Origin of the sequence: Ralstonia sp. AU12-08 (assembly GCF_000442475.1) — a bacterium.
Classification (GTDB): domain Bacteria; phylum Pseudomonadota; class Gammaproteobacteria; order Burkholderiales; family Burkholderiaceae; genus Ralstonia; species Ralstonia insidiosa.
Genome location: NZ_ASZV01000040.1, coordinates 1 through 57,671, shown reverse-complemented (window position 1 = coordinate 57,671; position 57,671 = coordinate 1). Strand labels below are relative to the sequence as shown.

Here is a 57,671-nt window from a genome sequence, read left to right as displayed (position 1 = left end):
CACGACATCATCACCCTCCCCGATTCGATGCGCGTGTTCGAGCGCGGCTGGCTATCCTCCAACAACATCCTCTTCTTCGATGACAAGGTTGGTGACGGCGAGCACGGCGGTTGCGCGCTGGTCGACTCCGGCTACCTCACGCACGCACCGCAAACGGTGGCGCTGGTGCAGCACGCGCTGCAAGGCAAGCCACTACGCCGTCTGCTGAACACGCACCTGCACTCCGACCACTGCGGCGGCAACGCGGCGCTGCAGGCGCTGTACAGCTGCCACACCCGCGTGCCCGCCGCGCAGGTCGACGATGTGCGCCGCTGGGACACCGACGCCCTCAGCTACGGCCCCACCGGCCAGGAATGCGCCCGCTTCACGCTGCCCGACAGCGATGCCGATGCGGGCCTGGCCGACGGCATGACCGTGCACCTGGGCGGCTTCGACTGGCAGGTCATCAGCGCGCCGGGGCATGATCCCAACGCCGTCATCCTCTACAGCCCGGAGTCGCGCGTGCTGCTTTCAGCCGATGCGCTGTGGGAGCGCGGTTTCGGCATCATCTTTCCCGAGCTGGAGGGCGAGAGCGGCTTTGCAGAACAGCAGGCCATTCTGGAGCGCATCGCGCAGCTCGATGTGCGCGTGGTGATTCCGGGACATGGCCGGCCGTTCACTGAAGTTGGCGCCGCCATCGACGCATCGCTTGGGCGGCTCGCGTATCTGCGTGCGGACCCAGAACGCAACGCTTTGCACGCCATTCGCGTGCTGGTGAAGTTCAAGCTGCTGGAGCAGCAAGCGCTCTCGCACGCAGCGTTGTTCGCGTGGTTTACGCAGACCACGCTGATGACACGCCTGCAGGCGCGCTTCTTTGCAAGCCAGTCGATGACGGACCTGCTGGATGCCGCCATCGGCGCGCTGGTCAAGGCGGGTGCCGCCACGGTCGAGCAAGGGCAAATCCGCAACCGCGATTGAGCTGCTGGTCGCTACAATGCAGCGAAGCCGTTTCTCTTCGCCAGGCATGTCGAAACCCGCAACACCCAACCCACCAGAATCCACCACGGAAGCCGATGCGCCGCGCCGCAAACGCGGCCGCCCCGCGCAGGATGCCAACGAAGGCCTGCGCCGCGCGCTGATCGAACAATCCGCCAGGCTGTTCCGCGAGAAGGGGTACGGCAACACCACGGTGCGCGACATTGCTGCCGCCACGGGCGTGCATGCCGGCAGCTGGTTCTACCACTTCAAGACCAAGCAGGACATCCTGCAGGCCGTTATTGAGCACGGCCTGACGGTGGCGCTGGCCGACATCGAAGCGATCGACATTGATGGCCTGCCCCCGCGCGAGGCGATGCGCCAACTGGTGCGCGCGCACCTCTACACGATCCTCGCGCCCAATCAGGATTTCATTCCGGTGATGTTGTACGAGTGGCGCTCACTCGATGCGCAGGCACAGGAACGCATCATCGCGCTCAAAGACCGCTACGAGGGCATCTGGAACCACGTCATCGACCGCCTGCGCGCGTCCGGCGACTGGGCACAACCAACGCCGGTGGACCGCCTGCTGATGTTCGGCGCGCTCAACTGGACGGCGCAGTGGTATCAGGCCGGTGCGGGTATCAGCATCGATGCACTGGCCGATCAGGCGGTGCTCTTCATCCTGCGCACGCCGCCTCAGTCGGCAGCTTAGTTTTCCTCAACGCGCGTCGCTCTCGAACAGCGTCTGGTTGGCGCTGCGCAGCACGTGCTTCTGGATCTTGCCGGTGGCCGTCATGGGCAGCTTGTCGACCACGCTGATGTGCTTGGGCACCTCGAAGCTGCCGAGATGTTCGCGGCAGTGTGCCTGCAACGCTGTCGCATCCGCCTGTGCATCCGGCTTGAGACAGACGAAGGCTGCCACCGCCTCCACCCAATGCGCATGCGGCAACCCGACCACTGCGGCATTCGCCACGGCCGGATGGCGCAGCAGCACCTCTTCCACCTTGAGCGACGGCACGTTCTCGCCGCCGGTCTTGATCATGTCCTTGATGCGGTCCTTGAACTGGAGCTGGCCGTCGGCGTCCCACATGCCCAGGTCGCCCGTGTGGTGCCAGCCGAAACGGCGCGCGTTGGCGGTGGCCTGCGGGTCTTTGTAGTAGCCGAGCATGACATTGGGGCCGCGATGCACGATCTCGCCCAACTGATTGGGGCCGAGCAGGTTACCCTGGTCGTCCATCACCGCTGCCTCGTTGACCATGCACGGCTGTCCCCAGTAGTTGCCGGTGCGCTGCAGTTGCTGGTCGGGTGCAAAGTACATCGTCATCGGGAAGATCTCCGTCTGCCCAGAGCCAAGCGCAAAGTTCGGACACACCTCGGCAATCAGCCGTTCGAGCAGCGGCTTGGCCATCGGCGCCATCGCATACAGACACAGGCGCAGACTGGACAGATCGCGCTGCGCGCGCAGCGGATGATGCAGCAGCGCGGCGTACATGAGCGGCAGGCCGAACAGTTGCGTGATGCGCTCATTGGCAATCACGTCAAGCAGCGCGGTCGGGTCGAAGCCGCGCTGGATGACGAGCGTGGCGCCCACCGTCATCGCCGAAGCAGCGGTCGAAAACTGGGCGCAGTGAAACATCGGCAGGATGCACGAGAACACGTCTTTCTCGTTCAGGTTCAGGCCCGCGATGTTGGACATCAGCGCCGCGTGCACGGAGCGGTGCGAATGCATCGCACCCTTGGGCCGGCCCGTGGTGCCGCTGGTGTACATGATGAGCGCGAGATCGCGGTCATCGATCACCACGGCGGGCAGCGTGTCGGCGTGGCCTTGCAGTGCTTGCCCCACGGATTGCGGGCCGCCGGCAACCGGTTCGCCAAAGCACTGATGCGCGGGTAGCCCGAGCGTGGCCAACGTTTCACGCAGTACCGGGTACAGCACTGCATCGATCACCACGTACCGCACTTCGGCATGCTCAAGGATGTAGCGCACATCGTCCGGCCCGAGCATCGCGTTGATGGGCACCCACACCAGCCCCGCCTTGAGGATGCCGTAGGCCGCGACCAGAAACTGCGCCGAGTTGCCGCACAGCATGGCTACCTTGTCCCCCGGCTTGAGGCCACTGGCCAGCAGGTGATGGGCGTAGCGGTTGCTGTCGGCATTGAGCTGGGCATGCGTCATGCGGCGCGGACCATCGACCAGCGCGACCTTCGCGCCGAACTTGCGTGCACTGCGATGCAACGTATCGCCCAGCGTCACCCGGTTCAGCAGGTTGGCTTCAAGCGTGGTGTCTGGCGTGGCTTCGGACATGGGACGTCTCCTGTGGACCGCATGAACTGCACGACGAAACGATGGAGGACAACAACGACGATGCAGCCCTCAGGCCGCGGCAATCTCCATCAGCAACCCACCCGGCGCCACCTGTGCACCGACCTGGGTGAACACGCCCTTCACTTCACCAGCGAGCGGCGCGGCAATGCTGTGCTCCATCTTCATCGCCTCGACCACGAGTAGTACCTGGCCTGCGGAGACGGCTTCGCCTTCGGTCACATGCACTGCCACCACACGGCCGTTCATCGGTGCGCTGATGCGGCCGCTGCCGGCTTGCGCACCGTTGCGTTCTGCCTTGGCGTAGGTGGTGTCGATGGCGGCGTGCTCGACGCCATTCATCACGAAATGGCACGTGGTTCCGGTGATGGCGTATTCGAGCGGGTACAGCCTGTCGCCCAGTGCCAGCGTGAGGCGGCCATCGGCTTCGGACAGGATTTCCGCTTGCGCGGTGCCGCCGTCCCAACTCACCTCCCAGCGTTGCGCAGCAAGCGTGCGCACACGCATCTCGATGGCCTCGCCGTCGAGCGTGAAGCGGCACAGCGTGGGATAGGTGCGGCTGCTGGCCCAGCCCTGCAGCTCGGTGGGATAGCGGCGCACGGCGTCCTTGCGCGAGTGCGTGAGCAGCACTGCACCGGCCTGGCAGACCGCTGCATCGGGTACGGCCGCCTGGCGCATCGCCGCCGGAAAATGCCGGTCGATGAACGCGGTGGAGACGTCGCCAGCAAGGAACGCCGGATGCGCCACGCACTGGCGCAGGAACGCACGATTGGTTGGCAGCCCCAGCAGCAAACAATCATCCAACGCGTGCGCCAACCGCCTGCACGCATCGGCGCGATCCGTGCCGTGCGCGACGATCTTGGCGAGCATCGAGTCGTAGTACGGCGAGACCACCAGCCCATCCACCAGCGCATGGTCCGTGCGCACCTCACGCGGCGCGCGCCAGCGGGCGACGGTGCCGCTTTGCGGCAGGAAATTCTGCTGCGGGTCTTCCGCACACAGTCGCACTTCGATGGCATGACCACCTTGCGCGCGACGCGCATCGATGGCGTCCTGCGACAGCGGCAGCGGCTCGCCCAACGCCACGCGCAACTGCCACTCGACCAGATCAACGCCGACCACCGCTTCCGTCACCGCGTGCTCGACCTGCAGGCGCGTGTTCATCTCCATGAAGTAGAACGCACCGTCCGAGGCGAGCAGGAATTCCAGCGTGCCAGCGCCCACATAGCCGATCGCACGCGCTGCAGCGACCGACACCGCGCCCATGCGTGCACGCAACTCCGGCGACACCGCAGGCGATGGCGATTCTTCAATCACCTTCTGATGCCGACGCTGCACAGAACAATCGCGCTCGCCCAGGTGAACGACGTTGCCGTGTGTGTCTGCAAACACCTGGATCTCGATATGACGCGGTTCGATGATGGCCTTTTCGAGAATCAACTCGCCGGAAGCGAACGCGTTCTCCGCTTCGGAACGTGCGGACTGCAACGCGGCAGCAAAGTCTTCTGCGCGATCCACGCGCCGCATGCCACGCCCGCCGCCGCCGGCTGCGGCCTTGATCATGACCGGGTAACCGATGCGTTCCGCTTCCTGCTGCATGCGGGCATCGGATTGGTCTTCGCCCTGGTAGCCGGGCACGCACGGCACACCGGCGGCCTCCATCAAGCGCTTGGCGCCGGCCTTGTTGCCCATCGCGAGGATGGCTTCCGCAGGCGGGCCGATGAAGACGAGGCCCGCTTCTGCACAGGCATTGGCAAAGGCATCGCTCTCGGCCAGGAAGCCATAGCCAGGATGCACAGCCTGCGCGCCGGACTTGCGCGCCGCCTCCAGGAACGCAGCGATGTTCAGGTACGACGCCTGCGGCTGCGATGCGCCAATCGGCAACGCAAGGTCTGCCGCGCGGCAATGCGGGGCATCGCGATCGACATCGGAATACACGGCAACGGTGCGCATGCCGAGACGCTGCGCGGTACGTAGGATGCGCAGCGCGATCTCGCCCCGGTTGGCGATCAGGACTGTGCGGAAAGCAGCGTGCGGCGTGCCCATCGCTCAGCCCTTCTTGCCCGGCAGCGTGTTCATGTATTTGCAGATGATGCCGAGCATCACCTCGTCCGCACCGCCGCCGATGGAACCCAGACGCCCATCGCGGTAGTAGCGCGAGACCGGGTTGTCCCACGTGAAGCCCATGCCGCCCCAGAACTGCAGGCAGGCGTCGGGCACGATGCGGGCCAAACGCCCGGCCTTGAGCTTGGCCATGGACGCCAGCTCCGTCACGTCCTGCCCGTTGATGTAGAGATCGCACGCGCGGTACGTGAGCGCGCGCAATGCTTCCACCTCCGTCTTTAGTTCGGCCAGCTTGAAGTGCACCCACTGGTTGTCGAGCAGGCTGGCTCCGAACAGCTTGCGCTCGCGGGCGTACTCGGCGGTGGACTCAATGCACATCGTCATCGTTGCCAGGCTGCTCGCCGCGGCCCACATGCGCTCTTCCTGGAACTGCAGCATCTGGTACGTGAAGCCCTTGCCCTCTTCACCGATGCGGTAGCGCTGCGGCACACGCACGTCGTCAAAGTAGATGAGGCCGGTGTCCGACGAGTTCATGCCGATCTTGCGGATCTTCTTGCCGACCGACACGCCCTTGGTGTTCATTGGCACGATGATGAGCGACTTGTTGCGGTGCGCCGGATCATCCGACGTATTGGCCAGCAGGCACATCCAGTCGGCCTGCAGGCTGTTGGTGATCCACATCTTGCTGCCGTTGATGATGTAGTCGTCGCCATCCTTGCGCGCGGTGGTCTTGATGCCCGCCACGTCGGAACCGGCGCTCGGCTCCGACACGCCCACGCATGCCACCGCATCGCCGCTGATCGCAGGCGCGAGAAACTGCGCACGCAGTTCATCGGAGCCGAAACGCGCGAGCGCGGGCGTTGCCATGTCTGTCTGCACGCCAATCGCCATCGGCACACCGCCGCAGTGGATGTGGCCGAGCGTTTCCGCCATCGCCATCGCATACGAATAGTCGAGGCCCAGGCCGCCGAACTCCGTCGGCTTGGCGATGCCGAGAAAACCCAGCTCGCCCATCTTCTTGAAGAGCGCCTTGGCGGGGAACATCTCGGCCGCCTCCCACTCATCCACGTACGGGTTGATGTCGCTGTCGATGAAGCGTTTGAGGTTGCGCTGCAGTTCCTGGTGTTCGTGGGTGAAGTGCATGGTGTCTCGCTCCGGTGGCCTTGGGCTGTTTGCGTTGTTCGTATGAGTTGGCGCTACGGTCGGGCAACGCCAAATTGGATGGGATGCAGCGTGCGCCTGCGCGCCTCGTCGCACACGGCCAGCACACAGGCCAGCACCCTGCGCGTGTCGCGCGGGTCAATCACGCCGTCGTCCAGCAGGCGGCCCGAGACCGTGAACGCGCCGGACTGCCGCTCGAAGGTGTCGATCACCTTGGCGCGCATCGCCTCGATGGCTTCGTGGTCGATGGTCTGCGTCTTGCGTTGCATGCTGGCGGCCATGACGGTGGCCATCGTTCCAGCGGCCTGCTCCGCGCCCATCACGGCGGTCTTGGCGTTGGGCCAGCTGAAGCAGAAATCCGGGAAGAAGCCGCGCCCCGACATGCCGTAGTTGCCCGCCCCGAACGACGCACCACAATGCACGGTGATGCGCGGCACGGTGGCGTTGGCCATGGCCTGGATCATCTTCGAGCCGTGCTTGATCATGCCCGCCTGCTCGGACTGCTTGCCAACGATGAAGCCCGTGGTGTTTTGCAGGTACAGCAGCGGGGTGTCCGACTGGCAGCACGCCTGAATGAAGTGGACAACCTTCGTGGCGCCCGCCGGGTCCAGCGGCCCATTGTTGGTGATGATGCCGACGTGCATGCCGCAGATGGCCGCGTGCCCGGTGATCGTGGCGGGGCCGTAGTCCGGCTTGAACTCCAGGAAATCCGAGCCATCCGCAATGCGCGCAATGACTTCGCGCATGTCGAGCGGCTTGCGGTGATCGGTGAGTGCAATGCCGAGCAACTCTTCCGCATCGAAACGCGGCGGTGCGTAGGGGCGATCCACTGCCGGCACGTCGCGGTTCCAATCCAGCGCAGCAACGAGTTCGCGTGCGATGCGCAGCGCATCGGCATCGTCTTCGGCCAAGTATTCGGCGAGGCCCGAGGTGGTGGCGTGCATCTCGGCGCCACCGAGTTCCTCTTCGGTAGCGATCTCGCCGGTGGCGGCTTTCAACAACGGCGGCCCCGCGAGGAACGCACGCGCACGGTCGCGCACCATCACCACGTAGTCCGACAAACCGGGCATGTACGCGCCACCCGCCGTGCTCGACCCGTGCACCACGCTGATCACCGGAATGCCCGCTGCTGACAGCCGTGCGAGCCAGTAGAACCCGCTGCCGCCGTGGATGAAGGTTTCCACGCGATAGGTCAGCAAGTTGGCACCCGCTGATTCGACCAGGTGGATGAACGGCAGCTTCTGCTCCAGCGCAATGGCCTGCGCGCGCTGGAACTTCTCGATACCCATCGGCTGCACGGCACCCGCGTCGATGCCCGCGTCGTCCACGATGATCATGGCGCGCACGCCGCTCACCCAACCAATCCCGGCGATGAAACCGCCGCCGGGAATCGAGCGTGCCGGGTCGGCGTGGTCGAGGCAGAAACCAGCCAATGTGGATAACTCAAGGAACGGCGCACCGGCATCGAGCAGGCGGCCGAGCCGATCGCGCGGCAGCAGTTGCCCGCGTTGCTCGAAGCGCGCACGTGACGCTTCGGACTTGTCGCGCGTGCGGTTCTCCAGCGTGCGGAGTTGATCGACCAACTCCGTGAGCGCGACGCGGTTTTGCTGATACGCCTCGCTCTGCGGGACGATGCGCGATTCAAGCACCGGCATGGCGGTCCTCCTCGCCTTGCAGCACCTTGGGCGTCACAGCCAGATGGAAGCCGTTGAAGGGCGCGGCACCATGGCGCGGTGCCGGCATGGGTGTACCGGGCCGCACGTTCGGCCGACCACCGTCCACGCGCAGCGTTGTGCCGGTAATGAACGCCGCCGCCTCCGACAGCAGATACACGATGGCCGACGACACTTCCGCCTCGGTGGCAAAACGCCCGGCCGGCACGGTGCGCGGCATGCTGCGGATGGTCTCGGCCATCCACGGTGGATACGCATCCATGCCCGACGACGCCACATAGCCCGGCGCCACCGCATTCACGCGCACGCCGTACTGCGCCCACTCGAACGCCGCCGTCTCCGTGAAGTTGATCATGCCGGCACGCGCCGCGCCCGAGTGCCCCATGTTCGGCATACCGCCCCACATGTCAGCGACGATGTTGACGATGGCGCCGCCGCGCTGCTGCATCGCCTGGTTCAGGCACTCGCGCGCCATCAGGAAGCCGCCGGTCAGGTTGGTCTGCACGACGGCCTCCCACCCTTTGACGGAGATGTCCTTGAGCGGCGACGGAAACTGCCCGCCCGCGTTGTTGACCAGCGCATCGATGCGGCCGTGCTCACCGAGGATCTGCGCGATCGTCGCCTGCACGGCAGCCTCGTCGCGGATATTGCAGACGTAGGCGTGCGCGGTGCCGCCGGCTTCGACGATCTCCGTGCGCACGGCGGCGAGCTTGTCCGCGCTGCGGCCCACCAGCGCCACTGCCGCGCCGAGCGATGCCAGTTCATGCGCGGTGCACCGACCGATGCCGCTGCCGCCGCCCGTCACGACGGCGACTTGCCCCAGGAATAGTCCCGGTCGAAAGACTGAGCGATACATGTGTGTCTCCTCAAACCCAACCAAGCTGGCGCGCGGCGAGATCGCTCAAGACCTCCTCCGCGCCGCCGCCGATCATGTAGACCTTCACTTCGCGATAGATCCGTTCTGACTTCGTGCCACGCATGAAGCCCATGCCGCCGAGCAGTTGCACCGCCGTGTCGGCGCAGAACTGCAGGCTCTGTGTGGCGAAGTTCTTGAGCATGCACAGTTGCGCAACCGGTGAGTCGCCCGCCTGCATGCGGCGCATCAGGTCTTCGAGCAGCGCACGCGTGGCTTCGATGCGTGTGGCCATCGCCACCAGCTTCTGCCGCGCCACCTGGTGTTGCACGAGGCGCTTGCCGAAGGTTTCGCGCTGGCTGGCCCACTCCACCGCTTCGTTCAGGCATGTACGCGCCAGCCCGTAGGCCTGCATCGCCAGCGCAAGGCGCTCATGGTTGAAGTTGCGCATCACCAGTTCGAAGCCGCGGTTTTCCGCGCCGAGCAGGTTGCCCACAGGCACACGGCAGTTGTCGAAATGCAGTTGCGCGGTATCGGAGCACCACCAGCCCATCTTCTTGAGCGGCGTGCGCGACAGGCCCGGCGCGTCGCCATCCACCAGCAGCAGGGAGATGCCACCTGCGCCCGCCCCGCCCGTGCGCACCGCCACGGTCAGGTAGTCCGCGCGCATGCCGGAGGTGATGAAGATCTTGCTACCGTTGACGATGTAGTGATCGCCATCACGCACCGCACGCGTGGTCAGGTTGGCAACATCCGACCCGCCCGACGGCTCGGTGATAGCCAGCGCACTGATCTTCTCGCCCGAGAGGATGTCGGGCAGCACGCGCGCTTTCAGCTCTGCAGAACCGCCCGCTACGATGGGCGGTGCGCCGATCGTGTGGCTGAACAGCGATGCGAGCAGACCGCCGCTGGCCGCACGCGTCAGTTCTTCAATCATCGCGAGTTCGAGGAACAGGTCGCCGGGTGTGCCGCCGTATTCCTCGGGAAAGCCGAGGCCGAGCAGACCAAGATCTGCTGCCTCGCGATACAACTCGCGCGGAAAGGTTTCCGCCTCCTCCCAGGCATCGATGTTCGGTAACACCGCCTTGTCGACAAAGCGGCGCACGGTCTCACGAAAGGTGTCGTGCTCGGCATTGAAGAGCACGGATGTCAGCAGACCTGTGTACATGGTCGCCCCGTCGGTTAAGGAAGATCGACCGGCACGCGCACCGGCATCGTCAGCAACACCTGCGCCATGCCCTTGCCCAGTGGGTCGTTACGCAGAGACGCCATGCCACCGCCGCCCAGTGCCTGCTCGCAGACGAAGTTGAGCGCGTGAATGCCGGGCAGGTCGTAGCGGGTCACGCGGCCACGCGCGACGTGTGCGAGATAGGCGGCGACGGCGTCTTCGGTCAACTGTGCGCGCAACAGCGGCAGGTCTTCCGGCCGGCGTGCGATGACGCCGATGTTGGAGGTGTCGCCCTTGTCACCGCTGCGGGCGTAGGCGAGTTCGATGAGCTGGACTTCGCGCGTCGGTCCGGTCGGCAGTGCGGCCGCCACAGTCGCGGCGGTTGTGGCTTCCAGCGGTGCACCGCCCGTCGGTACAGCCACATCGAAGCTCTCGCCGCCGAGCAATGTCACACGCGGCTGCACACGCGCCTTGTCGATCAGGAAAGCGTACTGCTTGATGGCGGGCACGACGCTCGGCCGCCCACCCGCACCCGTCGTACCGGGTGCCCAGGATGTGCCGGCCGGCGCGATCTCACGCGCAAACAGTTCCAGCGCTTGCTTGTTCGGGTGCGCAACGGCCAGCCACATCACCGATTCAAAGCGCGGCGCGCTCGGTTGATGCTGCCCGAACAGGTAGGCCGAGCCGAGCGTCTCGATATGCGTGGCGCTGTAGTCGGGCAGGCCGAGCTTGCGGAAGAGCCCGCGCGTGCGCTCCAGGATCGCCTCGGCCGTGCGGCGGGCCTTGCGGTCCGCATCGATGCCGACGATGGTGAGCTGGCCGGTGGCGCGATAGCCATCGGCGTAGGTGGCGCTTACCTTGTAGTCAGGTGTGGGGGCACGGCCGCGTGCGCCCTGCACTGCAACGCGATGCTCGCCAGCCTGCGTCATCGTCACCTGGGTGAAATCGCAGACGACATCGGGCAGCACATAGCGCGCGGGGTCGCCGATCTCGTACAGCAACTGCTCACCCACGGTGGGAGGGGTGACGAGGCCGCCCGTCCCTTCCGGCTTGGTGACGATGAAGCTGCCGTCAGCCCCGCACTCGACGATGGGGTAACCGCTGTGCGCCCAGTCGGGCACGGATTCCCAATCGGTATGCAGGCCACCGGCGCCTTGGCAGCCGCATTCGAGGATGTGTCCGGCGAGGCTGCCGGCGGCGAGGCGGTCGTAGTCATCCACGGCCCAGCCAAAGCTGTGCATCAACGCACCGAGCGTGACCGCGCTGTCGACACATCGGCCTGTGATGATCACCTGCGCGCCCGCATCGAGCGCCGCTTTGATCGGCAACGCACCCAGGTACGCATTGGCGCTCACTACCTTGTCGGGCAGCGGGCGGCCGCTTTGCAGCTCGCGCACGCCTTCGTCGCGCAGCGCGGGCAGCAACGGCATCACGTCATCGCCTTCCACCACGGCAATGCGCACGCTCACACCCAGTTCATCGGCCAACGCCTGCAGCGCCGCGGCGCAACCGCGCGGGTTCACACCACCCGCGTTGGCGATGATGCGGATGTTCTGCGCCAGCGCGTCCTTGAGCACCGCGCGCATCGCCACGCTGACGAAGTCGGTCGCATAACCCAGCTCCGCGTTCTTCATGCGCGCGCTGGCCAGCAGCGACATGGTCAGTTCGGCCAGGTAATCGAAGACGAGAAAGTCGATGCGGCCGGAGGCGACCAGCTGCATCGGCCCGGTCACGCTGTCGCCCCAAAAGCCGCTGGCGCCACCGATGGAAACCGTGTCTTTACGCATGTCAGCGGCCCGTCCAGTTGGGGGCGCGCTTCTCGCGAAAGGCGGCCTGACCTTCCTGCGCGTCCTCGGTCAAGGCAAACAGGCCAATCTGGCTTTCGGTAAAAGCCATCGCCTGCTCGAAGCTCAGGTGTTCGACCTGCTTGAGCGTGTACAACCCGCGCCGGATGGCCGACGGCGATTTATCGAGCAGCCGCGCGAGCAGCGCATCGACAGCGGCATCGAGCGCTTCGGGCTCGGCCACTTCGTTGATCAGGCCGGCGGCGAGGGCGCGGTCTGCGCTCATCGGCTCGCCGGTCAGACACAGCTCGTTGAGCAGACGACGCGGCAGCTGATGTTGCAACACGGCCAACACCTGCGCCGGGAACAGTCCGACCTTCACCTCAGGCAGCCCAAACATGGCGCTACGGCTGGCCACCGCCATGTCGCACATCGCCAGCAAACCCATGCCACCGGCCATGCATGCGCCATTCACCCGTGCGATGAGCGGCACGGTGCAGCGGCGCGCCTGCCGAAACAGATCCGCCAGGCCCTGGTGCGGCTGGGAATAGTCAAAGCGGAAAGATTGGCCGCTCTGCAGATCAGCCCCGGCACAGAAGGCCCGCGTGCCAGCGCCGGTCAGCACCACGGCACGCACAGCGGCGTTGCGGCTGGCATCGACCAGCGCTGCCGTCAGTGCTTCAAGCACCGCGCCGTTGATCGCGTTGCGGCGCTCTTCGCGCTGAATGGTCAACCACAGCGCCTGCCCGCGCTGTTCGATGAGGAGTTCGGGGTCCGTGCTCACGCGATGCTCACCTTGCAAGAGAGATTCGGTTGGACAGCCTGCCCGGCAATACTAAATCATCTGCTTGAATAAATGGAAGCCTTCGAACACAAAACATGCTGCGTTTTGCCGCACCTCGCAGCTCGCTGGGCATAACACATTGATTTATCGGAGATTTTCTTCAGCCGATAAGGAAATCGACAGATTCTGCGTTGACTCCCTCACATGCGAACGATAACAATTCTCATTTGCACCAAACATGTAACAAGATTTTTCAGGGGAGCGGGCACCAAGCCATGCAAGCAGCACAGACGGAACGCAAGCGCGCCGAACATTCGGTGGTGGGATACCTGACAGGGGCCATGAGCTTTGCCGTGGCGGCCACACCGGCCGTGGCGGAAACCAAGAAGGATTCGGTAACGGCCACCCTGCCGACCCACACGGTCACGGGCAGCAGTGGCTTCAAGACCGACGAAGCCTCGGGCGGCAAATTCACCGCGCCGCTGCTCGACACGCCCAAGTCCGTCACGGTGATCCCGGCCGAGGTGCTGCAGGACACCGGCTCCGTCACGCTTACCGAAGCGCTGCGCACGGTGCCGGGCATTGCGTTTGGCGCGGGCGAAGGCGGCAACCCGGTGGGCGACCGCCCGTTCATCCGCGGCTACGACGCACAGGCCAGCACGTTCCTCGACGGGCTGCGCGACATCGGTGCGCAATCGCGCGAGATGTTCAACGTGGAATCGGTGGAAGTCATCAAGGGGCCGTCGGGTGCGTATGAAGGGCGCGGCTCGGCCGGCGGGGCGATCAACATCGTCTCGAAGACGCCCAAGCTGGAGCACTTCACCGAGGGCACGATCTCCGTGGGCAATGCGGCGTACAAGCGCGCCACGGCCGACGGCAATTACCAGATCGGCGAACACGCGGCCTTCCGCCTGAACGCGATGTATCACGACGCCGGCACGCCGGGCCGCGATGTGACGAGCTTCAGCCGCTGGGGCATCGCGCCGTCCATCGCCTTCGGGCTGGGCACGCCCACGCGCGCCACGCTGTCGTACTACCACCTGCAATCGAACGACACGCCGGACACGGGCATCCCTTACAACAACGGCACGTTCAACCGCCGCACCGATGGCCGCCCGCAGTTGTTCGCGCCAGGCGACGGCTCGCCGGTGGATGTCGGCCGCAATACCTACTACGGCCTGGGCCGCGACTTCCGCCGTGATCGCGTCGACATGGGCACGCTTTCGCTGGAGCACGATGTGTCGAGCGCGCTGAAGCTGCGCAACACCACGCGCATCGCGCGCACCAGCCAGGACTACGTCTGGACGCAGCCCGACGACAGCCAGGGCAACATCTACTACGGCATGGTCTGGCGCCGCGCCAACACGCGCTACTCGGTGGCCAATACCGTCGCCAACCAGACGGAAGCGACCGGCAAGTTCGAGACCGGCGGCTTCAAGCACAGCTACGCAGCAGGCCTGGAGTTCTCGCGCGAGCACAGCAGCAACGACACCTACAACGTCCCCACCGGCAGCAACCGCTGCCCGAACGGGATCGGCGCGGCCGGCGGCTACAACTGCACGAGCCTGTTCAACCCGAACCCGAACGACCCATGGACGGGCAACATCACGCTGGCCAACAACCCGGCCGAGACCACGGTGCGCACACAATCGGCGTACGTGTTCGACACCATCGAGCTGTCGCCGCGCTGGCAGATCAACGGCGGCCTGCGCTATGACCGCTACTCGGCTTCGGCCAGCACATCGGCCAATGCGCAAGGCGTACGCTCCAGCTTCTCGCGGGACGACAACCTGCTGAACTACCAGCTCGGCCTGGTCTTCAAGCCCGCGCAGAACGGCAGCATCTACGTGGCGTATGGCACGTCGTCCACGCCGTCGGGCTCGGTGGCGGGTCAAGGCGCCGATGGCAGCGCACTCACGCCGGATCGCTCGGGCAATCGCGGCGACGTACTCGCCCCCGAGAAGAACCGCGCCTACGAACTCGGCACCAAGTGGAACGTGCTGGACAACAAGCTGGCGCTCACCGCTGCCATCTTCCGCATCGAAACCACTAACGCACGCATCGTGCTGCAGGACGGCACCGCCGCCATGGCCGGCAACAAGCGCGTGGACGGCTTCGAGCTGGGCTGGTCGGGCGCACTCACCAACAAGTGGCAAGTGTTTGGCGGCTACACGTACCTGAAGAGCGAGCTGCGCAACAACGGCGGTTCGGGCGCGGCCTTTGGCGCCACCAATGGCACCGAATTCCCCAACACGCCCAAGAGCAGCTTCAGCCTGTGGACCACCTACCAGCCGATGCCGAAGTTCACGCTGGGCGGCGGCGCGTACTACGTGTCGAAGGTCTGGGGAAGCGCCAACCCCGCCAACCCGAAGTGGGTGCCGGCCTACTGGCGCTTTGATGCAATGGCCTCGTACCGCATCGACAAGCACATGAACCTGCAGTTGAACGTGCAGAACCTGTTCGACAAGAAGTACTACAACCAGGCGTACGCATCGCACTACGCATCGCTCGCACCGGGGCGCGCTGCGATCCTGACGCTGGGCATCCGGTACTGATGGCGGCGCTTGCTGCAACCGCCGCAGCCGATGCTGCGGTGGTGGATGCCATTCACGCCGTGCTGACCGGCCCGGCCGATCGCGCGGCGGACTGGCTTGCCGGCGCCGCTCGTCGTGGCCATACGGAGGCACAGACCATCCTTGGTCAATGGCTGCTCGATGGCCACGGTGTCGAACGCAATCACACCGAAGCCCTCTTCTGGTTCAAGACCGCCGCGGTGTCCGGCCACGCCATGGCGGCCAACATGCTCGGCCGCTGCTACGAGCACGGCTGGGGTGCGCCTGCCTGCGACAAGACCGCAGCACACTGGTATGCCCGCGCGGCGGATGCCGGCCTCGACTGGGGCCAGTACAACTACGCCACCAGCCTGCAGCTCGGGCGCGGTGTGCCGCAGGATCGCGCGCAAGCCTTCGCTTTCTTCCAGGCAGCCGCTGCGCAAGGGCACGCCAAGTCGATCAATGTGGTCGGCGGTTTCTATGAAGACGGCTGGGAAGTCGAGGCCGACTTGGGGATGGCCCTGTACTGCTACCTGCGTGCGGCTGAGGGTGGCGACTTCCGTGGCCAGTTCAACGCGGCACGGCTCTTCGCACTCACTGACCGCGCCGACGAAGCCCTCACGTGGATGCGAGCCGTACCGCGCAGCGCGACGCCCGCCTTCCTCGCCAAGGCACATGACTTTCTTGCCGGCCACCCCGATGCGCGATTGCGCACGCTGGCCGGCACACTCGAATCCGAATCGCCATGCTGTTGAAGATTCCCGCCGTCCTCACCAAGGACCAGGTCGCACACTGCCGCGCCATCATCGACGCCGCGGAATGGGTGGACGGCAAGGTCACCGCCGGCGCGCAGTCGGGCCAGGTGAAGCACAACATGCAGTTGCCCGAAGGCTCGACCGCTGCGCGCGAAGTCGGCACCTTCATCCAGGATGCGCTGGCGGCCAACACGCTGTTCTTCTCAGCCGCGCTGCCGCTCAAGGTGTTCCCGCCGCTGTTCAATCGTTATGCAGGCGGGCAGACCTTCGGCAACCACGTCGACAACGCCGTGCGCCATCTGCGCGGTACCGACTTCCGCATCCGCAGCGACCTCTCGTGCACGCTGTTCCTCACCGAGCCCGAAGACTACGACGGCGGTGAACTTGTCATCGACGACACCTTTGGCGAGCACCGCGTCAAGCTCGCGGCGGGCGACATGGTGCTCTACCCGAGCAGCAGCCTGCACCGCGTCACGCCCGTCACGCGCGGCGCACGGGTGTGTTCGTTCTTCTGGTTGCAGAGCATGGTGCGCAGCGACGCGCATCGCGCGCTGCTGTTCCAGATGGATACGGAACTGCAGCGGCTGATGGGGCTGCTGGGGCAGGAGGATTCGTCCGTCATTGCGCTGACGGGGACATATCACAACCTGTTGCGGGAGTGGGCCGACGCGTAAGGCGACGCCGGTCAATGCTGAGGGACGGGGTGAAACGCTGGCGTTGAACCGTCCAACCGCAGAACGTTGCTATAGCCCTCTTCAGCCGATGGCGGCTCAAAGAGAGCGGCAACGCTCCTGATGCTGTCTTCCGGCACGCGTTTGTCTGGCACGCGCAAAGCGTTTCTTGTGAGTGCCACGCTGAGCGGCGTATCGATCCACACAGCCATCGCCTCGGCACTGTATCGACTCGCCAACTCCAAAATCGGACGCCGATGCCGAATGCCGGGAAGCGCGGCATCGAGGCAAATGCACGGCGCATAACGCTGCGCATTCTGGCGAATCCAGTGCGATTTCCCAGCCCCTTGTAATCCACAAACGATCAGCAGCCGGCGTGGTCCACTCGGCGTGGATTCTCGCAAGTGGTCTTCCAGCACCTGAAAACAGCGATCCCACGCCGCCTTGCTGCGCTCGGGCGTCCACACGCGACCCGAAGGCGTCTCCAAAAACGTATCGGGATTGATGATCGCGACGCCCGCTGCCATTGCGGCTCGCATCAAGCAAAGAACGCCCGCATCTCCGTCAACAACGCTTCTGGCGCTTCCTCCGGCACATAGTGCCCACACGGCACCGTGCCGCCGCTCACATCCTTGGCCACCGCGCTCCACAGTTCCAGCGGCTTGAAGCACCGCTGGATCACGCCGTTCTCACCCCACAGCACCCGCAGCGGCACGCTCACACGCTTGCCGGCGTCGCGGTCGGCGCGATCGTGTTCGAGGTCGATGGTGGCGGCGGCGCGGTAGTCCTCGCACATGGCGTGCACGCTGGCGGGCTCGCGCATGGCGGCGGCATAGGTGGCCATCGCTTCCGGGGCAAACGGTTCAAGCCCGGCGTGGCGCAGGCCCATCAGCTTGCTGATGTAGAAATCCGGCGTGGCGTTGATGAGCGTCTCGGGAAACGGCGAGGGCTGGATCAGGAAGAACCAGTGCCAGTAAGCGGATGCAAACGCCATGTCGGTGTTTTCGTACATCGCCAGCGTAGGGGCGACGTCGAGCAGCATGGCGCGCTCCACGTGCACGGGGTGATCGACGCACAGCCGATGCGCCACACGTGCGCCGCGATCGTGCGCGCACAGGCGGAAGCGGCCAAAGCCGAGTGCGCGCATCACCTCCACCTGGTCCTGCGCCATCACACGCTTGCTGTATTCCGCGTGCCTGGCGCTGCCGGCCGGTTTGGACGATGCGCCATAGCCGCGCAAGTCGGTGGCGACAACGGTGTAGTCGCGCGCCAGCTCCTGCGCCACCTTGTGCCAGATCACATGGCTTTGCGGATGACCATGAAGCAATAGCAACGGCGGCCCGCTGCCACCAATCACCCCGGCAATCTCCACCCCGTTGACTGCCTGGCGGAACGGGCGAAAGCCAGGAAACAGCGCGGCATCTGCGGCGGCGGTGGCGGCGTCGATGGAAAGCGGCGTGGTCATGCAGGTCTCCGGTGGTGTGTGATGCGCAAGGAATGCTCTGCATGCTAGCGCAGAAGCCGTCGGCACATTCGGCAGCAACACGTGGCGCCCGCTTCCTATAATCGAACGACGCTGTCTGCCCCGCTGCCTGCCTTCCTCTCATCAGGAGACGCCATGCCCGCCGCCAAGCATCTGCCGCCCGCGCTGCAACACCTGGCCCTGCCCGTGATCGGCTCGCCGATGTTCATCGTCAGCTATCCGGAACTGGTGCTGGCGCAGTGCAAGGCCGGCATCGTCGGGGCGTTTCCGGCGCTCAACGCACGCCCGGCCGAGGTGCTGGACGAATGGCTCACGCAGATCAACGAAGACCTCGCCGCCCACCGTGCCGCACATCCACATGCTGTGGTGGGGCCGCTGGCCGTCAACCAGATCGTGCACCACTCCAACGCGCGGCTGGAGCAGGACGTAGCCACCTGCGTCAAGCACAAGGTGCCGATCTTCATCACCTCGCTGCGCGCGCCGGTCAAGGAGATCCTGGATGCGGTGCACAGCTATGGCGGCATCGTGCTGCACGATGTGATCAACCTGCGCCATGCGGAGAAGGCGCTGGAGGCTGGCGTCGATGGGCTGATCCTGGTGGCCACGGGCGCGGGTGGGCATGCTGGCACGCTGTCGCCGTTTGCGCTGGTGGGTGAGGTGCGGCGCATCTTTGACGGGCCGATCGCGCTGTCGGGCGCCATCGCCACGGGGGATGCCATCCTCGCCGCGCAGGCCATGGGCGCGGACTTCGCCTATATCGGCACGCGCTTCATCGCCAGCCAGGAGGCGCACGCCGCCGAGAGCTACAAGACGGCCATCGTGCGCGCGGCGGCGTCCGACATCATCTACACCAACCTCTTCACAGGGGTGCACGGCAACTACATCCGCGAGAGCATCGAGCTGGCCGGGCTGGACCCGCAAGCCCTGCCCGAGGCCGACAAATCGACGATGAACTTTGGCGACGGCAGCTCCCGTGCCAAGGCATGGAAAGACATCTGGGGCGCCGGCCAGGGGGTGGGCCAGATTGCCGACCTGCCGCCCGCTGGCGAGATCGTCACGCGGCTCAAAGCCGAGTACGATGCCGCCAAATTGCGCCTCGCCCTGCATCTGCGGCTGTAGGCGCAACCGCGTGCATCCTAGCGCGCACCCCACCGTGCGCACCCCACTGCACTTCGATTGACTTGCGGGGGCGGCACTTCTAAATTCAGCAGATGCTCAACAACAAGCGTGGCACCGTGACGGGCGACCACGCAACCGTATGCGCAAGCATCCTTGGGGGGATGTTCGACAGGCGTCTGGTTTCCTGTTGCCGCGTACCGACAAGATGGAGAACACCATGACGCACTGCCATGCGCCCGTGCGCCCGCTCACAAGGCTGGCGGCGGTGGCGCTGAGCGCGGCGGCCCTGACCCTGACGGGCTGCGCCACCCAGGACCCGAACCCCGCGGCTGCCAACGAACTGCGCCTGCCGCAAGCCGGCGAGGCACAAGTCCGCTCCGCCTATGTGTATGCGTTTCCGTTGATGATGACGGACGCGCTGATGCAGGTCACCTCCGCCATCGCGCCCAATGGGCGCTTCATGCACCAGCGCACGCTGGAAGACGAAGCCCTGCCCACCGGTGTACGCGCCCGTGTGGACGTGCTCGCCAGCAGCGCCTTCGTCGATTTGCGCAACGGGCCCGTCGTGCTGAGCCTGCCCGACGTCGGCCGCCGCCATATCTGGGTGGCCGTGCACGATGCCTGGACGGACGTGTTCGAATCCATCGGCAACCGCACCACGGGCACACGTGCAGCCAACTACGCGATCACGCCGCCGGGCTGGGATGGCACGCTGCCGGCAGGCGTCAAGCAGATCGCCGCGCCGACGAACCTGGTCTGGGTCGTTGCCCGCACACAGGTCGCTGGGCAGCGCGACGAGGTTGCCGCGCGCCGCGTGCAGGATCGCTACCGCATCACGCCGCTGGACGCTTTCGGCAAACCCGGCGCTCGCGAAACCGAGGCGGAAGCCAAGGCTGACGCAAACAACGCCACCGACATCGACGTCAGCCTGAATGCAGCGCGCCGCCGTGTGACCGCGCTCGATGCCAACGCTTACTTCACCCGGTTTGCCGAGCTGCTCAAGGACAATCCGCCGCACGCGGCAGATTCCACGATGGTGGCGTCGCTGCGCAACCTCGGCATCGTGCCCGGTGCGCCGTTTGACGCCAAGGCAGTGGATTCGACCAGCCTGAAGGTGATGGATGCCGGCGTGAACGCCGCGCGCGAGACGCTCTCGATGGCGGCCAAGCAGCCGCAGATCACGCAGAACGGCTGGTTCATCCCGCGCATGATCGGCGCGTATGGATTGGACTATGCGCAACGCGCGATCGTCTCGTGGTCGGGCGGCGGTACCGACGTGCCGCAAGACATGCTGATCGCCACCGCCACAGCGGACGCCAACAGCCTGCCGCTGGACAGCACGCACCGCTACGTGCTGCATTTCGATCGCAACCAGCTTCCGCCGGAGAACGCCGGCTGGGCCGTGGCCGCCGTGCAGCAACCGCGCCGCACCGCCGAGCGCCCGAGCCTGCGCAACCTCCTCAGCGAAGCCGATCACCCACGCCTGAACAGCGATGGCTCGCTCGACATCCTGATCCAGCGCGCGCCGCCCAAGGGCATGCGGAACAACTGGCTGCCGCCACCGGTCGGCCCCTTCCTGCTGCGCATGCAGCTGACGTGGCCAAAAGAAGCGGCACTGGATGGGACGTGGCTGCCGCCGGCTGTGCAGCGGCGGGAATAGCGCGCCACGCTCGCCAGCCCAACGTTGGCGAGTGGTTCGCTTAAGGCTGCCCCTTGCAGGCAGCTGAGCACAGCACCTTGTCCACGCCCGCGAAAAAGCCATCGTAGACTTCCCGCTTCAGCACGGTCTTCGTGCGCGCATCGCCGTTGCTGTCCCACACTGTGCTGTCGAACCGGGCACGGACCAGCGTCGACTGACTACCCGTGCCCGCCTTGACCGCGATGACGGCCGACACGCGTTCGTGATCCGGCTTGGCCGGAAACATGCCGGTGTAGTTCTTGAGCGCCCCACGCAGCAACTGGCGCCACTTGGGCACCAGCGTGTCACTCAGCCCCGCTTCCACCAGGCCGGTTTCGTTGTCGACCGACACCGGTGCGTAACCCAGTTCGGTCAACGCCTTGGCCACCGCACTCAGTGCACGATCCGGCGCGGTGTTGGCGTACGTACGGTCGCGCATGGTGCGCAGGCTCTGCTGCTCCGCATCGGTCAGGTCCACGCTCACCTGGCGTGAGCTGTATCGCACCAGCGTTCCGCCGCTGCCGGTTTCACGCTCGTTGGGGGGTGGGCCTGAGCAGGCGACCAGTATCAAGATGATGCCGGCCAACGCCAGGTAGCGGCTGGCTTGACGTATCCACCGGTGCATCCACAGCGGCATCCAGCAACCGAACGGAAATGATCGCCACGCAGCGCGCTGCACCGATGTCTTGAGTAGGTTGGGTAATGCAATCATCATCTTCCAATCCAATGTGGCGCCTATGATAGGAAGCCGCTTTCATTGCCACAAACGAGTTTTTTTCCACGACGCTTTAGCTGTTCTTTGACATTGCGCCATGCGCCGACTCCCCCCTCTCAATGCCCTGCGCAGCTTTGAAGCTGCCGGGCGCCTGAACAGCCTGACCCTTGCCGCCGAAGAGTTGAATGTCACGCAGAGCGCGGTCGCCCAGCAGATCCGCGTGCTGGAAACGTTCTTTGGACAGAAGCTCTTCGAGCGCGATGGACGATCCCTGCGCCTGACCCTGCGGGCGCGGCACTACCTGGTGGACGTCGCCAGTTGCATCGGACGCCTGACCGAGGCTACGGAGCAGATGTTCGAGGCGCCAGATCGGCGCCAGATCCGGATCAATACCTCATCGTCGTTCGCCCACGGCTGGCTGCTTCCGCAGCTGGCACACTTTTATGCGCGGCACCCGGGCGTTGATATTGAGCTGGTCTCCACGCCCGACACCGAGGTCGATCGCATTGATGAATCGAGCGATGTGGTCATCCGCCGCTATACGCCGGAGCTGCGGCGACGGGGGTTCGTGTCGAAGCCCCTGGTGGCCAACGTGGCGGTGCCCGTCTGCACGCCGCATCATCCCGCGCTGGCGGCGGTGCACGCTCCGTCTGACTTGCGCCATGCACCACTGCTGCATTACGCGGGCTTGCCGCAGGCATGGCAGTACTGGTTTCACCAGGCAGAAGTCGCCATCGGCGAAACCCTGCGCGGGCCGTTCTACGACGAGTTCGCCCTGCTGGTGAAGGCCGCGATGAGCGGTCTGGGGATCTGCCTGGCCCCGCGGGCAGTCATTCAGGACGACGTCAACCACGGGCGTCTGGTCATGCTGTTTCCGGAGGTCAAGCTGGAGGGGCCGCCGTTTCACTGCCTGTATCGGGATGCAGCGGACGACCGGTCACTCAACAGCTTCCTCGCATGGCTGTTCGAGCGCGCCGGCGAGGTGCATGGCCCCGCGTAATCTCGCGCCGCGCGCACCCCGGTTACCGCAATGACCGGGGTGCGCCCCCGTTCAAACGATGGTGGATTGCGTGCGCCGTGGCTGCAGAAGACGTTGCCGAAGCGCGCGGTTGAACGGCTCCGCGTAGTACCGCGCAATGCCCGCAGCCAGCATGAACGAAAACAGCATGAACGCCGCCAGCAGCACGAGTTTCTCGTCACCGAGAACCGTGGCGCGCGGGAACCCTGTTTTGAGTACCGCAAGCGGAATCAGGTGAAACAGGTACAGCTCGTAGCTGTTCATGCCGCACCACGCCACCATGGCAGCAACGCGGCTGAATGGATTGAAGCGCTGCCCATCACGGGCCACTGAACGCTGCACCGGCCACAACAGGATTGCCGTACCTAGCGCCATTGCCGTCACACCCAGGACGTTGCTCTGTGCGATCGGCCACCACAGGTAGAGAAACGTCATCAAGACGACGACCGCGGTTTGCACGAACCAGGTCGTCATGCCGGCCAGGGCGAACCGCCTGGAAAGAACGGCAGCGCCGCAGCCAATGGCAATGCCGTCGAAGCTCGCGAAGTACGCGTAAAGAAATCCGGCCTCATCCCCTTGATGGGTCAGCCGGTACAGCGGGCCGACCGCAATGATCGTTGCCCAGAACAAGCACAGCAGCGACTCGCGCCGAAGCACGAGACACAGTAGCGGGAACGTGAGGTAGAACACCTCTTCCACCGAGAGCGACCACAAGACGCCCAACGGATAGTTGACCCACCCGACCCGCGCAATCAGCACGTTCATGGTGAAGGTCAGGCTCGCCAGATTGACGTGCCATAGCGGAACGGGCTCGCCCGTGGCGGCGTGGTTCTGGAAGATCGCCACGCCACACAGCGCGAGTACGTTCACGATGGCGAGCAGCAACAGCAGACACGGCACGATGCGCGCGATGCGCAGCCCGTAGAACGCCCACGCATCGATGCGGCCAAGCTGGCCCCAACGGCGCAGGGCATTCGAGGTGATCAGGTAGCCCGAGACCACGAAGAACATCGTCACCCCATAGTTGCCGTTGCGGGCCACGGCCTGCACCAGTTCCGGCCCGAGCACGGCAGCAAGCGACGTATCGCTCAGGCGATAGGCAATGTTGAAGTGATGAAACAGGACGAGCAGGATGGCGATCCCACGGATCACGTCGATCCGCCTGTTGCGCATATCGGTGGGCATGGTTGTCCTATCGCGTCACACCATCAACCAGCGATGGCAACTCGCTCAGCAGCGCATCGCGCGTACGCATGCCGGCGGGCGTCGGCTGCATTTGTGCGTCCTGGGTCAAGCGTGCGAACACCAGCGTGCGCGGCCCCTTCGTTGCCCAGCCGACAAACCAGCCGTAGGCGTGCGCGCGGTCGTAGTTGCCTTCATGCGTGATCGGTGCCCCCGGAGAGCCCGTGCCCGTCTTGCCGTGAATTGCCCATCCATCGGGGCGTGCAGCAATCTCCGTCACGCGCCAGGTCATGTCCAGGGCGTTGGCACTCACCGGTAGCGTGCGGTTGGCCACCTTGCGCAGGAAGGCCACCTGCTCGAGCGGCGAGATCTGCAGCGACGAGTTGATCCACGCACCGGCGGTACCGTTGTGCTTGCCGGGCTCGCCGGAGACGTCTCGGTTCCCGTAGTCGAACACGTCGGCGTAATGCTGGAAGCGGGTGTCGCCCAGCGACTGCGCCACGCGCTGCGAGAACCAGACCACCGAGTACTGGATCCACCGCGCGGGGTCCGTGGGCTGCCGCCACGCATCACCACCCCACGCGACATCGCCGTCACGGTAGGCCAGCGTGGGCGTATGTTCATCCTTGAGAATGCCGGCATCGAACCCCATCAGGCTGAGCGCGATCTTGAAGGTGGAGGCCGGCGTCACGCGCGTGGCGCAATCGCCCTCTTGCATCAACACATTGCCCGATGCCGCATCCGCAATAACGGTGCAGAGGGTTCGGGCATGCGCCGTCGAGCTCACCAGGTTGACGGCCAGGACGGCCGCCGCGATACACCAGCGTTTCATACGTCTCTCTCTTGAGAGTGCCCCGATCCGGTTGCCGATTCGGCAAGGATGAGGCGGGGTTGCAGGTTAAAACTTCAGACGAACGCCTCCCCACCCGGCCGAACGCAATCGGCCAGACAGGAAAACAAAACACGGGAACAAGGCGACGGACACCGGCCGCTCAGGCGGGTGCCGTGGCGCGCAGGATGCAGATCAGGACATGGTGGGAACGGTCACAGCCCGGTGCCCATTGAGCAGGACCATCGTGATGCTGGTGCCCGCAGACCGGATCTGCATGATCAGGCAGCGGCCGGCGTCCTCGGTAAAGCCGGTCTTGGAGAGCTGGATGTCCCAGCCGCGCGCGCCGACCAGCGGATTGGTGTTGCGGTACTCCACCGGCTGGCCGTTGATCTGGAGGGTCTCGCTCGCGTCGGTAGTATCGCGGCGGATCTCCGGATAGTCCGCCGCTGCCTTGGCGATGATGGCAATGTCGCTGGCCGTTGACCGGTTGTGCGCCGACAGGCCCGTCGGTTCATTCAGCGCGGTATGCGTCAGCCCCAGCGCGGCGATCTTCGCCTGCAATGCCCGCTCGAACGCAGGCAAGCCTCCGGGGTAGGTTCGCGCCAGGGCAAAGGCGGCCCGGTTGTCCGATGACATCAGTGCAAGCTGCATGACGTCGCGCAGCGGCAGGTTCGTCCCGACAGGCACCCCCGCGCGACGCAACGCCGGCGTGCCCGCATCGGCCGGGGCGATCTGCACCACGCGATCCAACTCGGGCCGTGCATCCAGCACCACCATGGCGGTCATCAGCTTGGTCAACGATGCAATCGGGACAACACTGTCTGCATCGCGCTGGAGCAAGACCTTGCCGCTGCCGTCTTCCACCACGTACACATGTTGGGATTGGATCAGGCCGACAAGCGCCTCGACCTTGCCGATGGCCGAAGCGTGGACGAGCATGCGCTGCGCATCATCCGACACCGACAGCGCCTCGCGGGCAAAGGCGGCGCCAAGGTACTGCGGCACGACGACGGCCGACACAACCAGTGCGGCGCCCAGCGCTGCGGTCAAGCCAACCGATGTCCATCCGGTAGGCCGCTGCGGCCTGACCAGCCGGCGGATGCGCTCTGACAACACGCCGCCATGCGCCCACAGTGCCGCGCCCGCCGGGGCCGCCTCTACGCCCTGCTGCTGACTCAGTTGATTGAGTGCCAGCGCCAGATGCCGCGGGTTGCCGGTCAGGCTCGCCGCCAGCGCATCGGCAATCAGTTCCCGCTCCACGCGGATGCGTCCGGACAACCACCACACGCCAGGGTGATAGAAGAGCAACGCCTCGATCGCCCGCTGCATGAGGTTGACGAGATAGTCGAAACGCCGGATGTGCGCGACCTCGTGCGCCAGCAGCGCTTCGATCAGGTCCGGCGGCATCTGCGTCAACAGCGAAGCCGGCACCAGCACGACGGGGCGCCACCAACCGGCAGCGGCCGGACTGGGCAGGTGCGGCACCACCCGAAGCCGGATCGGGCGGCGGATTCCGCTACGTTGCGCAAGTGCGGACACACAGGCTTGCCACGCATCGTTGGCGCAGGCATGCGACGCATGCGCGAGCCGATGCACCCAGGCCAGGCCCACGACCACACGCACCGTCATCAGGCCGACGCCAAGCAGCCAGGCCACCACCACCCACAGCATGGGCTCTTGCGACAAGGCGGGCGCTACGGCGTGCGGCATCCAGACGGGCAATGCCGGCACCGGGTCGATGGCGGCCATTGCCGTGAACTCGCGATAGCCGTCGACGAGCGGAACCACCACGCACAACGCCAACGCCATGCACAGCACGATGTACCGGACCTGCGGACGACCGCCTCGCGTCAACCGCAGGAACAGCGCTGCGGCAAGACTCAGCAGCGCGCCCTTCCAGAGGAAGTGCAGCAGCGCCCAGCCCACGGCCGGAACCAGGATGGCAAGCGTTGTGCTCACAGGTCTTCCTCGCGCAGCAACGCTTCGATCTCGGCGCGCTCTTCCTTGGTGACATGCCCGCGCAACGCCGCCAGAACCAGTGCCTTGCCGGAGCCCGCAAACGCCTTGTTGATGAACTCGTTCAGCAGACCGCTCTGCAGAACGTTCTGGCGCTGCGCCGGTGCATACACGTGCGAACGCTCACGCTCGTCGCGCACCAGCATCCCCTTGGCATGCATGATCTGCAACTGGCGCAGCACCGCAGCGTAGGTCGTTTCCGGCTTCTCGACCTGCACCGCCTGATGGACCTGCTTGACCGTGGCCGGCCCCAGTTGCCACAGCACACGCAGGAGGTTCAGCTCAGCAGCGGTGGGCTTGATACGAGGCGAGGTCTTGGTCATGGCGATACGTCGGTTCTGTAGCGATCGGCACGTAGACTATCTTTTCTAGAAAAACTTGTCTAGAAAATCATGTCTACTTCCCGCACGACGTCTCGCGCAGAACCGCATCGCAATCGCCCCTTCAAATTCCAGTTTACTGGATGAAAATTTCCATTAAACTGACTTACATGGACATCCACCACCGCATCGCCCACCGCCTGCGCGAACTGCGCGACGCGCAGGGGCTCTCGCTCGACGCCCTGGCCGAACGCAGCCAGGTCAGCCGCTCGGCCATCTCCCTGATCGAGCGCGGGCAGAGCAGCCCGACGGCCGCCGTGCTCGACCGGCTCAGTTCTGCGCTGGGCGTGACGCTCGCCTCGCTATTCGAGGAAGGTGCGGCGCCGGCCGCCGAACCTTCGCCCGTGGCACGCGCGGCCGACCAGCCCGAATGGACCGACCCGGGCTCCGGCTATGTACGCCGCAACCTCTCGCCGGCCGCGCGTTCGCCCATCCAGTTGGTGGAGGTGTACTTTCCGCCCGGCCAGCGCGTGGCCTATGACACCAGCGTGCGCGATACCGAGGTGTACCAGCAGGTGTGGATCGTCGAAGGCACGATGGAGATGACCGTGGGCGACGTGCACTGGCGACTCGCCGCGGGCGATTGCCTGGCGATGCAGCTGGACCGCCCGATCGTCTTTCACAACCCGACGCAACGGCCGGCGCGCTATCTGGTGGCACTCACCACGGTGTCGCCTGTTGGCTGGAGAACGAAATGACCGACACCGTCGTCGTGCGCCGTGTGGGCGCCAATGAAGCGAGCACCTGCGTCGATGCGCTGGCCGATGTGTTGGTCGATTGCGTGGAGGGCGGTGCGTCGGTCAGCTTTATGTGGCCGTTGTCGCATGACAAGGCGCAGGCGTTCTGGCGCAACGTGGCTGAGGGCGTCGCCCGTAACGAGCGCGCGTTGCTGATCGCCGAGGACAAAGACGGCGCTGTGCTCGGCACGGTGCAACTGGTTCTGGCCCAGCCCGAAAACCAGCCGCATCGCGCAGACGTGGCGAAGATGCTCGTGCACCGCCGCGCGCGTCGCCAGGGTATTGCCCAGCAATTGATGGCGGCGATTGATGACATCGCACGCGCCGAGGGCAAGACCGTGCTGGTGCTCGACACCGTCACCGGCGGCGATGCCGAGCGGCTGTACGCACGCGCCGGCTGGCAGCGTGTGGGCACGGTGCCCAACTACGCCTTGATGCCCGACGGCGCGCCTTGCGGGACGACGTTCTTCTGCAAGGAATTGAACGCCGCCGCTTAGCCCGTCAGATCGTCAGCGTGCCGCGCCCGATTTCGATCACGCGGCCACCCACGTGGATGGTGCCGTCAGCATCGACCTGCAGCGTCAGATGGCACGGCCGCCCCACCGCTGCGCCCTGCTCGATGCGGTAGCGCGCTGGCAACGCATGCTCCGTTGCGCGCAGCCAACCGCCCAGGTTGGCACAGGCCGAGCCGGTGCCCGGGTCTTCCCACAGGCCGGTGCCATATTCGAAGAAGAAGCGCGACACCACCGGATCATTGCTACCGGGCGCGGGCATGGTGAAGACGTAAGCGTTGCGCCCATCGTTCTTGCTGCGCGGCCAGGCATCGAACGCTGACGGATCGGGCCGGGCGCGCTCCACATCCGCGCGTGTCTTGACCGGCACCATCAGTTGCTCGATACCCGCATCGACCCACAGCGGCGGGCCCGCCAGCGCGTCCGCGTCCAACCCGAGCATCTTCGCAATGGCCGGATCGGCTTCGCGCGTATTCAGCGCGCCCGAGCGCGGCGGCACCAGCGTCCACCCCTCATCCTGCGCCGTGAGTGACACGATGCCCGACTTGCAGCGCAGCGTCAGTTCATTGCCGGGGCCATACAGTTCGCGCACCACCTGCGCCGTCCCCAGCGAGGGGTGACCGGCAAACGGCATCTCGTAATCGGGCGTGAAGATGCGGAAGCGCGCCGTGGCGCCATCCGTGTCATCAGGAAAGATGAAGGTGATCTCGGACAGGTTGAACTGGCGTCCGATGGCCTGCATGGTGGCGTCGTCCAGGCCACGCCCGTCTTCGAAGACGGCGAGCTGGTTGCCGCCAAAGGTGGATTCAGCAAAGACGTTGAGCAGGCGGAAGGCGTAGCGCGACATGGTGGCGTCCGGTGTGTGGGAATGAAAAAACGGTGTGGCGATGCGTCATCATCAACGCACCGCCACACCGCCTCCATGCACACTTGCAGACAGTTTGCGCGAATCTCGCCTGACAGTTGGCGGACAGCCGTTACAGCAGCCGGTAGTCGTCTGTACGGGGCGTGCCTTCCATCACAGCAAACAGCGCCGGTGGTGGCGCGGCGACCTTGCGTTCGGCAAGGTCAAACCACGCGCACATGCTGGTGACCTCCGCACACAACTCGCCCGCTTCATCGCGGATGCGGTTGACCATGATGAACCGCGAGCCGCGCTCGTTGCGGCCCGCCGTCTCCACGCTCACGGTAAAGGTGTCCATCAACCGCAGTTCCTTGCGATAGGCAACGCGGTCTTCAAACACCACCGGCCCGAGCTTGTGCTGCGCAAAGGCTTTCGGCCCAAACCCGTGCTCGGTCAGAAACCGAAAGCGCGTGTGCGCCGCATAGTCCAGATAGCGCGTGTTCTTGAGGTGCTGGTTGCCGTCTAGATCGGCCCACAGCACTTGGTACGTATAGATCGACATGGACGGCTCCGAGGGCAGGCGCTTACTTGCGGTAGTCGTACACACCACGACCCGTCTTGCGGCCGAGGTAGCCTGCCGCCACCATCTCGCGCATCAGCATGGCCGGGCGGTATTTGGGATCGGCAAACTCGGTGTACAGCACTTCCATCACTGCCAGCATGGTGTCCAGGCCAATCATGTCGGCCAGCGCCAGCGGCCCGATCGGGTGGTTGCAGCCGAGCTTCATGCCTTCGTCGATCTCTTCCGGGCTCGCCAGGCCCTCGCCCAGCACGCAGAACGCCTCGTTGATCATCGGGCACAGGATGCGGTTGACCACAAAGCCCGGGCTGTTCTTGACCGTGATCGGCGTCTTGCCGAGCTGCTTGGCCAGCGCCTCGACGTCGGCGTGCGTGGCATCACTCGTCTGCAGGCCGCGGATGACTTCCACCAGCGCCATCATCGGCACCGGGTTGAAGAAGTGCATGCCGATGAAGCGGCTGGCATCTTGCAGCACGGCGGCCAGCTTGGTGATCGAGATCGACGACGTGTTCGACGCAACGATGGCGTGCGGTGCAGCCACCGCTTCGAGCTGCTTGAGGATCTTGACCTTGAGGTCGAAGTTTTCGGTGGCGGCTTCGATGACGAGGTCGGCGCGCTTGAGGTCGTCATAGCTGGTCGAGCCCTGGATGCGTGCCAGCGCGGCGGCCTTGTCGGCTTCGGTCGCCTTCTCCTTCTTGATGAGGCGGTCCAGGCTGCCCGCCACGGTGGCGATGCCCTTCTGCACGGCGGCATCGCTGATGTCCACCATCACCACATCCAGCCCGACCACGGCGCATGCTTGCGCAATGCCGTTGCCCATTGTTCCGGCACCGACGATGCCGACCGTTTGGATTGCCATGAACTGCTCCTCGCTTGGTAGTTTGGTATGGGAATGAAACAGATTGCAGAGGATAAACGACCAGACGATCCCCGGAAAAGCCCCGCAGGCGGCAACGTCACATTCGTCAGGATCGCCGTATGATGGCTGGCGTCGCGCCACCCTCACCTGCGGCGCATGGACCGTACCTATGGACCGCTTTCTCAGTATCGAAGCCTTTGTGCGCGTGGCCGAAACGCGCAGCTTTGCCGAAGCCGCACGCCAGCTGGGCGTGACCAACTCGGTGGTCACGCACCGCGTGCAGCAACTGGAGCGCTTTATCGAGGCGCCGCTGTTCCACCGCAGCACGCGGCATGTGCGGCTGTCGGAAGTGGGCGAGACCTACTACAAGCGCTGCGCCGAAGCCGTCTGCATGCTGACGGACCTGACTGACCAGATGCGCGGCCTGCGCGCAACCCCGGCCGGCAAGCTGCGCATCCGCATGCTGCCCGGCTATGCGCTGAGCCACTTTGCCGCGCCACTGGCCAGGTTTGGCGCGCAGTACCCCGACATCCAGCTCGACGTGGTGGTGGACGACAGCGTGGTCGACCCGATTGCCGAGGGCTTCGACGTGGCCTTCCAGATCTTCCCGCCCATCAATGATTCACTGATCGAGAAGCGCCTGTTCGTGCTGCGGCGCGTGTTCTGCGCGACGCCCGCCTACGTTGAGGAATACGGCCTGCCGCAGCAACCGGCTGATCTGCTGCAGCATTCACTCGCGCTGTACTCCGGCTATCCGACCCGCAAGCGCTGGGTGTTCTCGCGCAATGGCGAGGTGAGCGCCGAACTCGACCTGCCCGAGCAGGTGCGCTCGAACTCCGTGCATCTGCTGCGCGACTACGCGCTCACCAGTGCCGGCATTGCCTGCCTGCCCACGCTGGTGGTGAGCGACGACCTGATCGCCAGCCGGCTCGTGCCGGTGCTGGCGGAGTACGACCTCGCGCCACTGCACTTTTCTGCGGTCTATCCCGCAACGCAGCGACAGGCCGTCAAGGTCTCTGCGCTGATCGACTGCCTGGCCAACCATCACGCAGGAGAACTGGCCTGGGACGTGCCCCTGCTTGAGCGCGGCTGGGTCCGCTAGCGGCGGGCGAACCGGTTCCAGCGGCCGGCGCGGGTGCAGGTTAGTCGCGCAATATTTCGCAAAGCAGCACGGATTGTTCGTCAATCGCAAAAACTGCACTCGCCGTTTCTGACGTTGTGCACGGGGCGCAACTTCCTATGATGGATGGGCCGCTGATTGCCGTGGGTTCCGCACGGCACCCGCATGACACCCATGCGACAACCACACGGCGGCACTCTCTCATTTGCATCACGCCCCCAAGGGATACGGCCATGACGAACCCCAAGCTGGAAGTCCTCACCCCGCAGAACTGTCAACTGATCTTCATCGACCACCAGCCGCAAATGGCCTTCGGCGTGCAGTCGATGGACCGACAAGCCCTGAAGAACAACACCGTCGGTCTTGCCAAGGCTGCGAAGATCTTCAACATCCCCACCACCATCACCACCGTCGAGTCGGAGAGCTTCTCCGGCTACACCTACCCTGAGTTGCTCGACGTATTCCCGGGCAAGGAACTGCTCGAACGCACCTCGATGAACTCCTGGGACGACCAGAAGGTGCGCGACGCCCTGGCCAAGAACAACCGCAAGAAGGTGGTCGTCGCTGGCCTGTGGACGGAGGTGTGCAACTGCACCTTCGCGCTGTCGGCCATGCACGATGCCGACTACGAGATCTACATGGTGGCCGACGCCTCGGGCGGCACCTCCAAAGAGGCACACGACTACGCCATGCAGCGCATGGTGCAGGCCGGCGTGGTGCCGGTGACTTGGCAACAAGTGCTGCTGGAATGGCAGCGTGACTGGGCGCACCGCGATACGTATGACGCCGTGATGAAGCTGGTGAAGGAACACTCCGGCGCCTACGGCATGGGCGTGGACTACGCCTACACGATGGTGCACAAGGCACCGCAGCGCACCGCCACGCCGCACGAGGCGCTGGCAGCAGTGCCTGCCCGCTGATCGCGCTGCCACTCAAGCCATATCCCTGCCCCCGGGCGACGCCTGCGCAGCAACGCTGCTGTTGCACGCGCCGCCCGATTCGCCATCACGCACACCTCCATTTCCATCATGCAAACGATCACGACTCAAGACGGTACGCGCATCTTCTACAAGGATTGGGGCACCGGCAAACCGGTCGTCTTCTCTCATGGCTGGCCGCTCAACGCCGACGCCTGGGACGCGCAGATGCTGTTCCTCGTGCAGAAGGGCTTTCGCGTCATCGCGCATGACCGGCGCGGCCACGGCCGCTCCGACCAGCCTTCGCAAGGCAACAACATGGATACCTACGCCGACGATCTGGCGGCCCTGCTCAACGCGCTCGACATCCAGGGCGCCACGCTGGTCGGCCACTCCACCGGCGGCGGCGAGGTCGCGCACTACATCGGCCGCCACGGCACCCAGCGCGTTGCCCGCGCCGTGCTGATCGGCGCCGTGCCGCCCATCATGCTCAAGACGGCATCCAACCCGAAGGGCTTGCCGATGGACGTGTTCGACGGCATCCGCAAAGGGGTGGCCGACAACCGCTCGCAGTTCTACCGCGATCTCGCCACGCCGTTCTTCGGCTTCAACCGGCCGGATGCCAAGGTCTCGCAAGGCACCATCGATGCCTTCTGGGCGCAGGGCATGACCGGCGGCATCCACGGCCAGTACCTGTGCATCAAGGAGTTCTCCGAGGTCGACTACACCGAAGACCTGAAGAAGATCGACGTGCCCGTATTGTTCCTGCACGGCGACGATGACCAGATCGTGCCGATCGACGATTCGGCCAAGCTGGGCGTGGAGCTGGTGAAGCACGGCACGCTGAAGGTCTACCCGGGCGGCTCGCACGGCATGTGTGTGACCGAGGCGGACAAGGTCAACGCGGATCTGCTGGCGTTCCTGTCGTCCTAAACTGGGTGAGCCGGTGCGCGGCAGCGCGCGTGCACCGGCCCCGACGACCCCGGCAACCGCCCGACAACCGCCCGACTGGAGGCCTCATGAAGCCCTATCTCATCTCGATTGGCGTTGGCATGCTGGTCGGCATCATCTATGCGTTGCTGCACGTACGCTCACCCGCGCCGCCCGCGATTGCGCTGGTCGGGCTGCTCGGCATGCTGATCGGCGAACAGATCGTGCCGACTGCGCAACGCCTGCTGGCCGGCGAACCCATCACCATGGCGTGGTTCCGCCACGAGTGCGTGCCCAAGATCACGGGCGCGCCGTCCAAGGCACCGGACGCCGATGTGGCGGTGGCGTCGGATCGCACGCCGCCCAATCCAACGTAACTGGACAGAGGCGATTGCCATGACACGCCTTTCGCTCGATTCGACCAACGCCGCAGTACCAGCCGACACCACGCTGCATGCCGGCCTGCTGTTCCTGCGCGTCACCGGCAGCGCGCTGCTCATTGCCGTGCACGGGCTGCCCAAGGTGCTGCACTACAGCCAGGAACTCACCCGCATTGAAGACCCGTTCCACATGGGCGCTACGCCCACGTTGCTGCTGGCGATCCTGTCGGAAACGGTATGCCCGTTGCTGATTGCGCTGGGCGTGCTGACCCGCCTGGCATGCCTGCCCATCGTCGCCACGCTGCTGGTGGCGATGCTGGTGGTGCATCCCGACTGGTCACTCGCTGACGGGCAGTTCGGCTGGATGCTGCTGATCATCTTCACCACCGTCCTGATTGCAGGGCCGGGACGTTTCTCGCTGTTTCCCAAGTACTGATATCGACACCATGACTGCCGACCTCATCCTGCACAACGGCCGCATCCACACGGTCGACCGCGAACGCCCCTCCGCCAGCGCCGTTGCCGTGCGCGACGGCCGCTTTGTTGCCGTGGGCGACGATGCCACGGTGATGGCGCAACGCGGCGCCACCACCCAGGTGATCGACCTGCGCGGGCGCACCGTCATCCCCGGCCTGAACGATTCGCACCTGCACCTGATCCGGGGCGGCTTGAACTACAACCTGGAGCTGCGCTGGGAAGGCGTGCCGTCTCTGGCCGACGCGATGCGCATGCTCAAGGAGCAGGCCGCGCGCACGCCGTCGCCGCAATGGGTGCGCGTGGTGGGTGGCTGGACGGAGTTCCAGTTTGTCGAGCGCCGCATGCCCACGCTGGAAGAGCTGAACCAGGCCGCGCCCGACACGCCGGTGTTCGTGCTGCACCTGTACGACCGCGCGCTGCTCAACCGTGCGGCGCTGCGCCAGGTCGGCTACACCAAGGACACGCCGAACCCGCCCGGCGGCGAGATCCAGCGTGATGCATCGGGCGAGCCCACCGGCATGCTGATCGCCAAGCCCAACGCGATGATCCTGTACTCCACGCTGGCTAAGGGGCCGAAGCTGCCGCCCGAGTACCAAGTCAACTCCACGCGCCAGTTCATGCGCGAGCTGAACCGCCTGGGTGTGACCAGCGCCATCGACGCAGGGGGCGGCTTCCAGAACTACCCGGACGACTACGAGGTCATCCGCGAGCTGTCGGCGCAGAACCAGCTCACCATCCGCATCGCCTACAACCTCTTCACGCAGAAGCCGAAAGAGGAACTGGCCGACTTCAAGAACTGGACCGGCACCGTGCAATACCGCCAGGGCGATGATTTCTTCCGCCACAACGGCGCGGGCGAAATGCTGGTCTTCTCTGCGGCAGATTTCGAAGACTTCCTGCAGCCGCGCCCCGACCTGCCCGAGACGATGGAGCAGGAGCTGGAAACCGTGGTGCGCCACCTCGTTGCGCAGCGCTGGCCGTTCCGCCTGCACGCCACGTACGACGAATCGATCTCGCGCATGCTCGACGTATTCGAGCGCGTGAACCGCGACATTCCCTTCAACGGCCTGCCGTGGTTCTTCGACCATGCAGAGACGATCACGCCGCGCAACATCGAACGCGTGCGCGCGCTCGGCGGCGGCATCGCGATTCAAGATCGCATGGCCTTCCAGGGCGAATACTTTGTCGACCGCTACGGCGCAGCCGCTGCTGAACAGACACCGCCCATCAAGCGCATGTTGGCCGAAGGCGTGCCCGTTGGTGCTGGCACCGACGCCACGCGTGTATCGAGCTACAACCCGTGGACATCGCTGTATTGGTTGTCGAGCGGGCGCACCGTCGGCGGCATGGCACTGTATCCGGAAGGGCTGCCGCGTGAAGTGGCGCTGGAGCTGTACACGCACGGCAGCGCGTGGTTCTCGGCAGACCAGGGCAACAAGGGGCAGATCAAAGTCGGGCAGCTCGCTGATCTGGCGGCGCTGTCGGCGGATTTCTTCAGCGTGCCTGAGGCCGACATCAAGACCATCGAATCGGTGCTGACGGTGGTGGGTGGGCGCATCGTCTACGGCGCGGCGGAGTTCACCGAGTTCGGCCCGCCGCCGATTCCGGTGCTGCCGGAGTGGTCCCCCGTCTCGCGCGTGCCGGGGCACTGGCGGCCGGCTGCGCCGCTGCAGCAACAGGTGCATCAGTGCGTCGGTTCGTGTTCCGTGCACGGCCACGCGCACCAGAAAGCGCGCACGGCCAATGTGCCGACCACCGACTTCCGCGGCTTCTGGGGCGCCTTCGGGTGTTCGTGCTTTGCCTTCTGAAACCGCGGCAACGCCGACGGCTGCGCCGCCGTCGGCACACTTCCTGATCCTGCAGGGCAGCCTGCTGGCATTCGTGGCGGGCTATGTAGACGTGGTGGGCTTCGCTGCGCTGTTCGGGCTGTTTACCGCGCACGTCACGGGCAACTTCGTGATGATCGGGCTGGAATTGGCCGGCACCGGACAAGGCGTGCTCGCCAAGCTGCTGGCACTGCCGACGTTCGTGCTGGCCGTGGCGGCAACCAAGCTGGCGGTGACCGCGCTCACGCGGCGCGATATCGCGCCGGTGCGACCGCTGCTACTTGCGCAGGCCGTGCTGCTGTTGGCCTTCATGGTGGCGGGCTTGCTGGCGCTGCCGATTCAATCGGCCGACGCACCGGCCACGATCGTCGTCGGGCTGATCGGCGTGGCGGCCATGGGCGTGCAGAACGCCAAGGCGCGCATCGTGCTGTCGGAACACGCACCCACGACCATCATGACGGGCAACACCACGCAGATCGTGATTGATGTGGTGGAGCTCCTGTCGCCGGGGAGTACGCAGAAGGGCGCGGCGCGCACACGGTTGCGGAAGATGGTGCCGCCGCTGTGCGGGTTCGCCATTGGCGCGGTGTTGGGAGCGCTGGCGTTTTCTTTCTTGTCGTTCTGGTGTGTGGTGCCGCCGGTGTTGATTTTGCTGGCGCTGGCGGTCATGCAGCGTTAGGCCATCCCCCGCCCACCGGTCAGACCTTGACGCGGTGGAACAGCTTGGAGAAATCGATCGCCTCCACCTGGCGCGGCTCAATCTCCAGCGCGGCGATGTACTCCCCAAGATGCTCGCCCATCAGCCGGGCAGCGCGCTCGCCATCGCGGCGCTCCACCGCATCCAGAATGGCAAGGTGCTCGTCATGGCCGCAACTGGGGCGCGCTGGCGATTCATAAAGACCAATCAGCAGCGATGTGCGCGCCACCAGCGTGCGCAGCATCGACGTGATGATCGGGTTGCCGTTGGCCTCGGCCAGCTGGATGTGGAAATCGCCCGAGAGTCGAATCCAGTCTCGCCAATTGCCGGATTCGCGGCTGGCATGTTCGGCAGCGGCCAGTGCACGCAACTCGGTGAGTTGCTCCGCAGTGGCGTGCTGCGCCAATTCCCGCACTGAGCCGGTTTCGAGAATCAGCCGCGCACCAAAGACCTGCCGCGCCTCGGTGGCGTCGTGCACGGCAATCGTCGCGCCGCGGTTGGGCTGCAGCTCGACCACCCCTTCATGTGCCAGCTTGACCAGCACCCTGCGCAATGTCCCCCGCGTGATACCGAACGCCTTGCATAACTGCGCTTCTACCAAGCGGGTGCCCGGGGGCAGCTTCTGTTCAAGGATGGCGTCGTACACCGCATCGGAAATGCGGGCGTCGACTTCGGCGTTGTTGCGCCGGGGGGTGGAGGTCGGGGAGGTCATCGGCTCGGGCATCCCGTCATTCTAATCGAGCAAACCGTGCTTGGATTGTGCACAACCCTGAAGCCAATCTGGCCGACGTTGGTGCGGCATCTTCAAGAAAACGCCCCCAAACCCTAGCGTTCTTGCACCAGAAGCAAGCGAAACCCCGCGATTTTGCTTGGCACGGTTACTGCATGTAGACAAGCGCGATTGTGCACAATCCAAACGAAGCTTGTACTCAACATAAAACGCAATGCCGGGAGCGGCCACTGACCTTGCAAAGGCGGTCGCGCCAATTCTTTGAGGGGAATCACCTGTTATGAGCACCACTATCAAGCTGGGCGCTGCTGCCCTGGCATTCGGGCTGTCTGGCGTGGCCGCTGCGCAATCCAGCGTCACGCTGTCGGGCGTGATCGATACCGGCGTGAGCTGGACCAACCATGCCGGCAACGGCTCGCAAAGTCTGACCGGCGTGTCGGACAGCATCCTGGGCGTGTCCAACTTTGGCCTGAGCGGCAAGGAAGACCTGGGCGGCGGCGTGAGTGCGCTGTTCAACCTGCAAGCGGGTTTCAACCCGAGCAACGGGCGCATGTCGTCCAACGGCACGCTGTTCTCGCGCAATTCGTATGTCGGGCTCAGCTCGTCGTCCGGCACGCTCACCGCCGGCAAGCAGTGGAACTTCAACGACGACTGGCTGGTGGGCAGCGTCTTCAAGGGCGGCTACAACTCGGGTTCGATCTTCAAGTTCAGCGAGTTCGACGCCGTGAGCGAGCTCTACAACAACACGGTGAAGTACGTATCGCCCACCCTGGGCGGCGCGCAGTTTGGCGCGATGTACGGCTTTGGCGAAACCGCCGGTTCGCTCTCGCAGGGCTCGCTGTTCAACCTGGCGGCACGCTATAGCGGCGGCCCGGTGTACCTGGCGGCCAGCTACGACCAGGAGCGCGATGGCAGCGGCACGGGCTCGCTCTACAAGCTCTTCACCGTGGGCGGCAGCTACACGTTTGGCGCGACCAAGCTGCGCCTCGGCGCAGCCCGGGCCGATGTGGGCGGCACGGGGGCGTTCCAGTCGATCCCGAGCATGTCGGCACGCAAGGCCTACGCCGTGGAAGGCGGCGTCGATTACGCCTTCACCACGGCCTTTACCGGCTCGGCCGACGTGCTGTACCGCCGTAACACGACGCTGTCGAACAGCGCGATGGTCTACCGGCTGCTGGGGCTGTACAGCCTGTCGAAGCGCACGACGCTGGTGGCCAACGTGGCGTATCTGAAGAACTCGTCAAGCGCGACGGAAGCGCTGGTCAACACCACGTCGGGCGCCATCGGCGGCGGTGTGGCGGGGACGAGCCAGACGTCGGTGTCGCTGGGCGTGCGCCACATCTTCTGACCCACGCGGAGCCAGTCGCGCCGCTTGCCCCGGCATGTGGCGCGACTGCCCGCAGATGTGGCCACACGCACCAGAACGACGCATGGCCCACACGCGCACAGTGAAATTGCCGAGCGTAGACAGGCACACCTATTGCACCACCCCGACATGACCCGCGCACCCACCGCCCCCACAGACTCCCTCGAACTCGTTGCGCTGACCAAGCGTTACGCACATGACGCTGTGGCCGTCGACGCCATCAACCTGCGCGTGCCGGCCGGCAGCTACTGCTGCTTGCTTGGGCCATCGGGCTGCGGCAAGTCGTCCACGCTGCGCATGATTGCCGGCCACGAGCACGTAAGTGACGGCGACATCCTGCTGGGCCACCGCAACATCACCAACCTGCCGGCGGCCGCCCGCGGCACGGCCATGATGTTTCAGAGCTATGCGCTGTTTCCGCACCTGAGCGCGCTCGACAACGTGGCCTTCAGCTTGAAGATGCGCGGCATCAGCGCGAGTGAACGGCGCAGACGCGCGCAGGCCCTGCTGGAGCGCGTGGCGATGGGCCACCTGGCGCAACGTCGGCCAGGCGAGTTGTCGGGCGGCCAGCAGCAACGCGTGGCACTGGCGCGCGCACTGATCATGGAGCCGCGCGTGCTGCTGCTCGACGAGCCGCTCTCCGCGCTCGACCCGTTCCTGCGCACACAGATGCGCGCCGAACTGCGGCGCTGGCAGCAGGAATTGGGGCTGACCTTCGTGCACGTCACGCACTCGCAGGAAGAAGCGATGGCGCTGGCCGACCAGATGGTGGTGATGAACCACGGCCGCATCGAACAGGCCGGCAGCCCGCGCGAGGTCTACAACCAGCCGGCCAGCGCATTTGTGGCCACCTTCATCGGCGGGCACAACCTGCTGGAAGACGCGGATGGACCAGTGGCCGTGCGCATCGACCGCATGGCACTGCATGCCGATGAGGCCACCGCCGGAGATCGCCCGCGCGTGCGGGGCCGCATCTGCGACATCGAATACCAGGGCACGCACGTGCTGGTGGGGGTGGAGGGCGTCACGTTCATGTCCTCACCCTTGCCCTCGCAACGGCTGACCGTGAGCCTGCCCGAAACCGACAGCGCCATCCCGCACCTGGCGCTGCATCAACCCATCTGGGCCTCGTGGGATGCCGCGCAAGCGCACCGCTTGCCCGCTACCTCCGCCTGACATCCGAATTCCAATCCGCAGCCTGACGGCTTCAGGCGCTGCCTTCACCTTCCTATCAGGGGTTGCTTCATGTCTGACGATTCCATCGACTTCAAAGCCGGCCGCCGCACCGCACTCAAGGGCATGGCCGCCATTCTGGCCACCGGCGTGGCGCCAGTCGTCCTCGCGCAAGAGAAACTGACCTTGCGCTACCTGGGTACGGCGGTCAACCAAGACAAGCTGATCGCAGAAAAATTCGAGGCCGACACCGGCATCCGCGTGCAATACGTGGCAGTAACGACCGATGAGATCACCAAGCGCGCCGTGACCGCACCGAGCAGCTTCGACCTGATCGACACGGAGTACTTCTCGCTCAAGAAGATCGTGCCGACCGGCAACCTGCTGGGCATCGACGCGCGCCGCATCAAGAATGCCGACAAGATCACGTCGCTCTTCACCAAGGGCGAAGTGGCCGGCAAGAAGGTGGGCGACCAGGGCACCGCACCCAAGAAGGTCATGTACCTGCCGGGCGCGAATGCAACCACGTTTGCAACGTCACCCACGCAGTTCATGACGCTGATCCCGACCGTGTACAACGCCGACACGCTGGGCATCCGCCCCGACCTCATCAAGCGCCCGATCAGCTCGTGGGCCGAACTGCTGAACCCGGAGTTCAAGGGCCGCGCGTCGATCCTGAACATCCCGTCGATCGGCATCATGGACGCGGCGATGGTAGTGGAGGCCAAGGGCATCCACAAGTACGCCGACAAGGGCAACATGACCCGCGCCGAGATCGACCTGACCATCAAGACGCTGATCGAGGCAAAGAAGGCCGGCCAGTTCCGCGCACTGTGGAAGGACTTCAACGAGAGCGTGAACCTGATGGCCTCGGGCGAGGTGGTGATCCAGTCGATGTGGAGCCCGGCGGTGACGGCCGTGCGCAGCAAGGGCATCGACTGCACGTTCCAGCCGCTCAAGGAAGGCTATCGCGCGTGGGCAGCGGGCTTTGGCATTCCGAAGACGGTATCGGGCAAGAAGCTCGATGCGGCGTACGAATTCATCAACTGGTTCCTCGACGGCTGGGCCGGCGCGTACCTGAACCGCCAGGGCTACTACAGCGCCGTGCTGGAGACGGCCAAGGCGAAGATGGAACCGTACGAGTGGGCGTACTGGATGGAAGGCAAGCCCGCAGCACAAGACATCAAGAGCCCCCACGGCGACGTGCTGGCCAAGGCCGGCAGCGTGCGCGACGGCGGCAGCTATGAACAGCGCATGGGCGGCATCGCCTGCTGGAACGCGGTCATGGACGAGAACGAGTACATGGTCCGCAAGTGGAACGAGTTTGTCGCCGCTTGATCGCCTGAGCCACTCAACATCGCCATGACACCCACCCCGCCCACTCCAACCGCTGCCGGCACCTTGCGTCCGGGCCTGCAGGCGCTGCCGTTTGCGGCGGTGTTCGTCGTGTTCTTTCTCATCCCGCTGGGGCTGGTCGCGATGGTCAGCTTCTGGGATTTCAACGAGTACGCGCTGCTGCCGACCTTCACCTTGCGCAACTACGCCAAGCTGTGGGAAGGCTGCGGCCATCTCAATGAATACGGTGATTTGTGCGTGACGGCGTCGACGTATCTATCGACGCTGCGCTTTGCGCTCGGCACCTGGGCACTCACGCTAGTGCTGGGTTTTGCGCTGGCGTATTTCCTGGCGTTTCACGTGCGATCGGCTGCGGTGCAGACGCTGCTGTTCGTGGTGTGCACGGTGCCGTTCTGGACCTCCAACGTGATCCGCATGATCTCGTGGATTCCGCTGCTGGGCCGCAACGGCCTCGTCAACCAGACGCTGCAGGCGATGCACCTCATCAACCAGCCGCAGGACTGGCTGCTGTACTCCAACTTCTCGGTGCTGCTGGCCTACGTGCACCTCTACACCATGTTCATGATCGTGCCGATCTTCAATTCGATGATGCGCATTGATCGCGCATTGCTCGAAGCCGCGCGCGACGCGGGCGCAAGTGCATGGCAAACGCTGTGGCATGTGATCGTGCCGCTCTCGCGCAGCGGCATCCTGATCGGCTCGATCTTCATCCTGACCATCGTGATGGGCGACTTCGTGACCGTGGGCGTGATGGGCGGCCAGCAGATTGCCTCGGTCGGCAAGATGATCCAGGTGCAGACGTCGTACCTGCAGTTTCCGCTGGCGGCCGCCAACGCCGTGGTGCTGCTGCTGACGGTGCTGATGATCATCTGGGGCCTGCCCCGTGTGGTCGACATCCGCAAGGAGCTCTGACATGCGCCCACGTTTTCGTGAACCACGCGCCCCCGGCTTCTGGCCGCTGGCGTGCCTCTTCGCGCTGTTCGTGCTGTTTCTCTACGGCCCCATGCTGACGATCTTTGCGCTCAGCTTTCAGGGGCCAGACGGCGGGCTGACGTTTCCGATGAACGGGCTGTCGCTGCATTGGTATCGGCAGCTTGCTGAGGGCCTGGGCGTGGTCGACATCGGTGCCGCGTTCCGGCGCTCGCTGGCGCTCGGTGCGGTGGTGATGGCGCTGACCATGGGGCTCTCGCTGCTGGCGGCATTGGCGTTTCGCAAGCGGCTGCGTGGCGGTGGCGCGCTGTTCTACGTGACGGTCGCCAGCCTGATCATGCCGTCGATCGTGGTGTCGCTCGGCATCGGGCTGCAGTTCCGGTTGGTCGACACGGGCATCAAAGCCCTGCTCACCGCATGGGGCATGGGCGATCAGGCCGACAGCTTTGGATCGTCGCTGGGTCTGTGGACCTCCGCGCTCGGCGCGCACCTGACGTGGACGCTGCCGTTCGGCCTGCTCATCATGTTTGCCGTCTTCAACCGCTTCAACCCCGCCTACGAGGAAGCCGCGCGCGACCTGGGTGCCACGCCGTGGCAGACCTTCCGCCATGTCGTATTGCCGTTGATCGCGCCATCGCTCATCGGCGTGGGCATGTTCGGCTTCACGCTCAGTTGGGATGAAATCGCGCGCACCTCGCAGGCCATCGGCGATGTCAACACGCTGCCGCTCGAACTGCAGGGGCTGACCACCACCGTCACCACGCCGGCCATCTACGCGCTGGGCACGCTCACCACCGTGGTGTCGTTCGTGGTGATGGGGCTGACGATGCTGGCCATCGTGCGGTTGCGCCGCCGCCAGAGCGCAGGGCGCGTTGACTGAACACACGCGAATGACCATGGCTCCTGAATCGGCTGGCTCGCGCCGGCTGTTGCTGATCAACCCGAACACCACGGCCGCACTCACGCAGACGCTCGCCCGCTTCGTGCAAGCCGCGTTGCCGGGCGATGTGGTGGTGGAATCCGTCACCGCCCGTTTTGGCGCGCCGTATATCGCCACCGAAGTTGGCTATGCCGTGGCCACCCATGCGGCGCTCGACGCGTGGACGACAGCGCTGCAGCGTCCACCTGATGCCGCCATCATCGGCTGTTTTGGCGACCCGGGGCTCTTCGCGCTGCGCGAGGTGGCACCCTGCCCCGTCACCGGCCTCGCGGAAGCTGCATTGATGGAAGCAGCAACGCACGGCACTTGCGCGGTCGTGACGGGTGGACATGCATGGGGGCCGATTCTGGAGCGCTTGCTGCCCACGCTGGAACACGGCCACACCGTGCGCGACATCCATACCGTGGAACTCGACGGCGCCGCGCTGTATGCGGCACCAGATGCGGCGGAGCAGATTCTGCTGGGTGCGTGCACAACGGTGCTGCGCCGCCAGCCGGTGGATGCGATCGTGCTGGGTGGTGCCGGGCTCGCTGGCGTGGCGCAGCGTCTGCAGCCTCACGTGCCCGTACCGCTCATTGACAGCGTGACAGCGGCGGCGCGCCAGGTGTGGGATGCGCCGCGCGGGGGGCATGGTGCGCTACCGGCGTGGGTCGCGCACGCCATGCACGCGTGAGCTCACACAACGCCGCTACATGTTGCGACGGTACTGGCCGCCCACCTCAAACAGCGCATGCGTGATCTGCCCGAGCGAGCAGACGCGCACCGCGTCCATGAGCACCGCAAACACGTTCTGATCCTCAATCACCGCGCGCTGTAACCGTTGCAGCATGGCGGGTGCTTCCGCAGCATGCCGTGCATGAAAATCGTCCAGACGCTTGAGCTGGCTCTGCTTCTCCTCCTCGCTTGACCGCGCCAGCTCGATGTGTGGCGGCACCACGTTCTCCTCTTCGGGGTTGCGGAACGTGTTCACCCCAATGATCGGCAGCGAGCCATCGTGCTTGCGCTGCTCATACAGCATCGACTCTTCCTGAATCTTGCCGCGCTGGTAGCCGGTCTCCATTGCACCCAGCACGCCACCGCGCTCGGCAATGCGCTCGAACTCCTGCAGCACGGCTTCTTCGACCAAGTCGGTCAAATCATCGATGATGAAGCTGCCTTGGTTCGGGTTCTCGCACTTGGCCAGCCCCCACTCGCGGTTGATGATGAGCTGGATGGCCAGCGCACGCCGCACCGACTCGGCCGTAGGCGTGGTGATGGCCTCGTCGTACGCATTCGTGTGCAGGCTGTTGCAGTTGTCGTAGATGGCGATCAGCGCCTGCAGCGTCGTGCGGATGTCGTTGAAGGCAATCTCCTGCGCGTGCAGGGACCGACCCGACGTCTGCACGTGGTACTTCAGCTTTTGGCTGCGCTCGTTCGCGCCGTACTTGTCGCGCATCGTCACCGCCCAGATACGGCGGGCGACGCGGCCGAGCACGTTGTATTCCGGGTCCATGCCGTTGGAGAAGAAGAACGACAGGTTCGGCGCAAAGTCATCGATGTGCATGCCGCGCGCGAGGTACGCCTCCACATACGTAAAGCCATTGGCGAGCGTGAAAGCCAGTTGTGAAATCGGGTTCGCCCCGGCCTCGGCAATGTGATACCCCGAGATCGACACCGAGTAGAAATTGCGCACCTGCTGGTGCACAAAATATTCCTGGATATCGCCCATCACCTTGAGCGAAAACTCGGTCGAGAAGATGCAGGTGTTCTGCCCCTGGTCTTCCTTGAGGATGTCGGCCTGCACCGTGCCGCGCACGTTCTGTAGCACCCACGCGCGGATCTTCGCTTCCTCATCGGCAGTCGGCTCGCGCTGGTTGTCGGCGCGGAATTTTTCGAGGTTCTGGTCGATGGCGGTGTTCATGAACATCGCCAGAATCGTCGGCGCGGGGCCGTTGATCGTCATGGAGACCGAGGTGTTCGGGCTCGTCAGATCAAAGCCGTCGTACAGCACCTTCATGTCGTCCAACGTGGCGATCGACACGCCCGAGTTGCCGACCTTGCCGTAAATGTCGGGGCGCACCGCCGGGTCTTCGCCATAGAGCGTGACGGAGTCGAATGCGGTGGACAGCCGCTTGGCGTCCATGCCCTCACTGACGAGCTTGAAGCGACGGTTGGTGCGGAACGCATCGCCTTCGCCCGCGAACATGCGCGTCGGGTCTTCGTTCTCGCGTTTGAACGCGAACACACCGGCGGTGTACGGAAAGCTGCCGGGCACGTTCTCGCGCATCAGCCAGCGCAGCACTTCGCCGTCGTCTTCGTACGGCGGCAACACCACCTTGCGGATGACGGTGCCCGAGAGCGTGGTGTGCGTGAGCGCGGTGCGGATTTCCTTGTCGCGGATTTTGACGACGTACTCTTCGCCGGAATACGCGCGGCGCAGGTCGGGCCACATGCTGAGTAGCTTGCGTTCGGTAGCGCCGAGTTGCGCGTCGCGTTCAGCGGCTTGCTTGTCGAGCGCGGAGAGCGTCTGCACACTCGCACCCGCGCGCTCCAGCATGAGGCGGCTGGCCTGCAACTGCTGACGCTCGCGCGCGAGGCAGCTTTGCATCTGCACGCGGCGGTGATAGCCGCGCACCGTGTCGGCCAGTTCGGCCAGATAGCGCACGCGCGCGGGCGGCACGATGGCGTCGTGACTGGTCGAGCATTTGCCCGCGGGGCGCGGCAGCGTGCGATCACTCAGCGCCATGCCGCGCTCAGCCAGCCGATCTGCGAGCGCGTGATACAGCGCCGTCACGCCGTCGTCGTTGAAGTGCGAGGCCTGCGTGCCGAACACCGGCATGTCTTCGGGCCGGGCGTGCCATTGCTCGCGATTGCGCTGCACCTGCTTGGCCACGTCGCGCCACGCGTCCTGCGCGCCCTTGCGGTCGAACTTGTTGATCGCCACCAGGTCAGCAAAGTCGAGCATGTCGATCTTCTCCAACTGGCTGGCGGCGCCAAACTCGGGTGTCATCACGTACAGCGACAGATCGACATGCGGCACGATGGCCGCATCGCCCTGCCCAATGCCGGAGGTCTCGACGATGATCAGGTCGAAGCCCGCTGCACGGCAGGCGGCAATTGCGTCGGGCAATGCGTCGGAAATCTCGCTGCTCGCCTCGCGCGTGGCCAACGAGCGCACAAAGATGTGCGGATGGTTGATCGCGTTCATGCGGATGCGATCGCCCAGCAACGCGCCACCCGACTTGCGCCGCGATGGGTCAATCGAGATGACGGCGATGCGCAGCCGGTCCTGCTGGTCGAGCCGGAAGCGGCGGATCAGTTCATCAGTCAGCGACGACTTGCCCGCACCGCCCGTGCCCGTGATGCCGAGCACCGGCGTGTGCATCACAGCGGCGCGCTCGTGCACAGCCTGACGCAATACCGGATCAATGCGGTGCGCTTCCAACGCCGTAATCAGCTGCGCAAGCGCCCGACGATCGCCATTGGCGATGGGCTCCAGCGTGGTCGGCGCAAAGGTGGAGAGATCGATATCGCAACGCCGCACCATGTCGGCAATCATGCCGGCCAGGCCCATGCGCTGGCCGTCTTCGGGGCTGTAGATGCGCGCCACACCGTAGTCCTGCAGCTCGCGGATCTCCATCGGCACGATCACCCCGCCGCCGCCGCCGAACACCTGGATGTGCTCGCCGCCGCGGGCGCGCAGCGCGTCGATCATGTACTTGAAGTATTCGACGTGGCCGCCCTGGTAGCTCGACACGGCAATGCCCTGCACGTCTTCCTGCAGCGCGGCATTGACCACCTCGTCGACGGATCGGTTATGCCCCAGGTGGATCACCTCGCAGCCCATGGATTGCAGGATGCGCCGCATGATGTTGATCGACGCATCGTGCCCATCGAATAGCGAGGCCGCCGTCACGAAGCGCACCTTGTTGCGCACCGGTGCAGGCTCGCTCGCAGGCGTGGGATCAGCCGCGCGGGCGGCGGAAAGATCAGTCATGTCTCCACCTTCGTTGAAGTGGGCGCCGGCGTTGGATGTGTTGTGTGCCGCACAGAGCGCGGCATGCCGGTCGGAGGATCGAATAGACAGTATTTTCGGGGTGGACGTAAACATCAACTCCCCTGCGAAGGCAGCTTGCAAACAACCTGCCTTTTCTATATACCGTCCACTTTTCATCAAAATAAACCAGTGGCATAGACTGCCGGAGGCTGAGGTTCGCGTCAGTCACTCCACCGCCGCTATCGGCATGCATGCGCACTGCAAGTACGAAGATCATGGTAGCTGGCAGCCCCGCAGAAAGAACAATGCCCAGGCTTGGCTCGGGTGCGCCAGAATCCGAGTCCTTAGCCTCTCCACAACAAGCCGTCTCGCCAAAGAAGTCCAGCTACTACCGCCCAGATATTGACGGTCTGCGAGCAATCGCCGTACTCGCTGTGATTCTGTGCCATGCACAGATTGCAGGCTTCGCTGGTGGCTATGTCGGAGTCGATGTCTTCTTTGTGATCTCAGGTTTCGTGGTCACAAACTCGATCCGGCGCGACCAAGTGGCGGGAACCTTCTCCCTTGGTGACTTCTACGCAAGGCGGGTACGTCGGCTCGCGCCAGCGCTGTATTGCATGGTCGGGGTAACGCTTGCGTTCTGTCTGCTCTACCAGTTCCCCGCAGAGAGCTTCGATACCCTGAAAAACGGGCTGTTCATTGCCATTCTGTCTTCGAACATCTTTTTGGCTCGCAAGACTGGATACTTCGATCCGACGGCCGATCAACTACCTTTCCTGCACACGTGGTCCCTGTCAGTGGAGGAGCAGTTCTACCTGATGTTCCCGCTACTGCTGATTGGACTCAGGAGGCTCAAGCCGGCAGCCCTGTTTGGCGTGATGTGCGCCCTCTTCATACTGTCCCTTGTGTACTCGCAGTATGCCGTCTCGCATTTCTTGCCAAGATCCTATTTCCAGATTCAAACCCGGGCATTCGAGTTCTTGGCCGGCGTCCTGCTGGCCTGCCTGCCAACACGCAGACAGGAGGTGAAGTCACGGCTTTATCACGACGGCTTGTTGTTCCTGGGCCTCGCGACTGTCGTTGCATGCACAGTTGAGTTCACATCAAACACCCCCATGCCCGGCATGTATGCATTGCTGCCGTGCCTGGGGGCGATGCTGGTCATTGCGTTCGGTTCTCGGGCGGCCATCCTGGGTCCGGTCCTTACAAATCCGGTGATGGTCTATTGGGGAAAGCTGTCATACACCCTCTACCTGTGGCACTGGCCAGTATTCTTCGCTCTCCGAAAATTCCATCTGACGTCTAACGCATGGGTTGTTGGCGGAATTGTGCTGTGTTTCACCATTGCTGTGCCGACGCACCATTTGGTGGAGCAACGCGTTAGGCATGCCCGATGGTCCAACCTGAAGAGCTTGTTGCTCCTGCTCCTTGCACCTGCTGCCTTGCTTGGGTCGCTGACCCTCGCCTCTAAATGGACGAACAACTTCGAGGCGCTGTACCCGGCGCCCCTGCGTCAAAACTTCGAGCTGACGGGCCGGTCCATTTTTGATGGCGAGCGATCCCAGAAATGCTGGAACAAGGTCGAGATCACTTCACCGGAAGACTGCACCGTGGGAGATCCGCAAGTGGCTACGCATGCAATTTTCTGGGGTGACTCCCACGCGTATCACCTGATCAGTTTCATGGACAGCATGGGGAAGGACTATGGGCTCTCCATTCATGATGTCACCCACACGATGTGCCCTCCCATGAGCGATGGCCCCGCTCGCGCGGGCAATCCCTTTCATCAAACACAGCGCGAGAACTGTCTCAAGCACAACCGCTTGGTCATGGACCACGTGCTATCGCACCCCGACATCACGGTGGTCATCATGTCGGCTGTGTGGCCAAACTACATCAACCAAGCCACGGGAGATCACGTTCAACCGACGCTCCATGGTTTCATGCCAGGCGACCACTATCTTGAAGATACTGTCGCCAAGCTGCATGCCGCTGGGAAGCGCGTCGTTCTTGTTGATGACATTCCAGGGGCCCCGCCCGAACTCGAAAACTGTGGGGCGAATCGCCTATACGGGATCAGCTTGCCGAGCGGTGACTGCACCTATCCCGCAACGTATGCGAAAGAGATGCATCAACCGACCGAGGCATTGTTCGCAAGAATCACGAAGGCCTTCCCTGACGTCAAAGTCATTCACACGTACTACGTACCCTGCAATGGCGAGCGGTGCACAACCGTACTTGATGGCGTCGATCTGTATAAGCACAACGACACTGGACACCTCGGATTCGGCGGCAGCGTCTCCTACTACCGTGCTTATCAAGCCCGATACCCCAATGAGCTAGCGGAAATTTTTTGCAGCGCTGGGCAGAATTGTCCGCGCCGGCCCGAGGGTAGCCAACCAAACTGAGGCCGACCCACACCCACGTCATGCCCGTCGAACAGCGAGGCCGCCATCACGAAGCGCGCCTTGTTGTTCATCGACGTGGGGTAGACGTCAACCCTCCTGGGGCGACGGGTACCTGATCAGCCGGTTCTTATTTTCGGACCAATCCTAGTGTCGTCCCAACCGCCTTTCGGACCAATCCGACGGAAACCTCAGGCCGCTTCGCCCAACATTCCCCTCACACAAAACTTCACGGGAAATCACGTTGGGGCCCCAAGCAAGGGCCGGGCGAGCCTTGGGCTCGGACGTGTTGACGTCGTATGGCACTCTCTTCTTCTTTGATCACCAAGCTTCGCGGTATTGCCACCGGTGTGGTGCTCCTGGCCGGCGCATCGCCCGCCTTTGCCAACATCTTCGAACCCGGCGACGAAATCTCCGTCCAGGCCAGCATCTACAACATGCACTACAGCCGGGACGACCACTACATCAAGTACTCCCCGCTGCTAGGTGTTGAATGGCGCCGTGACAACGGCTGGCTGGTGGGCGCGGCGGCGTTCCAGAACTCGTTCGGCCAACCTTCGCAACTGGTGTATGGCGGCTACCTGTGGAACCTGGGCAATACCAACTTCTACGGCAAGCTGACCGGCGGCATCCTGCACGGCTACAAGGGCGAGTACCAGAACAAGGTGCCCCTCAACTACAAGGGCTTCTCGCCGGGCATCCTGCCGACGCTGGGCTACAAATACGGCCAGATCCGCACGGAAGTGCAGTTCTTCTGGACCAGCGGCTTCATGGTGACGGTGGGCTACTCGTTCAAGTAAGGTGCCGCACCCTGCCTGTTTGCGCAAATCCGCAGCGGCATGGATGTGTTCAGTAGACGCACGAAAAAAGCGGCGACACCCCCTCCTTCCTTGGGGCAAGCCCCGTCTTGCGCACAATCCATACATATCGCTAGAGTCGGGCTTTGGCCGGAAACGGGTCCGGCCACAGGGGGATATTCCAATGCCAAGCCGCGCAACGATGCGCTGGTGTCTGACCGCCATGCTGGCGTGCTCCGGCCATGCGCTGGCGTGGGACTACACGCCTGGCGCCATCCCCGGGCTGATCAGCGTGCTTGGCTTCCTGACCGTGCAAACGCAGGCGCTGGACCGCGCCATCCAGCGGTTCCCCAGCCAGCGCGAAGAGCTGATCCGCGCGCGCAACCAGTTCGACAACACCTTCCCGCAAGCGCTGGCGCGCACGCGCCGCCTGATCGCCGGGATTCCGCTGACGGATGATGAGCGCCAACTGTTGATCGAGCGGGCGCTCGATCTGCACCAACCCAGCGTGGCGATCTCCACGCAGACCCCGGAGACCGCCCACGCCCTGGCCCAGCGCGTAACGGAGCGCGCCCAGGGCAGCCAGGACCGCCCGACGCTGCAGACGTTGCTGGCGGTGGTCTACGACGACCGGCCCGCCGAAGAGCTGTCGAGCCGCTTCGCGCAAAGCATCACGCTCTCTGACTGGCCGAACGCCAATGGCGCGAACCTGGCGCTGCGCCTGCCGTTTTCCTGGGAGCGCGTGCCACCCACCCCGCCGCGCAAACCCGATCCGGCGCGCGTAGCGATTGGCGCCTGGGCCAACCAGGGCGGCGCTGGGCTGTCGCGCATCGAACTGATCGTGCGCCCCACCGAAGGCGAGCCCGAAGCGGTGCCTGACAGCCGCGAGCCCCGGTGGATGCGCGATGCCATCCGGCAGGCCGTGGCACTGCCCTGCCGGATGACAGGCTGGGGCACACAGTCATTCGGCGGGCGCCCCGGCATCTGGGCCAGCTACATCGGCGATGCCCCCGGCCCGCACGCACCGCGCGCCACGAGCAACACGTTCATCGGTCGCGTCTATATCGTCCCGACCGATGGCGCACTGGTGATGCTGCACATGCAATCCCCCGCCGCTTCGCCTGAACAGGCCGGCGTGCTGCGGCAGCGCTACGAGCCGCTCTGGACGGCTGTGGCCACCTCCTTTGCCGTGTCCGCGCCCAAACCCTGACGGCACGCGCACCATCTGCGCGCATACCGCGCACCATCCGCACCAAATCAAGGCAAAAACGCACCGAAATCGGGCTCAGCTTGGACCGCGTTCGGGCTCGCTGGACGAACGCACGGCTGCGGTGCGCCAAATCACGCTTTTGCACAGAGTTGGAACAACTTTTGCGTCTGTCGGCGGCTTTTGCGCCATTTGAGGGCATCCTGCACTTGAACGGCGCTAGTCCCAACCCGTACGACAACCACAATGAACACCATCAAAACCGGGGGCGACGCGCTCTTCATCCTGCTGGGCGCGATCATGGTGCTTGCCATGCATGCCGGCTTCGCATTCCTTGAGCTGGGTACGGTACGCAAGAAGAACCAGGTCAATGCGCTGGTCAAGATCCTGGTCGACTTTGCCGTGTCGACCATCGCGTACTTCTTCATCGGCTATTCCGTAGCGTACGGCGTCAACTTCTTCACCGGCGCCGACGTGCTTGCGCAGCAGAACGGCTACGAGCTGGTGAAGTTCTTCTTCCTGCTGACGTTTGCGGCGGCCATTCCGGCCATCATCTCGGGCGGCATTGCCGAGCGCTCGCGCTTCGAGCCGCAACTGGCGGCGACCTTCGTGCTGGTGGGCTTTGTCTACCCGTTCTTCGAGGGCATTGCCTGGAACCAGCGCTTCGGCATCCAGCACTGGCTGCAGGCCGTGACGGGCGCGGAGTTCCACGACTTTGCCGGCTCGGTGGTGGTGCACGCGGTGGGCGGCTGGATTGCGCTGCCGGCGGTGCTGCTGCTGGGCGCACGCCACGGCCGCTACAAAGACGACGGCCGCATCGCCGCGCATCCGCCATCGAATATCCCCTTCCTGGCGGCGGGCGCGTGGGTGCTGGCGGTAGGCTGGTTCGGCTTCAACGTGATGAGCGCGCAGACGCTGGACAAGATGAGTGGCCTGGTCGCCATCAACTCGCTGATGGCCATGGTGGGCGGCACGCTCACCGCCTGGTGGATGGGCAAGAACGACCCGGGCTTCTCGTACAACGGGCCGCTCGCCGGCCTGGTGGCCGTGTGCGCGGGCTCCGACGTGATGCACCCACTGGGGGCGCTTGCCACCGGCGGCATTGCCGGTGTGCTGTTCGTGTGGATGTTCACGCGCGTGCAGAACGTCTGGCGCATTGACGACGTGCTGGGCGTGTGGCCGCTGCACGGGCTGTGCGGCGCATGGGGCGGCATCGCGGCGGGCATCTTCGGCCTGAAGGCGCTGGGCGGACTGGGCAGCGTATCGTTCTGGGCGCAGGTGGCGGGCACGGCGGGCGGCATCGTGATCGCGCTGATCGGCGGCACGGTGGTGTACGGCGCACTGCGCAAGTTCGTGGGCCTGCGGCTGGACCGCGAGGCCGAGTTCATGGGGGCCGACCTGGCCATCCACCGCGTGTCGTCCACACCAGAGAGCGAGACGCACTGGTAACACCGGCGAATGGCGTGCCGGCAACGTCCGGCACGGTCCAACACGGAAGGCGGTCTTCCACTAGAGTGAGAGAGCGCCCCGCACCAGCGAGGCTGCATCCTTCGACGCAGGAGCACCGCATGCCCGATACCGCACTCGCATCCCCCATCGTTGTTGAAGCCAATCCGCGTCGCGTTACGGTCACGTTCAACGGCCACACCATCGCCGACACACGCGCCGCGCGCACGCTGCGTGAGCGCTCGCTCCCGCCCGTGCTGTACATCCCGCGCGACGACGTGCGGATGAACCTGCTGGAGCGGACCCAGCATCACACCCAATGCCCGTACAAAGGGCAGGCGTCTTACTACACCATCGTGGCCGGCGACGAACGTGCCACCAATGCGGTCTGGACGTACGAGCACCCCATTCCGGCAGCTGAAGCCGTGGCCGGCATGCTCGCGTTCTATCCGAACATCGTGACCATTACCGAGGTGTGAGCATTGCGCGTTGGACGTTGACACGCCGGTGTCACGCGCGCAGCGCACGATATGCGCGTTCCTCTTCTCACGGATCCTCATCCGTGAAAGTTCTGAGCCCGGCGCGGGAGTCACCTGTGGCCGGGTATTTTTTTGGGCAGGCGCCGGTACGGCCCTCGCCCGATCGCGGTCGTTTGGTGAATTTGACACCAGTACAGACTCCCCGCCGTCGGTTCGAAAGCCCAGTACGCCGACATTGCAAACCCGCCTAGACCATGCGCAAGAACGCGAGTGCAAGTCGCAAGAAAGCCGACTGCAGCATCACCACGTTGCTGTTTCCGGGCGAGTACTGACTACAGATGTGCCCATTGACCGAAGCGCTTTAGAACTGCTTGCCAATGGACACGCCGGCAGTATCCTCGGCCAGGCGGACATTGGCGTTGCCGCCCCCGAATGCGGCCGGAATGGAGTTCGCGCCGTTGACCGTCTTTCTGAACGCATGCCCGTAGAACACGCTGATTGAAGTCTTGCTGTCGGTCGTCCAGGTGGCACCGATCGTTGCCTGATCTTGCACAACACCCGGTGCCAGGATATTCAGAAACGTCTCGGTGGATGCCACAGGCTGGGTCGAATGACTGTAGCCGGCGCGCAGCGTCAGATGGCTGTTGAATTCGTAGCTGGTGCCGACCTTGATCACGTTCGTATTGCGCCAACCGAAACCCGGGCCGTTTGCAGAACCGAGCGGATTTCCCGCGAACAGATTGGCAAGAGGATTGGCGATTGAATTCACACCGCCGTACAAGATCCTCTGGAAGTCAGCAGCCACGGTCCAGGCGGGCGTCACCTTGTACGAAATGCCGACACCAAAGTTCTCGGGAATATCGAACGATCCACCATCCGCAAAAAGACCTCGGTATTTGTCAAAGCGGCCGTGAATCTTCGACGCCCACGTCACGCCAATGGTGAGCGCAGGTGTGATCTGGCCGGTGTAACCGAGGTGCACGCCGACCCCTACCGTCGAGTCGGCCCCCTTGTCAGTGACGTTGTCTGGTGCAACCGACATGCGGGCAAACGGCTGGAGACCGCTCGCTGTGAAGCGCTGATACGCGAAGTTCAGACCCAAGCCAAATGCGTGCCGATCGAACAGCTTGTAGGCAATCGTCGGCGAGAGAAACACCTGTGCCAGGTCAACCCCAGCCGATCCCGTGGCACCGAACGCTCTATACGGGTTGTTCGCGTAGCCGGTATCGAGCCCGCCGTTTGCATAAAGCGCCAAGCCTGCATAAATATCCGGAAGAACCCGGTAAGTGACGCCGAACTCCGGAATCGCAAAGACCGAGCGGTTGTTGCCATCGTAGTGACCATTGACACCAAAGCCGTTACCCGTGACGTCTGTCCCCCGCTTGGGGAAGAAGAGGCTGATGTCGCCATCGACGCGGTTGCCCACAAAAGCGATGCCGGCAGGGTTGGCCGCTGCAGCCAGCGAATCTTGTGGCAAGCCGATGCCCACGCCCGCCATGCCTTGGGAAGGAATCCCATAGCCGTTGGAAAAATAGCCGTTCGTGGCCCACGCAACGGCTGGCGTTGTCAGTGTGACAGCCAGCAACGCGCGAGCGATCCTCCGCAAACTCATATGCTCCCCCGAAGACCGATTGATATAGGTAATGAGGACACAGAGTAGCCATCGCGATTGGCGCAACGAACGAACCTTTTCCTCAAAGGTTATGACGAAGACGCGTGTACGTCCTGGTCTCGCATGTTCAGCGTGTCGCGCAACGCCAGTCCGTGGTCGGCGGCATATCTGACCGATACCTCCAGTTGGCGCCGGAGGTGGCCTCCCCCCCTGAGTTGGTCAGCGGTCGAGAAGCGAATAAAGGAGTACGCTACCGGCACAAAACAACCCGTTGGAAAATATGCCCTGAAGATGGTATCTACCGGATTGTCAAATTGAACAGATAGTCATGCTGGACTTTCGCACCTACGGCCTGGCCGCTCCGCCACACGCACATGACTTTGTGCAAGTCGTGATGCCCGCGCGCGGCGTGCTGGAGATGGTCGTGGACGGCCGCGACGGCTGCGTCGATGTGCACCACGCCGCGCTCATCCCGGCCGATGCCACGCACGCCTTCGAAGCCGCCGGGACGAATACCTTCATCGTGCTGGACATCGCCGCGCAAGCGGTTGAGGCGCCTGACCTGCGTGGCCTGGCCGACCGCGTGTTCTTTCCGCTCACCCCCGGGCTGCGTGCGCTGACGGCGTGGTTGCAGAGCGCGCATGCGCCCTACGCACCATCGGCTGGCCCCGTAGTCGATGCCACCCTGGCGAATGCGTGGTCGACCCTCGCGCTGGCGACGCTGGCCGCGCATCCGGCCAACCAATCGACGCAGTTGCGCGCACGCACCGACGCGCGCGCGGAGCAAACCTGGCGCACCATCGATCAGCGCTATGCCGATCCGCTGACCCTCGACGAACTCGCCGCCGATGTGGGCCTGAGCACGCGGCGCCTTGCCACGCTGTTCCGTGCCACATATGGCACCACGCTGCACGCGCGCCTGGCTGCGGTGCGGCTGCACCACGCGTTGTCGCTGCTCGAAACCACCTCGCTGCCCATCGCCGAGATTGCCGCGCGCACCGGCTACTACGACCAGAGCGCGCTCACGCGTCACCTCAAGGCCACGCACGGCATCACGCCCGCGGCTGTACGGCGCGGCTGAGTCGCCGGCTCTGGTTTCCATTTCCGTTTTTGCCAAAGCGCGGCCGTCTTCACCAAGACGGATCACGCGTGCACGCGCAGAGTGCCGGTTCGATTGATCTTCCGGACCAGGCTCCACATGGCTGTTGGCGACACCTCCACCGCAACACATCTCACGCAGGCGCAGCACGACGCACGGCGCGACCACCTCATGGGCCTGGGTTGCGGCGTGGCCGCCGGCGCCCTGTGGGGGATCATCTTTGTGGCGCCCAAGATGCTGCCGCAGTTCTCGCCCCTGGCGCTGTCGGCGGCGCGGTATGTGCTGTATGGCGTGCTCTCTCTGGCGCTGGCGCTGCCCGTGTGGCGCACGCTTTGGCGCAAGACAACGCGGCGCGATTGGGTGGCGCTGCTGTTGCTGTCGTTGCCGGGCAACCTGCTGTACTACCTGTGCGTGGCGGGTGGCGTGCAGCGTGCGGGCGTGGCGCCGGTGTCGTTGATTGTCGGGCTGCTGCCGGTGACGGTCACGCTGGCGGGCGCGGCGGAACACGGTAGCTTGCCGTTGCGGCGGTTGGCACTGCCGCTGCTGATGGCGGTGGCAGGGGTGGTGTGCATTTACCTGGATGCGCCGGCCATGCATGCGGATGCCGGCGGCAACGCATACCTCATCGGCCTGCTGATGGCGGCCGGGGCGTTGGCGTGCTGGACGGTGTATGCGGTGTGCAATGCGCGGTATTTGCGCAAGCACCCGCAGTTCACGAGTCGTGAATGGTCCTTGCTGACGGGCATTGCAACGGGGGCGCTGTCGTTGGTGCTGGCAGTGCCGGCGTTCCTGATGCCGGGGATGGCCACGGCTTCTGCTCAGCCTGCGTCGGCCTGGATGCTGTTCTGGTTGATCAATGCTGGGGTGGCGTTGGGGGCTTCGGTGCTTGGCAACAGCCTGTGGAATGCGGCTAGCCGGAAGCTGCCTTTGACGTTATCCGGGCAGATGATTGTGTTTGAGACGGTGTTTGCGCTGCTGTATGGATTTGTTTATGAAGCGCGCTTTCCGCATGGGTTGGAGGTGACGGCTGCGCTGTTGTTGGTGGGTGGGGTTGCTTTGGCGGCGCGACGGCATGTTTAGGTTTTTGTGTTGGTGGTGTGCTCCTTGT

Annotated in this window: 51 protein-coding genes (1 of these 51 running past the window's edge); 30 read left to right on the top strand and 21 right to left on the bottom strand. The window is 64.6% G+C overall.

The window, feature by feature from the left end; all coding sequences use genetic code 11:
- On the top strand, positions 1–957 hold the 3' portion of the coding sequence (locus tag C404_RS49345; protein WP_021196216.1) for an MBL fold metallo-hydrolase. 9 nt of this gene lie to the left of the window's left edge; 957 of the gene's 966 nt are visible here — the last part of the coding sequence; its start codon lies beyond the left edge, outside the window; the stop codon is at positions 955–957.
- 46 nt (positions 958–1,003) lie between these two features.
- The gene (locus C404_RS49340; protein WP_021196215.1) at positions 1,004–1,669 is read left to right on the top strand and encodes a TetR/AcrR family transcriptional regulator; all 666 of its coding nucleotides are present in this window, start codon (positions 1,004–1,006) and stop codon (positions 1,667–1,669) included.
- Between the two features lie 6 nt (positions 1,670–1,675).
- Here the strand turns inward: C404_RS49340 and C404_RS49335 are convergent, their stop codons facing one another.
- From C404_RS49335 to C404_RS49300, 8 genes are all read right to left on the bottom strand, one after another.
- Positions 1,676–3,262, bottom strand: coding sequence for an AMP-binding protein (locus C404_RS49335; protein ID WP_021196214.1), 1,587 nt, complete (start codon positions 3,260–3,262; stop codon positions 1,676–1,678).
- Positions 3,263–3,331: 69 nt separating this feature from the next.
- Positions 3,332–5,326, bottom strand: a complete 1,995-nt coding sequence (locus C404_RS49330) for an ATP-binding protein (protein WP_021196213.1) — start codon at positions 5,324–5,326, stop codon at positions 3,332–3,334.
- A 3-nt stretch (positions 5,327–5,329) separates the two neighbouring features.
- The gene (locus C404_RS49325) at positions 5,330–6,487 is read right to left on the bottom strand and encodes an acyl-CoA dehydrogenase family protein (protein WP_021196212.1); all 1,158 of its coding nucleotides are present in this window, start codon (positions 6,485–6,487) and stop codon (positions 5,330–5,332) included.
- 53 nt (positions 6,488–6,540) lie between these two features.
- Positions 6,541–8,160, bottom strand: a complete 1,620-nt coding sequence (locus C404_RS49320; RefSeq protein WP_021196211.1) for an acyl-CoA carboxylase subunit beta — start codon at positions 8,158–8,160, stop codon at positions 6,541–6,543.
- Complete coding sequence (locus C404_RS49315) at positions 8,147–9,034, bottom strand: SDR family oxidoreductase (protein ID WP_021196210.1); 888 nt, start codon at positions 9,032–9,034, stop codon at positions 8,147–8,149. Before C404_RS49315 ends, C404_RS49320 begins: the two co-directional genes overlap by 14 nt.
- A 10-nt stretch (positions 9,035–9,044) precedes the next feature.
- Complete coding sequence (locus tag C404_RS49310) at positions 9,045–10,199, bottom strand: acyl-CoA dehydrogenase family protein (protein WP_021196209.1); 1,155 nt, start codon at positions 10,197–10,199, stop codon at positions 9,045–9,047.
- A 14-nt stretch (positions 10,200–10,213) separates the two neighbouring features.
- Positions 10,214–11,986, bottom strand: coding sequence for an acyclic terpene utilization AtuA family protein (locus tag C404_RS49305; protein WP_021196208.1), 1,773 nt, complete (start codon positions 11,984–11,986; stop codon positions 10,214–10,216).
- 1 nt (position 11,987) lies between these two features.
- The gene (locus C404_RS49300; protein WP_031329767.1) at positions 11,988–12,767 is read right to left on the bottom strand and encodes an enoyl-CoA hydratase/isomerase family protein; all 780 of its coding nucleotides are present in this window, start codon (positions 12,765–12,767) and stop codon (positions 11,988–11,990) included.
- Between the two features lie 275 nt (positions 12,768–13,042).
- Between C404_RS49300 and C404_RS49295 the strand changes: the two genes are divergently transcribed.
- From C404_RS49295 to C404_RS49285, 3 genes are read left to right on the top strand one after another with little or no spacing between them, the layout of a single operon-like run.
- Positions 13,043–15,322: a TonB-dependent receptor gene (locus C404_RS49295; RefSeq protein WP_021196206.1), complete on the top strand. Its 2,280-nt coding sequence runs from the start codon at positions 13,043–13,045 to the stop codon at positions 15,320–15,322.
- Positions 15,322–16,074 carry a tetratricopeptide repeat protein gene (locus C404_RS49290; protein ID WP_021196205.1) on the top strand — a complete coding sequence of 251 codons (753 nt, stop codon included), beginning with the start codon at positions 15,322–15,324 and terminating at the stop codon, positions 16,072–16,074. Before C404_RS49295 ends, C404_RS49290 begins: the two co-directional genes overlap by 1 nt.
- Positions 16,065–16,748 carry a Fe2+-dependent dioxygenase gene (locus C404_RS49285; protein ID WP_021196204.1) on the top strand — a complete coding sequence of 228 codons (684 nt, stop codon included), beginning with the start codon at positions 16,065–16,067 and terminating at the stop codon, positions 16,746–16,748. Before C404_RS49290 ends, C404_RS49285 begins: the two co-directional genes overlap by 10 nt.
- Before the next feature lie 11 nt (positions 16,749–16,759).
- Here the strand turns inward: C404_RS49285 and C404_RS59500 are convergent, their stop codons facing one another.
- A complete protein-coding gene (locus C404_RS59500; protein WP_049286131.1) occupies positions 16,760–17,272 on the bottom strand; it encodes a kinase in 513 nt (170 codons plus the stop codon).
- A gap of 11 nt (positions 17,273–17,283) precedes the next feature.
- Positions 17,284–18,210, bottom strand: coding sequence for an alpha/beta fold hydrolase (locus C404_RS49280; RefSeq protein WP_021196203.1), 927 nt, complete (start codon positions 18,208–18,210; stop codon positions 17,284–17,286).
- Positions 18,211–18,363: 153 nt separating this feature from the next.
- Between C404_RS49280 and C404_RS49275 the strand changes: the two genes are divergently transcribed.
- Positions 18,364–19,347, top strand: coding sequence for an NAD(P)H-dependent flavin oxidoreductase (locus tag C404_RS49275; RefSeq protein ID WP_021196202.1), 984 nt, complete (start codon positions 18,364–18,366; stop codon positions 19,345–19,347).
- Positions 19,348–19,564: 217 nt separating this feature from the next.
- Positions 19,565–21,007 (top strand): DUF1254 domain-containing protein, encoded by a 1,443-nt coding sequence (locus C404_RS49270; protein ID WP_021196201.1) that lies wholly within the window; start codon positions 19,565–19,567, stop codon positions 21,005–21,007.
- 40 nt (positions 21,008–21,047) lie between these two features.
- Here C404_RS49270 and C404_RS0130235 read toward each other — a convergent pair whose 3' ends face one another.
- Entirely contained in the window at positions 21,048–21,740 is a 693-nt protein-coding gene (locus C404_RS0130235; RefSeq protein WP_021196200.1) for a hypothetical protein, read from the bottom strand.
- 97 nt (positions 21,741–21,837) lie between these two features.
- Between C404_RS0130235 and C404_RS49265 the strand changes: the two genes are divergently transcribed.
- Positions 21,838–22,740 carry a LysR substrate-binding domain-containing protein gene (locus C404_RS49265; RefSeq protein ID WP_021196199.1) on the top strand — a complete coding sequence of 301 codons (903 nt, stop codon included), beginning with the start codon at positions 21,838–21,840 and terminating at the stop codon, positions 22,738–22,740.
- A 51-nt stretch (positions 22,741–22,791) separates the two neighbouring features.
- On the opposite strand, the gene C404_RS49260 is transcribed toward C404_RS49265, so the two are convergent.
- From C404_RS49260 to C404_RS49250, 4 genes are all read right to left on the bottom strand, one after another.
- The gene (locus tag C404_RS49260; protein ID WP_021196198.1) at positions 22,792–23,943 is read right to left on the bottom strand and encodes an acyltransferase family protein; all 1,152 of its coding nucleotides are present in this window, start codon (positions 23,941–23,943) and stop codon (positions 22,792–22,794) included.
- A gap of 7 nt (positions 23,944–23,950) precedes the next feature.
- Positions 23,951–24,772 carry a class D beta-lactamase gene (gene blaOXA / locus C404_RS49255; protein WP_021196197.1) on the bottom strand — a complete coding sequence of 274 codons (822 nt, stop codon included), beginning with the start codon at positions 24,770–24,772 and terminating at the stop codon, positions 23,951–23,953.
- Between the two features lie 192 nt (positions 24,773–24,964).
- On the bottom strand, positions 24,965–26,731 hold the full coding sequence (locus tag C404_RS58900) for a M56 family metallopeptidase (RefSeq protein WP_021196196.1): 1,767 nt from the start codon (positions 26,729–26,731) through the stop codon (positions 24,965–24,967).
- A complete protein-coding gene (locus C404_RS49250; protein ID WP_021196195.1) occupies positions 26,728–27,111 on the bottom strand; it encodes a BlaI/MecI/CopY family transcriptional regulator in 384 nt (127 codons plus the stop codon). The genes C404_RS58900 and C404_RS49250 overlap by 4 nt, the downstream gene beginning before the upstream one ends.
- Positions 27,112–27,278: 167 nt before the next feature.
- On the opposite strand from C404_RS49250, the gene C404_RS49245 reads away from it, so the two are divergent.
- Both C404_RS49245 and C404_RS49240 read left to right on the top strand, forming a co-directional pair.
- Positions 27,279–27,866 carry a helix-turn-helix domain-containing protein gene (locus C404_RS49245; protein ID WP_021196194.1) on the top strand — a complete coding sequence of 196 codons (588 nt, stop codon included), beginning with the start codon at positions 27,279–27,281 and terminating at the stop codon, positions 27,864–27,866.
- On the top strand, positions 27,863–28,402 hold the full coding sequence (locus C404_RS49240; RefSeq protein ID WP_021196193.1) for a GNAT family N-acetyltransferase: 540 nt from the start codon (positions 27,863–27,865) through the stop codon (positions 28,400–28,402). Before C404_RS49245 ends, C404_RS49240 begins: the two co-directional genes overlap by 4 nt.
- Positions 28,403–28,406: 4 nt before the next feature.
- Here the strand turns inward: C404_RS49240 and C404_RS49235 are convergent, their stop codons facing one another.
- The 3 genes from C404_RS49235 to C404_RS49225 all read right to left on the bottom strand — a co-directional run bounded on the left by C404_RS49235 (position 28,407) and on the right by C404_RS49225 (position 30,700).
- The gene (locus C404_RS49235) at positions 28,407–29,264 is read right to left on the bottom strand and encodes a PhzF family phenazine biosynthesis protein (protein ID WP_021196192.1); all 858 of its coding nucleotides are present in this window, start codon (positions 29,262–29,264) and stop codon (positions 28,407–28,409) included.
- Positions 29,265–29,394: 130 nt separating this feature from the next.
- A complete protein-coding gene (locus C404_RS49230; RefSeq protein WP_021196191.1) occupies positions 29,395–29,823 on the bottom strand; it encodes an acyl-CoA thioesterase in 429 nt (142 codons plus the stop codon).
- 22 nt (positions 29,824–29,845) lie between these two features.
- On the bottom strand, positions 29,846–30,700 hold the full coding sequence (locus C404_RS49225; protein WP_021196190.1) for a 3-hydroxybutyryl-CoA dehydrogenase: 855 nt from the start codon (positions 30,698–30,700) through the stop codon (positions 29,846–29,848).
- A gap of 169 nt (positions 30,701–30,869) precedes the next feature.
- Here C404_RS49225 and C404_RS49220 point away from each other — a divergent pair, with 169 nt between their 5' ends.
- The 7 genes from C404_RS49220 to C404_RS49190 all read left to right on the top strand — a co-directional run bounded on the left by C404_RS49220 (position 30,870) and on the right by C404_RS49190 (position 37,029).
- The gene (locus C404_RS49220; RefSeq protein WP_021196189.1) at positions 30,870–31,802 is read left to right on the top strand and encodes a LysR family transcriptional regulator; all 933 of its coding nucleotides are present in this window, start codon (positions 30,870–30,872) and stop codon (positions 31,800–31,802) included.
- A gap of 251 nt (positions 31,803–32,053) precedes the next feature.
- Complete coding sequence (locus C404_RS49215) at positions 32,054–32,740, top strand: hydrolase (protein ID WP_021196188.1); 687 nt, start codon at positions 32,054–32,056, stop codon at positions 32,738–32,740.
- A 108-nt stretch (positions 32,741–32,848) separates the two neighbouring features.
- A complete protein-coding gene (locus tag C404_RS49210) occupies positions 32,849–33,670 on the top strand; it encodes an alpha/beta fold hydrolase (RefSeq protein ID WP_021196187.1) in 822 nt (273 codons plus the stop codon).
- A gap of 86 nt (positions 33,671–33,756) precedes the next feature.
- Complete coding sequence (locus C404_RS49205; RefSeq protein WP_021196186.1) at positions 33,757–34,044, top strand: XapX domain-containing protein; 288 nt, start codon at positions 33,757–33,759, stop codon at positions 34,042–34,044.
- A 19-nt stretch (positions 34,045–34,063) separates the two neighbouring features.
- Positions 34,064–34,483, top strand: coding sequence for a DoxX family protein (locus tag C404_RS49200; protein WP_021196185.1), 420 nt, complete (start codon positions 34,064–34,066; stop codon positions 34,481–34,483).
- 10 nt (positions 34,484–34,493) lie between these two features.
- Positions 34,494–36,332 carry an amidohydrolase gene (locus tag C404_RS49195; RefSeq protein WP_021196184.1) on the top strand — a complete coding sequence of 613 codons (1,839 nt, stop codon included), beginning with the start codon at positions 34,494–34,496 and terminating at the stop codon, positions 36,330–36,332.
- Positions 36,322–37,029 carry a YoaK family protein gene (locus C404_RS49190; RefSeq protein ID WP_021196183.1) on the top strand — a complete coding sequence of 236 codons (708 nt, stop codon included), beginning with the start codon at positions 36,322–36,324 and terminating at the stop codon, positions 37,027–37,029. The genes C404_RS49195 and C404_RS49190 overlap by 11 nt, the downstream gene beginning before the upstream one ends.
- A 19-nt stretch (positions 37,030–37,048) precedes the next feature.
- Here C404_RS49190 and C404_RS49185 read toward each other — a convergent pair whose 3' ends face one another.
- A complete protein-coding gene (locus C404_RS49185; RefSeq protein WP_037012238.1) occupies positions 37,049–37,759 on the bottom strand; it encodes a GntR family transcriptional regulator in 711 nt (236 codons plus the stop codon).
- A 298-nt stretch (positions 37,760–38,057) separates the two neighbouring features.
- Between C404_RS49185 and C404_RS49180 the strand changes: the two genes are divergently transcribed.
- The 6 genes from C404_RS49180 (at position 38,058) to C404_RS49155 (ending at position 44,215) form a co-directional block, all read left to right on the top strand.
- Positions 38,058–39,125 carry a porin gene (locus tag C404_RS49180; RefSeq protein ID WP_021196181.1) on the top strand — a complete coding sequence of 356 codons (1,068 nt, stop codon included), beginning with the start codon at positions 38,058–38,060 and terminating at the stop codon, positions 39,123–39,125.
- A gap of 147 nt (positions 39,126–39,272) precedes the next feature.
- Positions 39,273–40,319, top strand: a complete 1,047-nt coding sequence (locus C404_RS49175; protein ID WP_021196180.1) for an ABC transporter ATP-binding protein — start codon at positions 39,273–39,275, stop codon at positions 40,317–40,319.
- Between the two features lie 69 nt (positions 40,320–40,388).
- Positions 40,389–41,654 (top strand): ABC transporter substrate-binding protein, encoded by a 1,266-nt coding sequence (locus C404_RS49170; RefSeq protein ID WP_021196179.1) that lies wholly within the window; start codon positions 40,389–40,391, stop codon positions 41,652–41,654.
- A gap of 24 nt (positions 41,655–41,678) precedes the next feature.
- The gene (locus C404_RS49165) at positions 41,679–42,584 is read left to right on the top strand and encodes an ABC transporter permease (protein ID WP_031329764.1); all 906 of its coding nucleotides are present in this window, start codon (positions 41,679–41,681) and stop codon (positions 42,582–42,584) included.
- A gap of 1 nt (position 42,585) precedes the next feature.
- A complete protein-coding gene (locus tag C404_RS49160; RefSeq protein WP_021196177.1) occupies positions 42,586–43,482 on the top strand; it encodes an ABC transporter permease in 897 nt (298 codons plus the stop codon).
- A gap of 16 nt (positions 43,483–43,498) precedes the next feature.
- On the top strand, positions 43,499–44,215 hold the full coding sequence (locus tag C404_RS49155) for an aspartate/glutamate racemase family protein (RefSeq protein ID WP_052027481.1): 717 nt from the start codon (positions 43,499–43,501) through the stop codon (positions 44,213–44,215).
- 15 nt (positions 44,216–44,230) lie between these two features.
- Here C404_RS49155 and icmF read toward each other — a convergent pair whose 3' ends face one another.
- Entirely contained in the window at positions 44,231–47,518 is a 3,288-nt protein-coding gene (gene icmF / locus C404_RS49150) for a fused isobutyryl-CoA mutase/GTPase IcmF (RefSeq protein ID WP_021196175.1), read from the bottom strand.
- Between the two features lie 305 nt (positions 47,519–47,823).
- Between icmF and C404_RS58895 the strand changes: the two genes are divergently transcribed.
- The 5 genes from C404_RS58895 to C404_RS49135 all read left to right on the top strand — a co-directional run bounded on the left by C404_RS58895 (position 47,824) and on the right by C404_RS49135 (position 53,852).
- The gene (locus C404_RS58895) at positions 47,824–49,926 is read left to right on the top strand and encodes an acyltransferase family protein (RefSeq protein WP_021196174.1); all 2,103 of its coding nucleotides are present in this window, start codon (positions 47,824–47,826) and stop codon (positions 49,924–49,926) included.
- 296 nt (positions 49,927–50,222) lie between these two features.
- Positions 50,223–50,723: a sn-glycerol-3-phosphate transporter gene (locus tag C404_RS0130215; RefSeq protein WP_152524470.1), complete on the top strand. Its 501-nt coding sequence runs from the start codon at positions 50,223–50,225 to the stop codon at positions 50,721–50,723.
- Positions 50,724–50,904: 181 nt separating this feature from the next.
- On the top strand, positions 50,905–51,930 hold the full coding sequence (locus C404_RS49145; RefSeq protein WP_021196172.1) for a hypothetical protein: 1,026 nt from the start codon (positions 50,905–50,907) through the stop codon (positions 51,928–51,930).
- A 243-nt stretch (positions 51,931–52,173) separates the two neighbouring features.
- Positions 52,174–53,376 carry an ammonium transporter gene (locus C404_RS49140; RefSeq protein WP_021196171.1) on the top strand — a complete coding sequence of 401 codons (1,203 nt, stop codon included), beginning with the start codon at positions 52,174–52,176 and terminating at the stop codon, positions 53,374–53,376.
- Positions 53,377–53,495: 119 nt separating this feature from the next.
- Complete coding sequence (locus tag C404_RS49135; RefSeq protein ID WP_021196170.1) at positions 53,496–53,852, top strand: DUF427 domain-containing protein; 357 nt, start codon at positions 53,496–53,498, stop codon at positions 53,850–53,852.
- A 361-nt stretch (positions 53,853–54,213) separates the two neighbouring features.
- On the opposite strand, the gene C404_RS49130 is transcribed toward C404_RS49135, so the two are convergent.
- Positions 54,214–55,464 (bottom strand): OmpP1/FadL family transporter, encoded by a 1,251-nt coding sequence (locus tag C404_RS49130; RefSeq protein ID WP_031329761.1) that lies wholly within the window; start codon positions 55,462–55,464, stop codon positions 54,214–54,216.
- 328 nt (positions 55,465–55,792) lie between these two features.
- Here C404_RS49130 and C404_RS49125 point away from each other — a divergent pair, with 328 nt between their 5' ends.
- Both C404_RS49125 and C404_RS49120 read left to right on the top strand, forming a co-directional pair.
- Positions 55,793–56,545, top strand: coding sequence for a helix-turn-helix transcriptional regulator (locus C404_RS49125; protein WP_021196168.1), 753 nt, complete (start codon positions 55,793–55,795; stop codon positions 56,543–56,545).
- 117 nt (positions 56,546–56,662) lie between these two features.
- Positions 56,663–57,643: a DMT family transporter gene (locus C404_RS49120; protein ID WP_021196167.1), complete on the top strand. Its 981-nt coding sequence runs from the start codon at positions 56,663–56,665 to the stop codon at positions 57,641–57,643.
- Positions 57,644–57,671 lie beyond the last annotated feature (28 nt).

Bases quoted from the DNA above. Each gene is read 5' to 3' on its own strand.
- C404_RS49340 (WP_021196215.1), top strand. From the start codon at position 1,004: ATGTCGAAACCCGCAACACCCAACCCACCAGAATCCACCACGGAAGCC.
- C404_RS49335 (WP_021196214.1), bottom strand. From the start codon at position 3,262: ATGTCCGAAGCCACGCCAGACACCACGCTTGAAGCCAACCTGCTGAAC.
- C404_RS49330 (WP_021196213.1), bottom strand. From the start codon at position 5,326: ATGGGCACGCCGCACGCTGCTTTCCGCACAGTCCTGATCGCCAACCGG.
- C404_RS49325 (WP_021196212.1), bottom strand. From the start codon at position 6,487: ATGCACTTCACCCACGAACACCAGGAACTGCAGCGCAACCTCAAACGC.
- C404_RS49320 (WP_021196211.1), bottom strand. From the start codon at position 8,160: ATGCCGGTGCTTGAATCGCGCATCGTCCCGCAGAGCGAGGCGTATCAG.
- C404_RS49315 (WP_021196210.1), bottom strand. From the start codon at position 9,034: ATGTATCGCTCAGTCTTTCGACCGGGACTATTCCTGGGGCAAGTCGCC.
- C404_RS49310 (WP_021196209.1), bottom strand. From the start codon at position 10,199: ATGTACACAGGTCTGCTGACATCCGTGCTCTTCAATGCCGAGCACGAC.
- C404_RS49305 (WP_021196208.1), bottom strand. From the start codon at position 11,986: ATGCGTAAAGACACGGTTTCCATCGGTGGCGCCAGCGGCTTTTGGGGC.
- C404_RS49295 (WP_021196206.1), top strand. From the start codon at position 13,043: ATGCAAGCAGCACAGACGGAACGCAAGCGCGCCGAACATTCGGTGGTG.
- C404_RS49290 (WP_021196205.1), top strand. From the start codon at position 15,322: ATGGCGGCGCTTGCTGCAACCGCCGCAGCCGATGCTGCGGTGGTGGAT.
- C404_RS49285 (WP_021196204.1), top strand. From the start codon at position 16,065: ATGCTGTTGAAGATTCCCGCCGTCCTCACCAAGGACCAGGTCGCACAC.
- C404_RS59500 (WP_049286131.1), bottom strand. From the start codon at position 17,272: ATGGCAGCGGGCGTCGCGATCATCAATCCCGATACGTTTTTGGAGACG.
- C404_RS49280 (WP_021196203.1), bottom strand. From the start codon at position 18,210: ATGACCACGCCGCTTTCCATCGACGCCGCCACCGCCGCCGCAGATGCC.
- C404_RS49275 (WP_021196202.1), top strand. From the start codon at position 18,364: ATGCCCGCCGCCAAGCATCTGCCGCCCGCGCTGCAACACCTGGCCCTG.
- C404_RS49270 (WP_021196201.1), top strand. From the start codon at position 19,565: ATGACGCACTGCCATGCGCCCGTGCGCCCGCTCACAAGGCTGGCGGCG.
- C404_RS0130235 (WP_021196200.1), bottom strand. From the start codon at position 21,740: ATGATGATTGCATTACCCAACCTACTCAAGACATCGGTGCAGCGCGCT.
- C404_RS49265 (WP_021196199.1), top strand. From the start codon at position 21,838: ATGCGCCGACTCCCCCCTCTCAATGCCCTGCGCAGCTTTGAAGCTGCC.
- C404_RS49260 (WP_021196198.1), bottom strand. From the start codon at position 23,943: ATGCCCACCGATATGCGCAACAGGCGGATCGACGTGATCCGTGGGATC.
- blaOXA (WP_021196197.1), bottom strand. From the start codon at position 24,772: ATGAAACGCTGGTGTATCGCGGCGGCCGTCCTGGCCGTCAACCTGGTG.
- C404_RS49250 (WP_021196195.1), bottom strand. From the start codon at position 27,111: ATGACCAAGACCTCGCCTCGTATCAAGCCCACCGCTGCTGAGCTGAAC.
- C404_RS49245 (WP_021196194.1), top strand. From the start codon at position 27,279: ATGGACATCCACCACCGCATCGCCCACCGCCTGCGCGAACTGCGCGAC.
- C404_RS49240 (WP_021196193.1), top strand. From the start codon at position 27,863: ATGACCGACACCGTCGTCGTGCGCCGTGTGGGCGCCAATGAAGCGAGC.
- C404_RS49235 (WP_021196192.1), bottom strand. From the start codon at position 29,264: ATGTCGCGCTACGCCTTCCGCCTGCTCAACGTCTTTGCTGAATCCACC.
- C404_RS49230 (WP_021196191.1), bottom strand. From the start codon at position 29,823: ATGTCGATCTATACGTACCAAGTGCTGTGGGCCGATCTAGACGGCAAC.
- C404_RS49225 (WP_021196190.1), bottom strand. From the start codon at position 30,700: ATGGCAATCCAAACGGTCGGCATCGTCGGTGCCGGAACAATGGGCAAC.
- C404_RS49220 (WP_021196189.1), top strand. From the start codon at position 30,870: ATGGACCGCTTTCTCAGTATCGAAGCCTTTGTGCGCGTGGCCGAAACG.
- C404_RS49215 (WP_021196188.1), top strand. From the start codon at position 32,054: ATGACGAACCCCAAGCTGGAAGTCCTCACCCCGCAGAACTGTCAACTG.
- C404_RS49210 (WP_021196187.1), top strand. From the start codon at position 32,849: ATGCAAACGATCACGACTCAAGACGGTACGCGCATCTTCTACAAGGAT.
- C404_RS49205 (WP_021196186.1), top strand. From the start codon at position 33,757: ATGAAGCCCTATCTCATCTCGATTGGCGTTGGCATGCTGGTCGGCATC.
- C404_RS49200 (WP_021196185.1), top strand. From the start codon at position 34,064: ATGACACGCCTTTCGCTCGATTCGACCAACGCCGCAGTACCAGCCGAC.
- C404_RS49195 (WP_021196184.1), top strand. From the start codon at position 34,494: ATGACTGCCGACCTCATCCTGCACAACGGCCGCATCCACACGGTCGAC.
- C404_RS49185 (WP_037012238.1), bottom strand. From the start codon at position 37,759: ATGACCTCCCCGACCTCCACCCCCCGGCGCAACAACGCCGAAGTCGAC.
- C404_RS49180 (WP_021196181.1), top strand. From the start codon at position 38,058: ATGAGCACCACTATCAAGCTGGGCGCTGCTGCCCTGGCATTCGGGCTG.
- C404_RS49175 (WP_021196180.1), top strand. From the start codon at position 39,273: ATGACCCGCGCACCCACCGCCCCCACAGACTCCCTCGAACTCGTTGCG.
- C404_RS49170 (WP_021196179.1), top strand. From the start codon at position 40,389: ATGTCTGACGATTCCATCGACTTCAAAGCCGGCCGCCGCACCGCACTC.
- C404_RS49165 (WP_031329764.1), top strand. From the start codon at position 41,679: ATGACACCCACCCCGCCCACTCCAACCGCTGCCGGCACCTTGCGTCCG.
- C404_RS49160 (WP_021196177.1), top strand. From the start codon at position 42,586: ATGCGCCCACGTTTTCGTGAACCACGCGCCCCCGGCTTCTGGCCGCTG.
- C404_RS49155 (WP_052027481.1), top strand. From the start codon at position 43,499: ATGGCTCCTGAATCGGCTGGCTCGCGCCGGCTGTTGCTGATCAACCCG.
- icmF (WP_021196175.1), bottom strand. From the start codon at position 47,518: ATGACTGATCTTTCCGCCGCCCGCGCGGCTGATCCCACGCCTGCGAGC.
- C404_RS58895 (WP_021196174.1), top strand. From the start codon at position 47,824: ATGCCCAGGCTTGGCTCGGGTGCGCCAGAATCCGAGTCCTTAGCCTCT.
- C404_RS0130215 (WP_152524470.1), top strand. From the start codon at position 50,223: ATGGCACTCTCTTCTTCTTTGATCACCAAGCTTCGCGGTATTGCCACC.
- C404_RS49145 (WP_021196172.1), top strand. From the start codon at position 50,905: ATGCCAAGCCGCGCAACGATGCGCTGGTGTCTGACCGCCATGCTGGCG.
- C404_RS49140 (WP_021196171.1), top strand. From the start codon at position 52,174: ATGAACACCATCAAAACCGGGGGCGACGCGCTCTTCATCCTGCTGGGC.
- C404_RS49135 (WP_021196170.1), top strand. From the start codon at position 53,496: ATGCCCGATACCGCACTCGCATCCCCCATCGTTGTTGAAGCCAATCCG.
- C404_RS49130 (WP_031329761.1), bottom strand. From the start codon at position 55,464: ATGAGTTTGCGGAGGATCGCTCGCGCGTTGCTGGCTGTCACACTGACA.
- C404_RS49125 (WP_021196168.1), top strand. From the start codon at position 55,793: ATGCTGGACTTTCGCACCTACGGCCTGGCCGCTCCGCCACACGCACAT.
- C404_RS49120 (WP_021196167.1), top strand. From the start codon at position 56,663: ATGGCTGTTGGCGACACCTCCACCGCAACACATCTCACGCAGGCGCAG.